This is a genomic window from Plesiocystis pacifica SIR-1 (assembly GCF_000170895.1).
Taxonomy (GTDB): Bacteria; Myxococcota_A; Polyangia; order Nannocystales; family Nannocystaceae; genus Plesiocystis; species Plesiocystis pacifica.
In genome coordinates this window covers 1-42,029 of record NZ_ABCS01000084.1, presented here as the reverse complement: position 1 = coordinate 42,029, position 42,029 = coordinate 1, and the positions used below count along the sequence as shown (strand labels likewise).

29 protein-coding genes are annotated in these 42,029 nt (G+C 70.8%); 14 read left to right on the top strand and 15 right to left on the bottom strand.

Going from position 1 to position 42,029, the window contains the following annotated elements; translation table 11 throughout:
- Together PPSIR1_RS31000 and PPSIR1_RS30995 are read left to right on the top strand one after the other, a co-directional pair.
- A partial coding sequence (locus PPSIR1_RS31000; protein WP_006975183.1) for a hypothetical protein occupies positions 1-336 on the top strand: 336 nt, incomplete at its 5' end.
- A 64-nt stretch (positions 337-400) separates the two neighbouring features.
- Positions 401-919 (top strand): PepSY-associated TM helix domain-containing protein, encoded by a 519-nt coding sequence (locus PPSIR1_RS30995; RefSeq protein ID WP_006975182.1) that lies wholly within the window; start codon positions 401-403, stop codon positions 917-919.
- 12 nt (positions 920-931) lie between these two features.
- On the opposite strand, the gene PPSIR1_RS30990 is transcribed toward PPSIR1_RS30995, so the two are convergent.
- Positions 932-2,302 carry a saccharopine dehydrogenase NADP-binding domain-containing protein gene (locus PPSIR1_RS30990; protein ID WP_269744736.1) on the bottom strand — a complete coding sequence of 457 codons (1,371 nt, stop codon included), beginning with the start codon at positions 2,300-2,302 and terminating at the stop codon, positions 932-934.
- Between the two features lie 53 nt (positions 2,303-2,355).
- Between PPSIR1_RS30990 and PPSIR1_RS30985 the strand changes: the two genes are divergently transcribed.
- The 5 genes from PPSIR1_RS30985 (at position 2,356) to PPSIR1_RS30965 (ending at position 6,934) form a co-directional block, all read left to right on the top strand.
- Complete coding sequence (locus PPSIR1_RS30985; protein WP_006975180.1) at positions 2,356-3,333, top strand: spermine/spermidine synthase domain-containing protein; 978 nt, start codon at positions 2,356-2,358, stop codon at positions 3,331-3,333.
- Between the two features lie 207 nt (positions 3,334-3,540).
- The gene (locus PPSIR1_RS30980) at positions 3,541-4,137 is read left to right on the top strand and encodes a TerB family tellurite resistance protein (RefSeq protein ID WP_006975179.1); all 597 of its coding nucleotides are present in this window, start codon (positions 3,541-3,543) and stop codon (positions 4,135-4,137) included.
- 8 nt (positions 4,138-4,145) lie between these two features.
- Positions 4,146-4,811, top strand: a complete 666-nt coding sequence (locus PPSIR1_RS44345) for a methyltransferase family protein (protein WP_157596149.1) — start codon at positions 4,146-4,148, stop codon at positions 4,809-4,811.
- Positions 4,812-4,878: 67 nt separating this feature from the next.
- The gene (locus PPSIR1_RS30970; protein WP_006975177.1) at positions 4,879-5,829 is read left to right on the top strand and encodes an AEC family transporter; all 951 of its coding nucleotides are present in this window, start codon (positions 4,879-4,881) and stop codon (positions 5,827-5,829) included.
- A gap of 40 nt (positions 5,830-5,869) precedes the next feature.
- A complete protein-coding gene (locus PPSIR1_RS30965; RefSeq protein WP_006975176.1) occupies positions 5,870-6,934 on the top strand; it encodes a hypothetical protein in 1,065 nt (354 codons plus the stop codon).
- A gap of 27 nt (positions 6,935-6,961) precedes the next feature.
- On the opposite strand, the gene PPSIR1_RS30960 is transcribed toward PPSIR1_RS30965, so the two are convergent.
- On the bottom strand, positions 6,962-7,879 hold the full coding sequence (locus tag PPSIR1_RS30960) for an endonuclease/exonuclease/phosphatase family protein (RefSeq protein ID WP_157596148.1): 918 nt from the start codon (positions 7,877-7,879) through the stop codon (positions 6,962-6,964).
- A gap of 101 nt (positions 7,880-7,980) precedes the next feature.
- Here PPSIR1_RS30960 and PPSIR1_RS48490 point away from each other — a divergent pair, with 101 nt between their 5' ends.
- Together PPSIR1_RS48490 and PPSIR1_RS48485 are read left to right on the top strand one after the other, a co-directional pair.
- Complete coding sequence (locus PPSIR1_RS48490) at positions 7,981-8,346, top strand: hypothetical protein (RefSeq protein ID WP_045117108.1); 366 nt, start codon at positions 7,981-7,983, stop codon at positions 8,344-8,346.
- A gap of 326 nt (positions 8,347-8,672) precedes the next feature.
- On the top strand, positions 8,673-9,773 hold the full coding sequence (locus PPSIR1_RS48485) for a helix-turn-helix transcriptional regulator (RefSeq protein WP_157596147.1): 1,101 nt from the start codon (positions 8,673-8,675) through the stop codon (positions 9,771-9,773).
- A 6-nt stretch (positions 9,774-9,779) separates the two neighbouring features.
- On the opposite strand, the gene PPSIR1_RS30945 is transcribed toward PPSIR1_RS48485, so the two are convergent.
- The 13 genes from PPSIR1_RS30945 to PPSIR1_RS30885 form a co-directional block, all read right to left on the bottom strand.
- On the bottom strand, positions 9,780-10,697 hold the full coding sequence (locus tag PPSIR1_RS30945; protein WP_157596146.1) for a YkvA family protein: 918 nt from the start codon (positions 10,695-10,697) through the stop codon (positions 9,780-9,782).
- Between the two features lie 166 nt (positions 10,698-10,863).
- Positions 10,864-12,840, bottom strand: a complete 1,977-nt coding sequence (locus PPSIR1_RS30940; protein ID WP_157596145.1) for a hypothetical protein — start codon at positions 12,838-12,840, stop codon at positions 10,864-10,866.
- A gap of 84 nt (positions 12,841-12,924) precedes the next feature.
- On the bottom strand, positions 12,925-16,125 hold the full coding sequence (locus tag PPSIR1_RS30935) for an efflux RND transporter permease subunit (RefSeq protein WP_006975169.1): 3,201 nt from the start codon (positions 16,123-16,125) through the stop codon (positions 12,925-12,927).
- On the bottom strand, positions 16,122-17,672 hold the full coding sequence (locus PPSIR1_RS48480; protein ID WP_006975168.1) for an efflux RND transporter periplasmic adaptor subunit: 1,551 nt from the start codon (positions 17,670-17,672) through the stop codon (positions 16,122-16,124). Before PPSIR1_RS48480 ends, PPSIR1_RS30935 begins: the two co-directional genes overlap by 4 nt.
- Before the next feature lie 223 nt (positions 17,673-17,895).
- Positions 17,896-19,968 carry a FecR domain-containing protein gene (locus tag PPSIR1_RS30925; protein WP_198154653.1) on the bottom strand — a complete coding sequence of 691 codons (2,073 nt, stop codon included), beginning with the start codon at positions 19,966-19,968 and terminating at the stop codon, positions 17,896-17,898.
- 66 nt (positions 19,969-20,034) lie between these two features.
- Positions 20,035-21,561 carry a serine/threonine-protein kinase gene (locus PPSIR1_RS44340; protein WP_006975166.1) on the bottom strand — a complete coding sequence of 509 codons (1,527 nt, stop codon included), beginning with the start codon at positions 21,559-21,561 and terminating at the stop codon, positions 20,035-20,037.
- Positions 21,558-23,360, bottom strand: coding sequence for an adenylate/guanylate cyclase domain-containing protein (locus tag PPSIR1_RS44335; protein ID WP_086001854.1), 1,803 nt, complete (start codon positions 23,358-23,360; stop codon positions 21,558-21,560). Before PPSIR1_RS44335 ends, PPSIR1_RS44340 begins: the two co-directional genes overlap by 4 nt.
- A gap of 416 nt (positions 23,361-23,776) precedes the next feature.
- Positions 23,777-25,033 (bottom strand): choice-of-anchor L domain-containing protein, encoded by a 1,257-nt coding sequence (locus PPSIR1_RS30910; protein WP_006975164.1) that lies wholly within the window; start codon positions 25,031-25,033, stop codon positions 23,777-23,779.
- 158 nt (positions 25,034-25,191) lie between these two features.
- Positions 25,192-26,295, bottom strand: a complete 1,104-nt coding sequence (locus tag PPSIR1_RS30905; protein ID WP_006975163.1) for a type IV pilus twitching motility protein PilT — start codon at positions 26,293-26,295, stop codon at positions 25,192-25,194.
- Complete coding sequence (locus PPSIR1_RS44330; protein ID WP_053335462.1) at positions 26,295-28,370, bottom strand: type IV pilus twitching motility protein PilT; 2,076 nt, start codon at positions 28,368-28,370, stop codon at positions 26,295-26,297. The genes PPSIR1_RS30905 and PPSIR1_RS44330 overlap by 1 nt, the downstream gene beginning before the upstream one ends.
- Before the next feature lie 42 nt (positions 28,371-28,412).
- On the bottom strand, positions 28,413-29,417 hold the full coding sequence (locus PPSIR1_RS30895; RefSeq protein ID WP_006975161.1) for a TerC family protein: 1,005 nt from the start codon (positions 29,415-29,417) through the stop codon (positions 28,413-28,415).
- A gap of 126 nt (positions 29,418-29,543) precedes the next feature.
- Positions 29,544-30,053 (bottom strand): hypothetical protein, encoded by a 510-nt coding sequence (locus PPSIR1_RS30890; protein WP_006975160.1) that lies wholly within the window; start codon positions 30,051-30,053, stop codon positions 29,544-29,546.
- Between the two features lie 79 nt (positions 30,054-30,132).
- Positions 30,133-30,969, bottom strand: a complete 837-nt coding sequence (locus tag PPSIR1_RS30885; protein ID WP_006975159.1) for a competence/damage-inducible protein A — start codon at positions 30,967-30,969, stop codon at positions 30,133-30,135.
- 160 nt (positions 30,970-31,129) lie between these two features.
- On the opposite strand from PPSIR1_RS30885, the gene carA reads away from it, so the two are divergent.
- The 5 genes from carA to PPSIR1_RS30860 all read left to right on the top strand — a co-directional run bounded on the left by carA (position 31,130) and on the right by PPSIR1_RS30860 (position 42,020).
- Positions 31,130-32,326 carry a glutamine-hydrolyzing carbamoyl-phosphate synthase small subunit gene (carA, locus tag PPSIR1_RS30880; RefSeq protein WP_006975158.1) on the top strand — a complete coding sequence of 399 codons (1,197 nt, stop codon included), beginning with the start codon at positions 31,130-31,132 and terminating at the stop codon, positions 32,324-32,326.
- A 103-nt stretch (positions 32,327-32,429) separates the two neighbouring features.
- Complete coding sequence (locus PPSIR1_RS30875; protein ID WP_006975157.1) at positions 32,430-33,239, top strand: hypothetical protein; 810 nt, start codon at positions 32,430-32,432, stop codon at positions 33,237-33,239.
- 140 nt (positions 33,240-33,379) lie between these two features.
- Positions 33,380-34,111: a DUF1449 family protein gene (locus PPSIR1_RS30870; RefSeq protein ID WP_006975156.1), complete on the top strand. Its 732-nt coding sequence runs from the start codon at positions 33,380-33,382 to the stop codon at positions 34,109-34,111.
- A 111-nt stretch (positions 34,112-34,222) separates the two neighbouring features.
- Complete coding sequence (locus PPSIR1_RS30865; RefSeq protein WP_006975155.1) at positions 34,223-36,436, top strand: flotillin family protein; 2,214 nt, start codon at positions 34,223-34,225, stop codon at positions 36,434-36,436.
- A 52-nt stretch (positions 36,437-36,488) separates the two neighbouring features.
- The gene (locus PPSIR1_RS30860) at positions 36,489-42,020 is read left to right on the top strand and encodes a DNA repair ATPase (RefSeq protein ID WP_006975154.1); all 5,532 of its coding nucleotides are present in this window, start codon (positions 36,489-36,491) and stop codon (positions 42,018-42,020) included.
- The last annotated feature ends 9 nt before the right edge of the window (positions 42,021-42,029 follow it).

Genomic DNA, 42,029 nt, shown 5'->3' with positions numbered 1-42,029 from the left:
CGCGAGCGCCAGGCCCAGGCCCAGGCCTGGGAGGCCTACGACGCCGAGCTCGACGACCCCAACATCTCCGCTCCCTTGCGCGAGGAGATCCTCGGCAACTTCGACGCGAGCGCGCCGGTCATGGCGGGGATGCGCAGCTACGAGACCGACTGCCGCGGCGCTCGCTGCATGGTCACCGTGGAGTGGGACAGCTTGGTCGCCGCGCAGCAGGGGATCGACGCGATCATCGCCCACAGCTACCCCGACTGTTCGCGCACCATCTTCCTCACGCCGGAGGCCAACGCCGACGCCGAGGACCCCTACGAGCAGCTCATCGCCATGAATTGCACGGGCTGATCGCCAACCCAGGGGGCTCCCCCTACCGCGGGCGGCCGAGGGTTTGATAGACCCGCTGCCGCCCATGGCGATCGCGCGCAAGACCTACTTCAAGCTGCACAACAGCGCGGGCCTGGCCCTCGCGCTGTTCGTGGTCATCTCGGCGGTCACCGGGGCGCTGCTGACCTTCCGCGGGCAGATCAACACCCTCGAGCAGGGCGCGTTCGAGCGACCGACGGCGCCGGTGGTGGCCGAGCACCTGAGCCTCGAGGCGATCGTCGCCGAGGCCGAGGCCGCCGGCGACGGCTCCCCAGCGACGGACATCAGCCTGGCCCTCGAGCCCACGGACCCCTACCTGGTCTGGCTCGACGACGACGACGAGACCGAGGTCTACCTCGACGGGGCGGGCGAGGTGCTGGCGACGCGCAAGACCAAAAAGGGGCTCACCCGGCTGATCTTCCAGCTGCACACCGGCGAGCTCCTCGGCCTCGCGGGTCAGGGCCTGATGCTGGCGACGGCCCTGGGCCTGCTCGCGCTGGCGTGGTCGGGGGTCGCGATGTGGTGGTCGCGGCGCAAGCCCAAGGCCAAGCCGACGAGGGACTGAGCCGCCGAAGGCTCAGGGCAGGCGGCGCTCGGTCAGGCTGCGCGCCGGGGCGTCGCGGTCCCAGACGATCTCGAAGGGCCCGAGCACGTCGCGGGCCACCCCGAGCAAAGCCTCGCCGTCGACCTCCTCGGGCAGCCACACCCCGGGCTCGAGCTCGCGCTGAACCGTCCAGCCCGCGAGCACGCCGGCGGCGACCTGGAGCTGCACGGCGTTGGTCCCAAACGCGAGCCCGGCGGCCGTGGGCGTGTCCCAGCCGAGCCACAGCTCGCCGAGGCTGCGGCTGCACAGCAGCACGCCGAGGCGGTTGTCGCCGTCGAGGGCGTCGGCGTAGGGCGGGTAGAGCCGGCGCTGCTCCCAGTCGTCGGCGGCCCGCTCCGGCGCGGCGTCGAGGGCCGCCCGGGCGCTCGGGCACATCTCGTAGACGTAGGCGAGCTCGACGGTGGGGTACATCGCGCCGAGGGTGACGAGCTCCTCGTGGGGGACGACGTAGCCCTCGGCGTGCTCGTGGCCGCAGCGGGCGCGGTAGCGGGCGCGGTGCGGGGGGTGGTCGAGGAAGGCGAGCTCACCGGCGGCGGTGTAGGTCGCGCGGGGCTCGAGCAGCTCCTCGAGGGCGGCGTCGGGGCTCCAGGTGCACGCGAACTCGCGGCTCGGGTCGGGGGCGTCCAGGGTGTTGGCGGCGTCGGGGCTGCCCCCGGGGATCCACCGCGTGCTGTCCTTTTCGGTCATCACGATCGCGTGGAGCTCGAGGGCGTCGAGGCTGGGAGGGCGCCCGCTGCGTTGGGCGAGCTCGCGGATGGCCGCGCCGACCATGGCGTTGATGAGCCCGGGGTTCATGCCCATGCTCAGCAGGTGCGCGCCGCCGTGGATGTCGGGCGGGGCGAACAGCTCGCGGGCCCGGGCCATCGCGCCCACGCTGGGGTCGCGCTTGTCGGGGGGCCACAGGTCGTAGCAGGTGGTCAGGTAGGAGGCCCCGCCTTCGGCACACGCGCGCAGGCAGTCCCAGGTGCCCACGTGGGCGACCTCGATGACCTCGTCGACGCCGTGGGCGGCGATCAGCTCGGCGAGGGCGGCCCCGGAGCGGAGGCTCTGCGCGGGCAGCCAGCGCGCCCTGGCACCCAGTTCGGCGATCAGCGGCTGGAGCCGCGGATCGAGCTCGAGGGCGTCGAGGAGCAGCAGCTCGGTGTTCGCCAGCAGCGCGCGGCCGCGCTCGTGGCGTGCGAGGAGGGCCAAGGTCGCGGTCCCCACTCCGCCGGCTGCTCCGAGGACCAGCGCGCGATGGCGCGTCTTCGGTGCCGGCGCTGGTCCGGAGGCAGACAACACGAGAACTCTTGATACCCTGTACGACCTCTCCCTGTCGAGCGGAGCTCCAGAGATTGTCGGCATCCCAACCCAGCAGCCAGCCCCCCCGTTCGTCCTCTGCCTTCGAGTCAGGCGTCATGTACCTCGAAGAGCCCCTGCTCCAGCACGGGCTGAGCATCACCTACGAGGTCGAGAACCTGCAGTGCCACGAGCAGACGGACTTCCAGCACGTGATCATCGGGGAGTCCAAGGCCTACGGCCGGATGCTCTTCCTCGACGGCGTGGTCCAGTCGACGCAGGCCGACGAGGCCATCTACCACGAGACCCTCATCCACCCCCTGATGATCACCCACGGGGACGCCCGCCGGGTGCTCGTGGGCGGGGCGGGGGAGGGCGCGTGCCTGCGCGAGCTGCTGCGCCACTCGAGCGTCGAGCAGATCGTCGCCGTGGACCTCGACGCCCAGGTCATCGAGCTGTGCAAGCAGCACCTGCCCTCGTGGCACCAGGGGGCCTTCGAGGACCCGCGGGTCGAGCTGCGCATCGAGGACGTGCAGGAGACCCTGCGTCGGTCCAAGGCCGCGGGCGAGCGCTGGGACGTCATCGTCCTCGACATCACCGAGCCCGTCGAGGACGGCCCCGCCGTCGACCTGTTCACGGTGCGCTTTTTCGACGAGGTCGCGGCGGCGCTCGCCGACGACGGGATGATCGTGCTCCAGTCTGGCGAGTTCGATCTGGCCGACCTCGACAGCGTGCGCACGGTGTGCACGACGCTCCGGCAGTCCTTCGCGTGGGTCAACGTCGTCCACGTCATGGTGCCCTCCTTCCACTGCATGTGGTGCTTCACCCTGGCGGCGAAGCGGCCCGTGGACATCGCGCCCGCGGATCTGCGCGCGCGCGTCGGGGCGCTCATCGAGGCCAACCTCGACTCCCAGTACGGCCCGCTGCGCTACTACGACGAGCCCCGCCACCTCGCCCTGACCACCCCGCCGCCGATGTTCGCCGAGGTGCTCGAGCGGCCCGGGCGGGTGATCACCGGCAAGGACGACGCGCGGCTGATCACCTACTCGCGCGAGCGGGTCGATCGCGCCCGCATCGAGGGCTACGCCGACGAGTGAGGGTGGTGTCGTTGACAGGTTCGGGCGGCGCTCGAATCTTCGACATGAATTGGCGAGCCCTGACACCGCACCCCTGACTCGGCTCCAGTCCCTGGCCTGGCGGGAGCCAGCTGCGATCGAGACCGTCCTTGACCCCTCCCCGAGGGGCGCGGGATACGGGATCCGATCATGCTGTATCTCATCATCTATGGCACTAGAGGTGTCCGCATGCGCGGCGACAGTGGCAGCTTTCACTGCCCCGAATGCCGCAGCCAGCGGAGCTACACCCACCACAAGGTCCGGCGCTTCTTCACGCTCTACTTCATCCCCCTCATCCCCCTCGACCTGCTCGGGGAGTACATCGAGTGCGATCTGTGCGTCGGCACCTTCCACCCCGACGTGCGCCACTTCCAGGCCCAGCTGCAGGGAGACCGGCGCCAGGTCGAGGCCGAGTTCCAGACCGCGATCAAGCGCGTGATGGTGATGATGTGCCTCGCCGACGGGGTCGTCGACGACGACGAGATCGAGACCATCAAGCAGGTCTATGGGCGCATCGCCAAGCGCGAGATCAGCGACGAGGAGGTCAGCGACGAGATCGTCGCGGCGATGCAGGACAGCCGCTCGGTCCACGAGTACCTGCGCGGGGTGGTCGGGCGGATCAACGACAAGGGCAAGGAGCTCGTCGTCCAGGCGGCCTTCTTCGTGGCCGCGGCGGACGGGGAGTTTCAGGACGAGGAGCAGGAGCTGCTCGCCGACATCGGCGAGGCCCTCGAGCTCCGCTCGGGGCACTTCAACCAGATCATCGACGAGCTGTTGGCGGACTGATGGCCCGGATGGCTCGCTTGCCTCGGGCCGCGCTCGCCGTCGGGCTCAACGCCCTCGTGCTCGGGCCGGCGCTCTTGCTCGCCACCCTCGAGCGCGCGCCGGCCCTCGCCTTCTTGGCCCTGGTCAGCGCCTTCGCGGGCTTCGAGGCCCTCGGGGCCGAGGGCCAGGACCGGGCCCTCGACGCGCGCGAGGGCCTGCCCCGCGCCGAGCTGGCCACGGCGCTGACGACCCTGGGGCTGTTTTGGCTGGCCCCGCTCACGGCCCAGCCGGCGCCGCCCTGGTCCGCCGTGGTCGCGGGCGCGGGGCTCATGGCGGTCGGCGTCGCCCTGCGTCACCGGGCCATGGGCGCCCTCGGAGCGGGCTTTGTGTCGGAGGTCCGGGCCGCGCGGCGGCTGGTGCAGCGCGGGCCCTACCGCTACGCGCGGCACCCCTCGGAGCTCGGCCTGCTCGCGCTGACCCTCGGGGCCGGGGTGATGCTCGCCAGTGTCGTGGCCGTGCTCGCGTGGGCGGCGGTGCTCGTGCCGCTGGTGGTCTGGCGCATCCGCGCAGAAGATCGGGCGCTGCGGGCCTGCTTTGGCCGAGACTACGAGGACTACGCCCGCCGCGTCGGGGCGCTCGGATCCTTCGGGGTCGCAGGCTCGGGCGGGCCGAAGGGGCCGAAGGACTCAGGGTGAAGCCTGCGCGGTGTTGGGCCGGCGCGGTCCACCCTATACTGCCCGCCGCGGCCGCGCCCGCCTGCCCATGCCCAGCTGGCTCCTCGCAACCCTCGCCCTGCTCGCGCCCGCCTTGCTCGGGATCCTGGCGGGCGCGCTGAGCCTGTTCGACGAGCCCGAGCGGGCCATCGACAACCTCAACCGCTTCGCCCTGAGCTTCGCCTTCCCGGCGCTGATCTGGACGGGCATCGCGGGCTCGGACTTTGGCGCGCCGACGCAGCTGGGCTTTTGGCTGGTGGTCCCCGGGGTGCTGCTGGTGAGCGTCGCCCTCGCGCGGGCGCTGGCGCCTCGGCACGCGAGCACGCTGGCGCTGGTGTGCGCGTTTGGAAACGTCGCCTACCTCGGCCTGCCCATCGTCGAACAGGTCCTGGGCGCGGAGGTGATGGGCACGGCCTCGCTGGCCACGGGCATCCACGTGACCTTGGCGCTGACCGTCGGTCCCTACCTGCTTTTGCGCTGGGACCCGGGGCGAGGGGACTCGGCGAGCGCGGCAAGAGCCCCGCCGATGCAGCTGCTGCGCCAGCCGCTGCTGTGGGCCCCGCCCCTGGGCTTCGCGGCCCACGCCCTCGGCCCCGAAGCGCGCGCGGCCGCGGTCTCGGTGCTCCAGCCCCTCGGTCGCGCGGCCGCGCCCGTGGCCCTGTTCGTCCTCGGGCTCTACCTTGCCTGCCACCGCCATCGGCTGCGCAGCCTGGGCCTCGGCGACGCCCTGCACGTCGTGTTCAAGCTGCTCGCGATGCCCGCGCTGACCTTCGCTGCGGCCTGGGGCGCGCACCGCTTGGGCTGGCTCGGCCTCGCGCAGGCCCAGGTGCTGTGCCTGCTGTCGACGATGCCCGCCGCGATCACGACCTTCGCCATCGCCAAGGGGGCGCAGCGCGGGACCGAGGCCATCGCCAGGGCGATCGTCCTGACCACCCTCGTCTCCGGGCTGACCATCCCCTGCGCGGCCTACCTGGTGACGACCTGGCTGCCCACGTGGTGAGGCCTTCGCAGCCCTCGCCGACATGCCTTAGGATCTGGGCGTGGCCGACTCCGCCGGGCGACCGTGGTCGCGGACCAACCAGCTGACCCTCGCCGCCGCCGAGCGCCTGGGCGTCGAGGTCCGCGGCCTCGGCAGCGAGCACAGCGATTTTTTCATGGTCCTGCGCGCCCCCGGCCGGCCGGAGGTGTTGATCAGCAAGACCCGCTCGCCCTTCCTGACCCAGGTCGCGCAGACCCTGAGCAACAATAAATTCCTGTCGCGCGAGCGCCTGGCCAGCCGCGGCGTCCCGGTGGTCCCGCAGCGGCTGTTCGACGAGGGCTGGGATCCCCGCAGCGTCGACGGGGCTCGGGCCGCGGCGAAGGAGTGGCTCGAGGCCCACGGCGAGCTGGTGCTCAAGCCCAACGGGGGCAACCGCGGCGTCGGGGTGGTCTCGGGGGTGCGCGATCGTTCGGGCTTCGAGGCGGCCTACGCCTTCGCCCGCGCCCTCGACCGGGACGAGGAGGTCGTCGCCGAGCCCTACCTGCCCGGGGTGAACGTGCGCGTGGCCGTGGTCGGCGGGCGCGCCCTCGCGGCAGCCATCGTCCAGCGGCCCGCGCTCATCGGCGACGGCGCCCGCGACTGCGCCGCGCTCTTGGCCGAGCTCGACGCCGACCCACGCCGGGCGACGTGGGAGCGGCGCGAGCTCCTGCCCCTCGATCGCTTCGACCCCGAGATGGTCGCCGAGCGCCTGGCGGCCTCGGGCCGCGTCGCCGAGGACGTGCTCGCCCCCGGTGAGCGCGTCGAGCTGAGCTTCGAAGAGGCCGAGGTCGTCGACTGCACGGACACGCTGCACCCGGGCTGGCGACGCTGCGCCGAGCAGGCCGCGGCGGCCCTGGGCGTGGACGTGGGCGGCGTGGACCTGCGCGGCCTCCCGGAGGCCTTGTTCGAAGCGGGGCCGGTCCCGGGCGCGCACGCGGCCTGCGTCCTCGAGGTCAACGTGTTGCCCGCGCTGCACCTGCACGCGCTGCCGACCAGGGGCCAGCCGCGGCCGGTGTTCGAGGCCTTCGTCCGCTACTGCGTTCAGCTCCCGGGGGCGCCGGCGCCCTGCGCTTCCATCGAGCTGTGAGCGGGCGCGGACTTCGGACACGCGGTACTAAGCCCCGCGCAGCCGGACTCGGGCCAACAGGGGGCGGTGATCCGAGAGCCGCAGGTCGACGGCCTCGACCCCCGAGAACTCGAAGGCCTTCGAGATCAGCACCCAGTCCAGGCGGCGGTCGGGGCTGGGCCCGGGGCCGGGGAAGGTGACCATGGGGCCCGTGGGCTCGAAGGCCTCGAGCTCGAGGTCGCGGGCGAGCAGGCGCGTGGCTCCGCCTTCGCGCCAGTCGCTGTTGAGGTCGCCGGCCACGATCACCGGGCGGCCGCGCTGGCGGATCAGCGCGGCGAGCTCTCGGACCTGGCGTCGGCGCTGGCTGGCGCGGGCGAAGTCGGTGTGCACGGAGACCACGTCGAACTCGAGCTCGGGCGCGCCCGGCCAGCGCAGCGAGCTGATCACGAAGCCCTTGCGGAAGGTCGGCGGCGTGGGGGCGAAGGTGTGGGCCCAGGCCTGCTCGAGGGGCCAGCGAGACAGCAGCGCGGTGCCGTAGCGCAGGCCTCCGCCGTCGACGTTGCAGGCCCGGGTCACGTAGGGCAGGCCGCTGTGCTGGGCGAGGAAGGCGACGTGATCGAAGCGCCCGCTCCACCACGAGGAGGCGTCGGCCTCTTGCACGCACGCGAGGTCGGCGTTGGCCTCGGCGATCCACGCCGCGATTCCCCGCAGGTTCGCCCGCAGGGTCTCGGGCTTCGTGAGCAGCTGGTGGGCCCCCACGCCCCGGCCGTGGGCCAGGTTCGCGCTGACCAGGGTGAGGGCTTCGGGCGTGGGCGCGGGCTCGGGCTCGGGCCCGTGGCGCTCGATCGTCGCGGGCAGGCTGCGCTCTCCTCGAGCCTGAGTCAGCGCGCGAGCGAGGCGAGCGGCAGCGCGTCGCCGCCTGGATCGGCCTCCACTCGAGCTTGGCTTCGATGGCTCCGAGGGCACGTCTGAAAGGGTGATGCCGCGGGCGAGGACTCGCAAGGGCTGCGCGCTCGATCTGGTTTTCGTTCGTCAGATCCTCCGCGGCCCGTGACACTGTGGCTGCGGTGCTCGACCTCCACGCCAGCTCGAGTCTCGCCGGGGCCGATCCCGGATGGTCCTTGCCAGCCCCGGTCGGCGACCCCACCGGGGGCGTGGCCGCCCTGCTGATCGCGCTGACGCTGATCCACCTCGCGCTCCGGGGCCTCGATCGTCTGGGGCTGATCGCGTACCGGGGCCTCGCGCTGCGCCGCGGGCTGGCCCAGGCCGCCGTCGCCCTCAACGCCATCTTCCAGCCGCACACCCAAGACCCCGAGCAGGAGGAACGCATGACCATTCAAATGCGCGAGGAGGACGACACCGACGGCCCCGGCCTGGACCCGCCCCCCGAGGCCCTGGACGTCGAGCACTTCCCCGACGACCAGCTCCGCTAGCGAGCTGCCGAAGGTCGGGTGTACAGCATCTCGAAGGGTTAGCTCCCGGGCTTTGGTTACCTCGACGTCGGCTACTCTCGAGGCGGCGCCTACTCGCCCTCGGGCAACGCGGTGAGGGTGCGCGACGAGGACCTCCAGTACGCGAGCAGCGGCACGCTGCAGGCGTCCGCGACCCACATTCGCAAGCGGCCCTGAGCGCGTCGTCGAGGGCCTTGGCGCTCGGCGGCAGCTGGCCCGGAGCGCCGCGGCGCGGGGACGGGGAGCGGCGCGCGAGTTTGCATGACGAGTTCCGGGCGTCGTGGACATCGCGGTTGCTGACGATGTCCATGCACGCCGAGTCCCTGTCCCGGCCGCTGAGTCCGCTGCGCGATCACCCGAGCTTTGTCCGCGACACCCTGGGCCTGCTCGCCGAGGCCGTGCCGCACGACATGCTCTCCTACAACGAGGTGCCCCAGCAGTGGCGGGTCGACCCGAGCGAGGGGGAGGCGGCGGCGGGGATGATGGTCTGGGCGCCCGCCGCTCCGACCACGAGCTTGAACGTGGACGACCAGCAGGCGCTCGCGCTCCGCTACCTGCACGAGCACCCGGGTCGGCTGCGTCGCGGGCAGCCGGTGGTCCGCAACCGCGACCTGTGCCCGCCCGAGCGATGGCACCGGACGACGCTCTACAACGAGCTCCATCGCCCCCTCGACATCGAGGCGCAGTGTCTCGTGTACCTCCCGGCGCCCTCGGGGCTCGAGCTCGTCATCGCCTATAGCCGGGCGCGGGGGAGCTTCTCCGACGCGGAGCTCGAGCGGCTGTCCGCGCTCCAGCGTGGGCTGTCGCAGACCGTCCTCGACCACTGGCGCTACCTCGAGCTGCAGACCGAGCGCGCGCTGTGGCGGACCCTCGCCGAGGGGGAGGCCCGGGGGGTCGTCTACCTCGACCGCTGCGCCCGGGTGGCTTGGGCGAGCCCCCAGGCCTGCGCCTTGCTGCGCGAGTACGACTTGGCCCTCGCGGGAAGCCAGCTGCCGAAGGCCCTGAAGGAGTGGCTGGCCCCCGTCTACCGTGGACGCCGCGAGACCCTGCCTGGCTTCCAGCGTCGCGGTCAGGGGCGGGTGCTCGCGGTCGAGCTGCACCCGGCGCAGGAGCCCCACGGCGGCGGCATGCTGACCATCGAGGCTCGCGCCTTGCCCCGCGCCGAGCTCCCGCAGGCCGTGGCCGACCATGTGCCCCAGCTCGTGGACGGCCTGGGCCTGACGCCGCGGCAGGCAGAGGTCGCGCTGTGGATGAGCTGCGGCAAGACCAACGCGGAGATCTCGACGATCCTCTCGATCCGCCCGGCGACGGTCAAAAAGCACGTCGAGCGCATCCTGGACCGGCTCGGCGTCGAGAACCGAACCGGCGCCGCCAAGCGCGTCCACGACGTCGTGGGGGCCTGGGCCTAGCCTGAACTAGTTGATGCCCTCGAGCACGACCTCGACGGCGCGGGCGATGAAGTTCCCGTCTGCCGCGCCGCCGGTCAGGACCACCCGGTGGTGCAGGGCGCCGATCAGCATCGACACCGCCAGCTCGATCTCGTCGGCGTTGAGCTCGACGCCGCAGCTCAGGGCCACGCGCAGGGCCTCGTCGAGCTCGGCGGTGGCCTGGTCGAGGAGGGCGGTGCGGGCCGCGTCGTCGGCGGCGGCGAGCTTGGCGGCGAGGGACTCGAGGGCCTCGCAGATCTCCCCGCCGGCGATGTCCACGGGCTGGAGCACGAAGCCGAGCCGGGCGTCGACGAGGTCCTCGACGGACAGACCGGTGAACGAGGTCTGGGCCGTGTTGAACTGGAAGTTGCCGGCGTGCTCGCTGACCTTGGCGATGAGCTCGTCGATGGGGGTGTTGGACAGCGAGAGCATGACGAGCTCGTCGAGCACGTCGGCGAGCTGCTCCCCGATGATGTCGCAGACCACGGCGTCGAGGGCCGTGAGGTCGTCCTTGACCAGGACGTGGCCGGACTCTTCCGACAGCCGGCGCGAGACCAGCTGGAGGATGCGCAGGGTGAAGTAGGCGTCGTCGAGCAGGCCGAGCACGCCGAGGTGGTCGGGGACCAGGTCCTCCTCCTCGTCCCAGTACGCGACGGAGGCGGCGATGACCTGGGTCATGACCGCCTCGACGGGGGTGCCCACGGCGGACTTGGCCGCGGCCGAGAGCAGCAGGGGGACGCTGCGGATGTAGCCTTCGAACAGCTCGAGGGCCTCGCGGCGCTCGGTCTCGCCGAGGGTCTCGCCGCGCTCGCGGGCGCGCTCCTCGAGCAAGTTGGCCAAGTGTCCGTCCTTCGCCTCGATGGCGATGGCGGTGTCGATCATCTCGTTGAGCTTGGCGGTCTCCATGCGCGAGCAGCCGATGTACCACACCCCACCCGGGCGCTGGCTGCGAGTTGGGGCGGGGTCCATCACGTCGACCCGGCGATCGGGCGGGGCGCTGGCTCCCCGTGGCTCCCCGCGCCTCCCCGCGCCTCTCCATGGCTCCAGGGGCCCCCAGTGGTGAAAATGCGGCTCAGGGGGCTGCCGGGGCGGCGTGAGCGACGAACAGGTACGCTCCCTCGACCTCCAGGCGCAGCCGGGTCCGGAAGCTGAGCAGGTCGGCGCTCGGGTCCTCGCCGGTGCCAAAGCGGAACGCGACCTCGCGGTGCTCGAGGGCGTCGTCGATGATCAGCCGTCGGGGCCCAGGCTCAGCTCCGCGCGCGGGCAGGGGGACCACGGCCACGTCGACGCCGAGATCGCCCTCGACGGTCATGGCCACGCGGTCGCCCCGCGGGTGGATCGCGTAGCCGCGGATGTGGCTGTCTTGGTTGAGCACCGGCGTCCAGGTGATGGTCTCGAGGGGCACGGTCGCGGTCGTGGGGGCGAGGGCCGTCTCGGGCAGCTCGTCCCCGCCGGCTTTCTCGGGCGACTCCTCGCCAAATAGCTCGGCCTCGATGGCGGCCCACGGCCGACCCAGGTCCACGCGGGTCAGGGCGTAGTCGACCTCGTTGATGTACCAGCGGTAGACGAAGGCGGGGGCCTCGTCCGTGCCCGGGATGCGCTGAATCTCCCGGCTCCAGGGGTTGAGCTCGGGGTCGCCGGGGTCGGCGAGGGGCACGAGCAGCACGCGCTCGGGGTGCTGGCGATCGAGGACCGCGAGGGCCTCGGTGTCGTCCTCGAAGTCCACGAGCACGCCGACGCGCCGGCCCTCGTCGTCGAGCCAGATCAGCGAGGAGGAGTTGTCGGCCTGGAGCCCGGCGCCCAGGCGCGTGGTGTTGCCCTCGGGGTCGACCACGTCCACGACCAGGGCGCCGTCGACCACGTCGCGGGTCGCGACGCCCCTTCGGTGGACCGAGAAGTAGCTGTCGGTGTGCTCGCTCAGGGCGTACTTGGCCACCGAGCGCAGGCCGCAGGCCCCGAGGCTGGGGTCGCTGGGGTCGAAGGCGAACAGCTGGCCCTCGCCGTAGTCGTCGAGCAGGAACAAGGCGTCACCGGCGGCCGAGACCTCGAAGCGGGCCAGCTCGCGCCGGGGCCCGCCGCCGCCCATGAACTCCGGGCAAGGGACGCGGGCGTCGACCTGGGCGGGCGCGCCGGCGGGGATGGCCGAGTAGGTGTAGAGCGGCGCGAACTCGACGGCGAGCTCGTCCCGGCGCAGCTTGGGGCGGGCCTGGGTGCTGCGCACGAGCATGCGGCCGTCGGCCAGGGGGAACACCGAGGCGCCCTCGAGGGCGTGGACCAGGGGCACGGCCCGCTGGCTCGAGCCGCGGACCTCGATGGCCTCGATCTGTTCGCGCTCGCGGTCGGCGAAGCCGGCGGCCTTGAGCTCGAGGCGCTCGTTCTTTTCGAGGGCCTCGATGGCGTGGAGGAGCTTCAGGCGCAGGGTCTGGGTCGCCGTCGAGGGCGACTGGGCGTCGAGGGTGGGCGCGAGCTCGGGCTGGGCGAACAGGGCGCGCAGGGCCTTGGCCCCGGTGCCGACCTCGACGTCCCGGGCGCCCTCGTGGACGTCGCGGCCGCTGAGCTCCGTGGTCAATACGTGGGGGCCGGCGAAGTCGCCGATGCTGATCACCCCAAAGCGTACGCGGTCGGGGATGCTCGCGGGGTCTTGGTGGCCCAGGGCCGCGTCCGTCGAGAACTCGAGGCCGAGGCTGGCGAGCTCGAAGCGCTGGGGCTCCTCGACGACGACGAAGCCGTAGCCGAAGCGATCGGCGAAGGCGAGCATGGCCTGGAGGTCGACCTCGCCGGGGTCGTCGTAGCCCTCTTCTTGCTCGACGATCTGGTCTTGCCAGGCTTCGAAGCTCCCGCCGACGGCCTCGAAGCCGAGCTCGGCGGTGTAGGCGTGGAGGTCGACGGTGCGATCGGCGACGATCATGAGCCGGTGGGCGACCTCGGGCTCGCCGGTCCCGGAGGTCCCGAACGCGAAGTAGATCCCAGCCGCGATCCCGACGGCCGCGAGGACGCCGATGATGACCTTGTTGCGATTGCTCGACTCGAGCTCTTGCATCTCTTTCATGGCGACCTCCGGCGTGCGGCCGCCACCGTAGCAGAGCCCCGACGCCACCGGGCGCCGGGAACTCTGACTCGTAGACTGTGAATGTCACGGCTTCGGGTCGGCCGCGCTAGAACGCTGGCCAGCGCCCACGCGGCTCCCATCCTGCCTCGCCTCGAGCGCCGGCGCGAGCACGGGGTGCGCAGCTTCGTCCGCGCCATCTCCTCGTTCAGAGCCCAGGAGTCCAAGGTCCGTCAAGATCACGTAGGCCGCCGGGAGCAGCACCAGGACCAGGACGGTGCTGGCCGCGAGGCCGAACACGATGCTGGTGGCGACGGGGATCAGCATTTGGGCTTGGCGGCTGGTCTCGAACATCAAGGGCACGAGGCCCGCGATGGTCGTCGCCGAGGTCAGGAACACGGCCCGGAAACGGGCTCGGCTGGCGCTCTGGGCCGCGTCGACCGGGGAGAGGCCGGCGGCCCGCGCTCGCTTGATGAACAGCATCAGCAGGATCGAGTCGTTGACGACGATCCCTGCGAGGGAGACGAAGCCCAGAGCAGCCTGTGAGCTGAGCGTCGAGCCCAAGAGCAGGTTGCCCACGACGACGCCCACGAAGGCGAAGGGGATCGCCAGCATGACCAGCAGGGGCTCGACGTAGGTCCGCAGCTGGAGGCTCAGGACCACGAAGATCGCGACCAGCCCCAGGATCGCCCCGCGGGCCATCGAGCCCATGGTCTCGGCCGAGGCCTCCAGCTCACCACCGATCGAGAATTGAAGATCGGGGTTGTCCGACCTGAGCCGGGGCAATAGCTCCTCGGAGAACTGAGCCATGAGGGCATCGAGCTCGAGCTGCTCGCGGTCGAGCTCTCCCGTCACCGTCACGGTTCGCATGCCCTGGCGGCGGCTCACCTTGCCGTAGCTTCGGGTCTCCTCGATGTAGGCTAGCGAGCCGAGGGGCACCTGGCCGTCGCTCGTCGTGATGGAGAGGGTCTCGAGGTCGGCGATGGTGTCCCGCTGGAGTCGGTCCAGCTCGACGAAGACCTCATACTCCTGGTTGTCTTTGTAGAGGGTCTCGACGGACACCCCCGACAGGGCCGCCCTGATCTGCTTCGCCAAGTCTGCGCCGGTCAGCCCCGGTGAGCCGACCCCGGGGCGCAGGCGCACGAGGAGCTGGGCCGTGCCGAACTCGAGGTCGTCGGAGATGTCGGTGACCGCGGCGAACTGCGAGAAATACTGCTCGACCTCCTCGGCGATGAGATCGAGGCGCTCGAGCTCCCCACCTTGGATGCGGACCTCGATGGCGTTTCCCGCCGGCCCGCGCCTCCCACCGGCGCCAAACTTTGTCGCCACGGCGTTGGGCACGGGGCCGAGCGCCTCGCGCCACAGCGCCGAGAACTCGCCAGTGCTCGTGTTTCGTCGTTCGACGCTGAGCAAGTCGACGGAGACCGTGGCCAGGTGCGGTCCAGAGCCGTCGACGTCGGCGTTGTAGTTGTAGCGAGTCGTGACGTTGTGGACCAAGTCCTGGGCGCCGGGTTGTTGGGCGCGCAGCTCCTCCGAGACCGCGAGGGCGGCCGCCTCGATGCGCTCGACCTCGCGCTTGGTCGCTTCGAGGGAGGTCCCTGCCGGCATCTCGAGGCGCGCCTCGACCACGTCGCCCTCGGTGTCGGGGAAGGCTCGGTAGCGCAGCTTTCCGCCCTGGACAGCCCCGAGCGATCCAAGGAAGAGGACGATGGCGAGGCCCACGGCGGCGTAGCGATGGCGGATGGCCAGGTCGACGAAGCGGCCCATCGCGCGCTCACGCACGAACTCGAAGCCGGCGTTGAAGCGCCTGCGCACCCCCGCTTCGCTCCGCTGCTCTCGCAGCGAGTGGCCCAGGTGGTTGGGGAGGATCAAGAAGGCTTCGATCAGGCTCACGGCCAGGACCGCGATGAGGACCGTGGGGATGACCTGGAGCGTTCGGCCGATCGGGCCGTCGATGGCGGACAGCGGCACGAACACACAGATCGTGGTTGCGAACGAGGAGAGCACCCCGCCCGCGACCTCTGAGACGCCCTGGACGGCCGCCTCCAGGGGGGCACGGCCTGCGCGCAGGTGGGTGGCGACGTTCTCCGACAAGACGATGGCGTCGTCCATCAGCAGCCCGATGGCGATCAGCAGGGCCATCATCGTCATCATGTTCAAGGAAAGGCCCAGCGCGGACATCACCCACAGCGCGCCGAGGAAGGAGACGGGGACCCCAGCCGAGACCCAAAAGGCGAGGCGAAGATCGAAGAACAGCCACAGGGTCGAGAACACGAGGGCGAGGCCCAGGGCGCCGCTCCCGAGCAGCAGGCTCAGGCGCTCTTCGATCACCGACGCGTTGTCCGAGGTGATCGTGAACACGACCCCGTCGGGCTTGATCGCCTCTTGCCCGGCGATAAATTCCTCGACGGCACGGAGCACGTCGAGGCTGTCCTCGGTGCTCGCTTTGCTGACGACCAGGAGGCCCGCGCGCTCGCCGTTGATGTAGGTCTGCTCCTCCTCGACGGAGAAGGCGTTCACGACGGTAGCGACATCGCCGAGTGAGACCTCGGCCCCCGCGTCGCTCGTGGCCACGACGAGGCTGCGCAGCTGGGCCGGCGTGATCCGCTTGTCGTCATAGCGGACGAGCATGGTCCGGCCGCGCATCTCCAGCTGGCCCAGGGGCGTGTCGAGGCTCTGGGCGGAGATCGCGTCTGCGATCTCCGAGACGCCGAGGCTGTATCGAGCGAGGGCGGCCTCATCGATGGAGATCTGCAGGCGGCGATCGGAGAAGCCGGCGATGCTGACTTGGGACACCTCGTCACGGGCGAGCAGCCTCCGCTCGAGGCGCTCGAGGTAGAGCTCGAGGTCTCGGCCCGACATCGGCCCAGTGACCGCGACCGAGACCACGCTCCGGGTTCGAGTGCGCGCGGCGACCGTCGGCTCGTCCATGTCGCTGGGGAAGTCGGTGATCGTGTCGATCGCCGCTTGGATCTCGGCGAGCATGTCCTCGACCTCCTCGCCGTCGGCGATCTCAACGGAGACCGTGGCCGAGCCTTCCCGCGCCTCTGTCGTGATCGTGCCGACACCGTCGAGGCCGCCGAGCACGTCCTCGACGCGGGCGACGACGAGCTCGTCCATCGTCTCGGCGTCGGCCCCCGAGTGCGAGGCCCGGATCTCGATCACCTCCGCTTCGAATTCCGGGAAGGTCTCGCGCTGGAGCTTGGGCAGCGCCAGGAGCCCGGTCAGCAGCAAGACGACCATGAACAGGTTGGCGGCCGTCGGGTGCCGGGCGAAGTACGCGATCACTGGGCCTCTCCCGGGTTGCTGGCGGCGCGCTCGCCCGAGCTCGGGGCGGGCCCGGCGACGAGTTCGGCCAGGCGTGAGCTCTCGAATGCATCGACGCGCGGAGCGACGCGCATGCCATCGACCGCTGGCGCGACCTCGCTGACGGTGACCCGCTCGCCAACCGCGATACCCTCCGCGACGCACACGAAGGACTCCTGGCTCCAACCGATCTCGACCTCGCGGATCTCGAGGCGATCGTCCTCGTCGACGACGTAGACCCGTCCTTCGTGGACCGCCTCGGTGGGCAGCGCGAGGCAGCCGGGCTTGGGCTCGCCGATGAACTCCACGGACACGTGCATGCCCGAGCTCAAGTGGACATGGCGAGAGCCCGAGCGGCGCAGCTCGTGGTCGATTTCGACGACGACGCCCGAGGTCCGGGTCTGCGAGTCGACCCCGGCGAAGCGGCCAAAGCGAGCCGGCCAGGACGCTTCGATCCCCGCCGTGCGCAGGTGGACGGTCGGGTGGACATGCTCGGCGATGCTGCTGATCCATCCTCCGCGGCGGCGGCCCTGCGCGCCCCTCGTTTGGCCGCTGGTGACGGGCCCGGTGCCCTCCACCCCATCCGCGGGTGAGGGCGGGGGCTGAGGCTCGTCGCCGAGGCTGCGGTCTTCGGCAGGCGAGTCGCGACCGGCGAGCGCGCGGTCTTCGAGGGGCCGCGGAGGCGGCTCGGGTCGAGCTGGCAAGAGCGGGTCGATGCCGCCGATGGGGAGCCGCGCCGTGACCTCGAGGGTGTCCAGGCCCTCTCCGACCACCAACACCTGTGACCCGGATACGGTCTGGCCCGTCGTCACGTGGAGCTCGGTGACCCGCATGGTGAAGGGGGCGACGATCTTGGTCCGCGTCAGCTCGAGCTCGGCTCCGGTGACTCCTGCGTTGACCTCTTCGAGCTGAGCCGCGAGGATCCGTCGCTCCGCAGGCAGCTCAGCGAGGGTGTTGTTCAGCGCCAGGACCGACTTCTCCGCGCTGAGCACCGCGGACTCCGCGGCCTCCACCTCGCTGAGCGAGGCGCTCCCCTGGCGGTAGAGGAGCTGCGTCCGCTCGAGATCTCGGTTGACGAGCGCCAGGGCTTTTTCCTCGATCTCGAGGCTCGCCTTGGTGCTCTTTTCCCGTACCTCGATCTCGTGAATCTGCGCCTTGACCGCTTTCGCGCTCGCCTGTGTGCGCCTCTTTTCGAGCTCGAGCTCCTCCGGGTCGATCTCGAACAGCAAGGTCCCCGCGCGCATCAACCGTCCGACTTGGAGGTTCGGGTCCATCCCGACGATCGTCCCGCCGACTGCCGCGACCCCCTCCCAGCTCCGCGCAGCTGCGACCTCGCCGTAGCCGGTCACCCGGGGCACCGCCTCGGTCTCGCGGACCTCGATGACGCGAACCGATTGGCCCCGATCTCGCTTGCTCTCCGTCCGCGGCCGCTGCTGCGTTTGGCTCAGCCACAGGTAGAGGCCGACGCCGAGCGCGGTGAGCCCGGCGAGTGTGGTCGCGCGGATGAGTGGAGAGTCGGAGCGCTGCATGGGCCGCCTAGAGTGTTCTTTCGGCGGCGCCGCTCGACAGCGCAGCGCAGGTAAGCCCGAAGTAAAGTCATTGTCTCGTAGACTCGTAGACCCCGGCGCTCGAGTGGCGTCGGGACTCCGGGCGACCGACTACGACTTCGCGTACCTCTGCCCTACGTCTCCGGGTGTTCTCGCGGTCGTGGGCGACCCCACGCCCCGTCCCGAAGCGCTCAGCCCGAAGCGCTCAGCACTTTTTCTGAGCGCAGTCGCGTCCGAGCACGAAGGCGAGGCCGAGGTCGAACTCGACGAAGGTGGATAGCCCATCCTGGGTCGCGTCCTGCAGCGTCGCCGCGACGCCCAGGCGCAGGGCGACGCGCTCGGTGGCGTAGAACTTGACCCCGCCGCCGAACACCGGGCCGACGTCGGTCTCGCGGCCGAGCACCGCGGCGGGGGAGGCCACGCCGATGCCCTGGAGGCCCAGGGCTACGAAGGGCGTCACGCGGTGGGGCAGCTGGCCGACGATCTGCCCGCGGCCGATCCAGCCCGTGGCGGGGTCGCCCGCGCCGGTGCGCACGGCCATGTAGCGGCCCTCGACCTCGAGGCCGACCCAGCGGATCGGGTAGTAGCCCAGGCGGCCGTAGACCTGCGGGGTGGGCTGACGGATCTCCCGCTGCTGGCCGACGCCGAACTCGTAGAGGCCGTGGCGATCGGAGATCAGGACCAGGCCCGCGCCGACGCCGAGCTCGACCATGTGGCGCTCGGGCTTGGGCGCCTCGGGCTCGAGCTCGGCGGGGGGCGGGTCGGCGATGATCAGATCGAGGAGGGCGACGGGCTCGCCGTCCTCGGCGAAGCGGACCGCGATGGTGGCCTGCTCGGGGGCGTCGGCCTCGGCGTAGAGGGTCAGCGCCCAGCGGCCGTCTTCGAGGACCTCGATGGACTCGACGCGCACGCCCTCGGGGGCGCTGAGGTGGAGCTGCGCGGGCAGGGGCAGGTCGCTGTCGAGGGCGAGCTCGCGGGTGTTCTCGCGCTCGCGGATCAGCTCGACGGCCTCGCCCGAGGGGTTGGACACGGCCGCTTCGACGCCGACGACCTCGATGGGGAAGGGCACGGCCGCGTTGCCCTCGGCGTCCTCGCAGCGCAGGGGCTGGACGCCGACGGTGGCCAGGGACACGCGCTCGCTCAGGGCCTCCTCGCCCGCGCCGCAGCGGACCCCGTCGGGGAGCACCAGGCTCGATCCGGTCAGGACGCGGGCGCCCTCGGGAGCTGCCTCGGCGCCGGCCTCGGGGATGCCTGGAGCTGGCCCGACGCCGGCCCCCTCGACGGGTTGACCGTCCGGCCCTTCGAGGCTCGCGGCGACCAGGTGAACCTCGAAGTCCTCGGACGGTAGGCTCTCGAACTGGTCGTCGTCGACGGCCGCGACCCGCACGTAGTAGTCGCCCGGGGGCAGGCCCTGGATGTCGAAGGCGTCGACGCTCGCGGGCACCTCGACGGCGCTGATGACCTGGAGCCCCTCGGGGTCCGAGGCGACCTCGACGTAGTAGGCGCGGGCCTCGGGCACGGGGCTCCAGCTCCCGCGGATGCGGCTGAGCTCGCCGGGGATCGACAGGTAGACGTGGGGCCCCACGAGCCAGCTTGGCGTGGGCGGCAGCGGGATGGGCTTGGCCGCGCGCTTGGACTTCTCGACCTTGACCCCCATGCCGCGCTTGAGCTTGGTGGTCCCGCCGGCCTTGGCCGAGACCGTGGTCTTGCCGTCCCCGTGGTTGTGGATGCGGCTGGCCCCCTCGTCGTCGACCTTGAGCAAGGCGTTGCCGCCGTCGAGGCGGGTGGAGGCCCCGGGCGTCGCGACCTTGGCCGTCTGCGAGGTCGCCGGATCGCCGGACAGCTCACCCAGGCGCGCGCGCAGGGCCCCGCGCTCGAGCTCGGCTTGCATCGCGATGACCTGCTTGTTGCGCACGGCGTGGTGGCCAAAGACGATCACCAGGGTGTTCTCGCGCAGGGCGACGCTGGACTCGTCGCGGAAGCGCACGGCCGCCGAGGAGGACTCGAAGGTGTTGACCCGGCCCTGCTTGAACAGGGCCTCGCCGAGGGTCGCGTCGTGCCACTCCGTCGACGGGGCCGGGCGCGAGCGGACCTGGTTGTGGGTGTGCTCGATCTTCGCGTCGGGACCGTCGTGGGCGAGCGCGGGGCTCGGCGCGGCGACGACTGCGATCAGGGGCACGGCCAAGCTCGCGCGGAGCAGGGCGGACAGGAGCGGGAGCCGGGCCGCGAAGGGCCGGACCCGCGCGCTGGGGGTGCGTGGGTTGGGTCGTGGGAGCACGGTCGTCTCCAATGTCGAATGTCTGGGGGAGGGTGGCGCTCGGTGGTGGCCGAGAGGTGGGGGCTTCTAGGGTCGCTGGCGGGCGCGTCGACGGGCTCGCCGGAGCGCGCGGCGGAGGCTCCGGACCGCGCTGTCGGTGTCGATGGGCAGGGTGGTCAGCTCGCTGACGCCTAGGCGGGCGAGCTCGCCCAGGGTCTGGCGATCGTCGCTCCGGACCGCGGCGACGACGGGGAGCCCGGTGGCCACGCAGGCCTGGACGCGGCCAGAGTCGCTCGCGTCGACGAGGAAGAGCAGCTGGGCCTCGGTCGGGGCGGAGCCCTCGCCCGACCAGGGCAGGAGCACGAAGTCGTTGGAGCGCAGGCCGAGCTCGTCTTCTTCGTCGAGCTCGCCGACGAGGATGAGGGCGGTGCCGTCGACGTCGAGGGCGTGCAAGGGGGCCGTGGGGATCTCGCTGGTCGCGTGGGCGCGGACGGTGGGGTTGGTCGCGAGCTCCTCGAGGGTCGGCGTGGGGGGCGGGTCCTCGGCTGGGGACTCGCCGGCGGGCGTCTGCGTCAGCGCCCGAGTCCGCGCCAGCCCGTTGGGGCGCGGGGCCGGGGCGGCCATGGTCTTGCCGAGCTCGTTCCCGCCCACGGCGTTGGGGCCGAGGGCGCGACCGTCGACGGAGATCATCCGCTGCGAGCGGGTCGAGGGCACCCGCGCCGAGGCCACGCCGCTGCGCGCACGGGTGCTCCCGCCTCCGTCGATGGCCTCGAGCACCGCCGCGACCTCCCCGGGCTCGGGCCGCTGCTCGGGCCGCTTTCGGAGCATGCGCATCACGAACTCGTCGAGCTTGCGGGGCACGCCGGGGTGCCACTGGCTGGGGTGCATGGGCGTCTCGTGGGCGTGCTTGGTCAGCATCAACACGGCGCGCCGGGCCACGAAGGGCGGCCGCCCGGTGAGCAGCTCGTAGAGGATGCAGCCGAGGGAGTAGACGTCGCTGGCGGGGCCGACCTCGCGGCCGCGGGCCTGCTCCGGGGACAGGTAGTCGGGCGTGCCGACCACGACACCTTGCTGGGTCATGCGCCCGGACTGGGCGTCCTCGGCGATGAAGGCCAGGCCGAAGTCGAGGATGACCACGCGCTCGCCCTTGGGCAGGTCCTCGAGGAAGACGTTCTCGGGCTTGAGGTCGCGGTGCACCGCCCCGATCGCGTGGGCGGCGACGAGGGCCTCGGCCAGGGGCAGCCCGACCTCGCGGACCATCGCCAGCGGCGCGGGCCCGGCGATGGTCCGCAGGCGCCGGCGCAGGTTCTCGCCGCGGAGCAGCTCCATGGCCAGGTAGGCCACGCCCTCGCTCTCGCCGATGTCGTAGATCTCGATGACGTTGGGGTGGCGCAGGGCGGCGGCGACCCGGGCCTCGCGCTCGAAGCGACGCAGGGCGCTGTCGTCCTCGTCGTCGTCGAGCAAGCGCGCGTGGACCAGCTTGAGCGCGACCTCGCGGTCGAGGTTGAGCTGCCGCGCCCGGTAGACCGCGCCCATGCCCCCCGAGCCCAGGAGCTCGATCAGGGTGTAGCGACCGGCGATGGTCGTGCCGATTTCAGGGGGCGAGGCGGTCATGGCTCGAGCTCGAACAGTTGGACGGGTTCGCTGCGGCCGCTGAGCTGCCGCTCGCCGAGGGGGATGAAGTCGAAGGCGTCTTTGGCCAGGGCGGCCGTGGACTGGCTGACCAGGATCTGTTGGGGGCGGGCGATGGCCTCGAGCCGGGCGGCGACGTTGACCACGTCGCCGATCGCCGTGTACTCCATGCGCCGGTCGGAGCCGATGTTGCCGACGACGCAGCTGCCCGAGTTGAGGCCCATGGCCAGCTCGATGGCGCAGCCGTAGGTCGACCGGAAGTGCTCGTTGGCGATCTCGAGCCACGAGACAATCTCCTCGGCGGCCGCCAACGCCCGCTCGGCGTGGTCCTCCCGGGGCGTGGGGGCGCCCCAAAAGGCCATCATGCTGTCGCCGATGAACTTGTCGACGGTGCCGCCGTGGCGGAACACGATCTCCGTGGAGATGGTGAACAGGTGGTTGAGGAGCTCGACGACGGCCTCGGGGCTCAGCCGCTCGCTCAGCGGCGTGAACGCGACGACGTCCATGAACAGCACGGTGATCTCGCTGCGCTGGCCGCCCAGGCCCATGTCCTGCTCTCGAGACACCACGCGCTCGAGCAGCTCCGGGGAGATGTAGCGGCCCAGATCGCGGCGGACCTCGATCTCGCGGGCGACCTGGGCCTCGCTGGCCTCGAGGCTCGCGGCCGCGTCGGACATGGCCTGGGCGAGGACGCCGAGCTCGTCCCGGGAGCGCGGGCTGACCCGGGCGTCGAAGCGGCGCTCGGCGAGCTTGGCCGTGAACGCGGTGAGCTCGGCGAGGGGGGCGGTCAGCCGCCGGGCGGCCCACAGCCCGAGCAGCCCGGCCCCGAGCATGACCGCGAGCACGCTGCCGAGCACGACTCGCCGCATGTCCTCGAGGCTGGCGTAGGCCCAGTCGCGGGACACCTGCGCCACGGCCACCCACTCGCGCCCGGGCAGGCCGACGACGGTCCCGACGGTGTCCCGGCCATCTTCGACGTACTCGCCCGAGCGGGCGACCATGGGGCCGAGGGTGCCCGCATCGACACCTTCGAGGGCCGGCGAGGCGCTGCGCTCGGTCAGCGCGGCCTCGCCCCGGGTGTCGGCGACGATCCGCAGCTGGCGATCGACGAGCAGCAGGGCGCCCTCGCTGCCGCCGAGGTGGGCGTCGGCGAGCGCGCGCATGTGCTCGCTGACGCCGGTCATGGATACGAAGCCGACGACGAAGCCCGTCGGCGGGGACTCGGGGCCGCTGGGTCGGATCGCGGTGACGATGGGGACGCGCAGGGGGCGGTGCTCGGCGTCCGAGTCGTCGCCGCCGTGGAGGGCCGCCGCGCCCGTGGCCGCGCGCAGCTTCGTCGCGCTGGCGAGGAGCTCGGGGTCGAGGGCCTCGGGGACCGAGCGGCTGTCGACGCCGAGCTCGGACAGCACGTCGATGATGGCCCCCTCGCGGTCGTAGATGGCGACCAGATCGAGGCTCTGCCGGGCCTCGACCTCGGCCTTGGTCAGCTGAATGCGCTCGTCCTCGCCCAGGCCCGCGTCGGCGAGCACCCGGCCGATGGCGACCAGCCCGGCCTCGGCGTCGTCGAAGCCGTGGTCGACGGTGCCCGCGAGGTCCCCGAGCACCGCGATCTGCAGCTCGAGCTGGGTGATCTGCAGGGTCTCGGCATTGGCCCGCAGCCCGACCCAGCCGATCAGCGCCAGGGGCAGGGTAGCCAGGGCGGCGACCAGCAGCGCAAATTTGACGCGCAGGGAGAGCCCCATGGACTCGGGCGCGAGGGGCTGCTGTGGGGGGGATTGCATGGAGCGAAGCTCACACTCGAGCGCACGCGAGGTCCGTGTCGAGCCGTGTGGTCGACGGAGCCTGGACCAACCTTAGTCACCATTTTTCGTAGCAAAAAAGTGGGTGCAATGTGAGCCCCAATGGCAACGATGGCGGCCTACGCATGGGGCAGGGATGTCTCGATCCAAAGTGGGAGGCGAGTCAGCTGGGTGCCGTTGTCTAGCCCCAATCCTCGGTTGAGGCCCATTTTTCCCCATCTTCATGCTTCTTCGGGTCCGCCCGGCGACTCGAAACGAGGGGCCCGGGGGCGCCGGCCACGGGCGCCCCTCGATTTTGAGATGAATGCAGCGACTTCGCGAGTGCTGTCGATTTCATTGCGTGCAGTTTTCTGCAAACTGCCGCCGCGCGACACGAGCTGACCGTTGCTCGCGTGGGCTCAGGGGTTGAAGCCACAGCCGCCGCCCACGCAGCCCCCGCAGTCCCAGCGGAAGTTGTCGAGCAGCACGACGCTGGCGAACAGCGCGTCGCCGACGTCGGCGAGGAACAAGGTCAGCTGGACGGGCTCGCCGGGGGTGGCCGGGCCGCGGGCGAGCAGCCAGGGCGTGGCCGCGTGGGTCTCGAAGCCGGTGCCGGCGAGGGCTGGGGACTCGCCGACGAACTGGAAGGCCCCCTGCTGCTCGAGGGCCGTGGTGCTCAGCGGCGCCTGGCCGACGAAGGTCAGGTTGCCCGTGTAGCTCTCGGAGCTCGACCAGGCCACGAAGGTGTCGTTGAAGGCCGTGTCGAGGTAGGTCGGGTGCTCGGAGCTGAAGAAGGCGAAGTCGAACAGGTAGCCGTAGACGCCCTCGGGCGGCGTGACCGTAAAGCGCATGAACAGCTGGTCGTGGAAGTTGGCGTTGTCGTCGACGACCCAGGTCTGGTAGAGGCTGTCGCTGCAGTCGTTGACGCCGTCGCAGTCTTGGAAGGGCGTCCCGCCCATGCCGTCGTTGGAGCCGAGCTCGGGGCTGATCGGCTCGGGCTCGGGGACGAGGTCGACGTTGCTGTTGGGGCCCAGGCCCGGCTGGGCGTTGAATTCCTCGTAGAGCGCGCCCTCGGCGTCGACATCCTGGAGCTTGCCAGTGGTCAGCACCAAGATGGCGCTCGAGGTGTTGGGCGGGACCGCGTCGAGGCCCGGGTCGGCCGAGCCGACGAACTTGCCCTCGCGCGCGGCCCAGCGCTTGCCGCCGTGGTTGTCGCCCTCGGCCTCGCCGAAGCTCTCGACGATGCGCCAGCTGTCGGGGTCGCCCAGCGGGTCGTTACCCGGGGAGAAGACCAAGCCCTCGGCCTGGATGGTCTGGTCGTCGGGGCCGAGGCAGTTGAGGCCGATGGCGAGGAAGGGATCGGCGACCAGGCCCTGGTTCACCGTGTCGCAGTCGACGTAGGCGGCGGGGGCTTCGCACAGCTCTTCGCCGGTCTCGGTCGTGTCGGTCTCGGTGTCTTCGGTGTCTTCGGTGTCGGGCGAGCCGGTCTCGGTCGTGTCGGTCTCGCTGGTCGGGCCTTCGCTGCCGATGTCTGCTCCGACCTCGTCGTCCGTGCCCTCGTCACCGATCTCGGTCTGGCCGCGGTCGAAGTCCGGGTTGAATTGCCGGCAGCCCACGCCCAGGCACAGCGCGAGGCAGGGGAGCGAGACCCTCGCAACGACCCATCGCTCGACCATCACGAGGAAACAGTACATCAATGCACGGACGCGTCCATGGAACTCGTCAGCTTTCGTCGGGTGCTGGCGCACGCCTCGAGCTCACCGAGCGGTCACCGAGGCGGACCGAGGATCCGAGCGATGACCCCGGCTCGAGCGGCCCGTGGGGGCGACAGGCCCTATTCGATCGGCATGTCGAGCTGGCTCTGGATGTGCGGCTGCTTGGCGAAGCTGTTCTTGTCCAGCGCCTTGTCGAGCGCGTCCTGAGCGGTGATCTTGCCCTCGCGCACGAGGGTGTCGAGGGTCGCGTCCATGCCCTGCATGCCCTCGCGGGCGCTCGACTGGATCAAGCTGTTGATCATCGAGGTGCGGTTCTCCCGGATGCAGGTCGAGACCGCGGTGTTGCCGATGAGGATCTCGTGGGCGGCGATGCGCCCGCTGCCGTCGGCGCGCTTGAGCAGCTGCTGGGCGATGATGCCGCCCAGGGACTCGCCGAGCATGCCGCGGATCGCCGGCTGCTGCCCCGCGGGGAACACGTTGATGAAGCGGTCGATGGTCGCCGCCGCGGAGTTGGTGTGGACCGTGGCGAAGATCTGCACGCCGTAGCTGGCGAGCTGCAGGGCCAGGCGCATGGTCTCGGGTCCCCGGAGCTCGCCGACGAGGATGACGTCGGCGTTCTCGCGCCCCGCCGAGCGGATCGCGTCGGCGAAGCTGGGCACGTCGATGCCGACCTCGCGGTGGGTGATCAGGCAGCGCGCCGGCTGGTGCACGAACTCGACCGGGTCCTCGATGGTCAGGATGTGGCCCTCGCGGTTGTGGTTGATCCACGAGAGCATCGCCGCGAGGGTCGTCGACTTGCCCGAGCCCGTGGGTCCGGTGACCATGAACAGCCCCGAGCGGCGCTTGGCGAGCTCGATGATCTGCGCGGGCAGGCCGAGCTCCTCGGCGCTGAGGATCTTCGAGGGGATGGTCCGGAACACCGCCCCGGGGCCGGTGTGCTTGTAGAGGTAGTTGCAGCGAAAGCGGGCCTTGAAGCCGCCCTTGCCGTCGGGCAGGGAGTAGGCGAAGTCGAGGTCGCGCTCGCGGTGAAAGGCCGCTCGGGTCTCGTCGTCGACGATCAGCTCGTCGAGCAGGGCGCGCATGCGCTTTTCATCGACGGGGATCTTGCCGTGGGGGACGAGGTCGCCCTTGAGCCGGAGCATGGGCGGGTAGCCGACGGACAGGTGCAGGTCCGAGGCCTTCTCGGACAGCATGAGCTCGAAGTACTGGTCGAGGGCCGGCATCAGTCGTCGCCTTTCTTGCGCCCGAACATGTTGCGCATGGCCCCAAAGGCGGCCTTGCCGAGGTCGGAGGCCTGCTGGCTCGCGCTGTTCCCCGCGGAGCCGCCGGGCGGACCGCCGGTGGGCGGGGGCTTCTTGGCGCCCCCGAGGCCGCCCATCAGCCCGGGCTTGGGCTGGGCCGGGGCCTGGCTCGTGCTCGCGCCCTTGGTCCCGACCGAGCGCGGGTCGTCGGCGTAGTGCTTGGCCATCGCTTCGGTGATCACGCCCTGGGCGAGCAGCTCGTTGAGCGAGTCCTCGACCCGGATCATCCCGTAGTTGCGCCCGCGCTGGAGCAGGCTGGGGAGCTGGTAGAGCTTGTTCTCGCGGATCAGGCTCCACAGCGGGATGTTGCCGGTGATCAGCTCGGCGGCGGCGACCATGCGGGTGCCGTCGGCGGCGGGCACGAGGCGCTGGGACACGACGATCTTGAGGGCGCCGGCGAGGGTCGAGCGGACCTGGCTCTGGTCGTCGGGGGGGAACATGTCGATGAGCCGGTCGATGGTCTTGGCGCCCGAGGGCGTGCTCATCGAGGCGATCACGAGGTGGCCGGTCTCGGCGGCCTGCAGGGCCATCTCGACGGTCTCGCGGTCGCGCAGCTCGCCGATGACGATGACGTCGGGGTCCTCGCGCAGGGCGGCCTTGAGGGCGCGGTGGAAGCTCGCGGTGTGCAGGCCGACCTGGCGCTGGCTGATGACCGAGCGGCGGATCGGGTGGACGACCTCGATGGGGTCCTCGACGGTGATGATGTGGTCGGGCTTGTTGCGGTTGACCAGGTCGACGAGGGCCGCCATGGTCGTGGTCTTGCCCTGGCCGCTGGGGCCGGAGACGATGGCCAGGCCCTGGTGGTACTCGGCGACCTTGCCCAGCTCCTTGGGCAGGCCGAGCTCCGTGAGCGTCGGCGGCGTGTCGATGATGACGCGGAAGCAGCCCTTGAGGCCGGTGCGGCCCTTGGCGAAGTTGACCCGCATGCGCCCGGTGCTGGCGAACTGGATGGAGAAGTCGGCGTAGCCGATGTCCTCGAGCTGCTTGGTGAGGGTGTCGCCGGCCTGGCGCATGAGCGGCATGAGCATGGGCTCGACGTCGCGCTTGGCGATGGCCGGGCCGACGGGGCTCAGGGAGCCGAGGCGGCGAAAGCGGGCGGGCTGATCGCCGACGAGGTGGATGTCGCTGGCCCCGGACTCGCGGGCCTCGGTGAGCATGGCGAGCATGCGCGCCTCGGGCGTGCCGCGGGCCCAGGTGCACTTGGCGGGGCGGCTGAGGAAGCGCTTCGAGCCCGCGGAGGCCGAGCGCGGCGGGGGTCCCCCATGGCCCGGGGAGTGCCCGGGCGAGACGCCGGGGATGGGCACGGCGCCGGGAGGCGCCGGGCTGGAGGGGCTGGCCAGGGGCGGGGTGGCGAGCAGATCGTCGTCGCCACCCGCAGGCGCGCCCGCGCCGTCGTCGAGGGCCAGGCCGATGGACGGCCCTTCGGTGTCGAGCTCGAAGTCGATGGCCGCGCTGGCGGGGGAGGGGGCCGGGGGCGGGCTCGGCTTGGGCTGGGCGCCCGCATCGTCGAGGGCCAGGCCGATGCTGATGCCGTCGTCGGCGTCGAGCTCGATGTCCCGCGGGCCAGTCTTGGGCCGGGCGACCCGAGGCTGCGGTCCCCCCTCGACGGCCGGGGTGAGGGTGGCCGGCGCGCGCTGGGGCGGCGGGGCCGGAGTTGGCTTTGGCTTTGGCTTTGGCTTTGGAGCCGCCGCGCCAGCGCTCCCCGCCGAGAAGCGCAGCTGGAGTTGGTTGCCACGGCGGGCGACGCGGCAGGTGTAGGCCCGGCCCTCGACTTCGACGGCCTGGGGCTCGCCAGGGGTGTCGGAGCTGGGCAAGAGCTCGCGCAAGTCGGCGCCGTTGAGCAAGGCGACGATGTGACCCGCCGCCAGCGGCGTCTTGGTCAGGGGGTGGAGCTTGCCCGCGCTCAGCTTCAGCGCCGCGACCTTGCCGGTCTGCAGCACGAGCTCTTCGACGTCGCCGCGTTGGAGGTACCGCAGGTAGCGATCGAGATCAGCCACGGCCGCGAGCATACCGCGCCTCCCGCGGGGTTGGGGAGGGGCTCAGCCTTCTTCGCTGACGGCCGGTGCGGGCAGCAGCAAGCTGGCGAGCACCGAGAGCACGAGCACCGAGCCGACGATCCCGAGGGACAGGTTGATGGGCACGTGGATGGGCTCGAGCCAGGGGGCCTCGGCGACGCCCAGGGCGTAGGGCCCCGCGCCGCCGATGCCCTCGGCGAGCACCATCTTCACGCCGATGAAGGCCAGCACCACGCCCAGGCCGTAGGGCAGGTAGTGGAAGCGGTCGATGACGTTTTCGAGCAGGAAGAACATCGCCCGCAGCCCCAGGACCGCGCACACGTTGCTCGTGAACACGATGAAGGGGTCGCGGGAGATGCCGAAGATGGCGGGGATGGAGTCGAGGGCGAAGATGACGTCGGCGGTCTCGACCATCAACAGCACGACGAAGAGCGTGGTCACGAACCACTTGCCCTCGTTCTTGACGAAGAACACCGGGCCCTCGAAGTCCCGGGTCACCCGCAGCCACTGCTCGGCCTTGCGCTTGACCCAGGAGTCGCCGGCCTCCTCGTCGGGGTCGTCGTCGCCAGCGATCAGCAGCTTGAGGCCGGTGTAGATCAAAAAGCCGCCGAACAGGTACAGCGACCAGGTGAACATCTCGATCAGCCCGAGGCCGACGAGGATGAACAGCGCCCGAAGGATCAACGCGCCGAGGATGCCCGCGAACAGGATCCGGTGGAGGTAGTTCCTCGGCACCTTCATGTAGCGGAAGATGACGATGAACACGAAGATGTTGTCGACGCTCAGCGACTTCTCGATGACGTAGGCCGAGAGCCACTCGAGCGCCGGTTCACGGCCGAATTGCCACCACACGAAGGCGTTGAAGACCAGCGAGAGGCTGACCCAGACGACGGACCAGATCAGGGCCTCACGCGCGGTGACCCGCTGCGACTCCCGGTGGAAGACGCCCAGATCCAGCGCGAGCATGAAGAGCACGGCGACGAGGAAGCCGGCCCAGAGCCACGGGGATCCAACGCTCTCGATTCCCAAATCTCGGCTCGTGTCTCGTGGTGAGGGTCGTGGCGAGGCGAGCGCAGCGCGAGCGCTCGCGGGGGTCCGAGCAACAGGCTAGCGCAGGTCTGGAAAACTGCACCTGCGCGCAGCCCGTGGAGCCCTCTATTTTTGCAGGCGTTTGATCGACTCGCCGACGGACACGGTGGCGGTCATGCTGCGCGGCTTCGAGCCGTCTTGGAAGTCGAACTCGACCAGGGTGCCGTCGAACTCGACGTAGGCGCCGCCCTTGAGGGGGCGGCCGAGGGCCTGGGTCGTGTACAGGTAGTACTTGAGCTCGACGTCGAGCCAGATCGCACCGGCGTCGCAAGTGAGCTTGTACTCACCGAACTTCGAGTCCTCCATGTCGCCCGTGCCCGAGCCGCCCTTGCACATGGCCTGGCCCTTGAACTTGCCTTCGGCCTTGAGCCCCTCGATGTGAGCGTCGCGCGCGTCGCCCTCGGTCAGGGTCAGGGCATCGACGCCGGCCTTGTTGAGGGTCAGGCCCTCGGTCGCGACCGGGTCGTAGTCCGCGGGGGGCGCGAGCAAGTCGGTCTTCTTGTCGTCGCAGGCACCCGTGAGGGCGAGGGCCGCGAGCAGGGGTGCGGCCAGTACCAGAGAAGGGGTCGCGCGCATGGGCGCGAAGGTAACACGGTGCCCGCGCCCCACTGCGAGGGCGGGGGGAGCAAAGTCACTCGCCGCCGATTCGGCGGGCTCAGGCCGGGTCCGTCGCCGGCAAGATCAGGTGCTCGGGGCCGAGCTGGGCGACCACGGCCTTGCGGGCGGCCTCGGCCCGGGCCGCCTCGGCGCCCTCGAAGGTGAGCTTGACCCGGACGCGCAGCTGCCCGCTCCCGTCGGGGATCCACTGGGGGTAGGAGCCGATCTCGATGTCCGGGAACTCGGCGACGACGGCGTCGAGCATGGGGGCCAGGGCGCTCTCTTCGAAGCTGGTGTGGAGCTCGACGAGGCTCCAGTCACGGCGCGCCGGGAGCTCGTCCTCGAGGGCCTCGAGGGCCTCGACCTTCGCGCGCAGCAGGGGCGGGATGCCGGGCAAGATGTAGATGCGCGCGTCGTGGGCCTGGGGCGCCCGCTCCCCCAAGATCTCGCCCTCGGCGATGTCGAGGCGCATCACCGGCCAGCCCGGGAGGGCGCGGAGCTCGGTGCCCTCGGGGATGTCGGCCATGGCCATGGCGGCCTCCGTCGACCGGCCCTTGTAGTGCTTGCGCAAGATGGCCTCCATCTCGGCGTTGCGGACGAGCGCGCGCCGGGTCGCCCGGGCGATCGCCTCGAGGGTCACGTCGTCGTGCGTGGGCCCGACGCCGCCCGAGGTGAACACCGTGGGGACCAGGGCGAGCAGGCGCAGGAGGGCCTCGCCGATGGTGTCGAGCTCGTCGGGGACCACGGCGATCTCGCGCAGCTCCATGCCGCGTCGTCGACACAGCTGGCTCAGGAACCACCCGTTCTCGTCGCGGATCTTGCCCGATAGGAGCTCGTTGCCGATGAGCAGGACCGCGGCGGTGGGTCGTTCGTCGGCGCGCTCCGGTGCGGACATCGCCGGGATGGTAGCGCGGCGCCAGGGTCGAAGGCGGAGGAAGCGGGGCGCAACGGGCGCGACCTGCTCGCCCTGGCGGGCTGGGCCCCGCGAGATCTGAACGTGAGGGTTGGCTCGCCAGCCATCCCCCCACCTCCGAGAATGTGGTATCGGCCGACCGATGGTCGACCCGCGCTACCACGGACCTGCCCTGCTCGTGCTCGCTGACGGCCGCGTGTTCCGAGGCCAAGGCTTCGGTGCTCGCGGCACGGTCGTCGGCGAGGTCGTGTTCAACACCGCCCTCTACGGCTACCAGGAGATCGTCAGCGACCCCTCCTACGCCGGTCAGATCGTCTGCCTGACCGCGGCCGAGGTCGGCAACGTCGGGACCAACGCCCGCGACGACGAGTCGGACAAAGCCGCGGCCGTCGGGTTGGTGATTCGCTCGCTCTCGCCGGTGGTCTCGAACTACCGGTCCGAGGCCAGCTTGGGCGAGTACCTGGCTCGCCGGGGGGTGCTGGGCATCGCCGAGGTCGACACCCGCGCGCTGACCCGACACCTGCGCGAGCACGGGGCCCAGATGGCCGTCATCAGCACGGAGATCGAGGACGTCGACGCCCTGCGCGAGCAGGCCGCGGCGGCCCCCTCCATGGCCGGGCGCAACCTCGTCGACGGGGTGACCACGAAAGCGCGCTACACCTGGACCGAGTCGAGCTGGCGGGCCCCGAGCGCCGAGGGCCTGTCGGGCGCCGAGCCCCCGCCCGCGGACCTGCGCGTGGTCGCCTACGACTTCGGCATCAAGCGCAACATCCTGTGCAAGCTCCGCGACCAGGGCATCGAGACCACCGTCGTCCCGGCCTCGACCCCCGTGGCCGAGGTCCTCGCCGAGGAGCCCGACGGCGTGTTCTTGTCGAACGGCCCCGGCGACCCGGCGGCGGTCGAGGCCGTGATCGCCCAGCTGCGCGAGCTGGTCGCCGACGATCGGTCCAAGGACCTGCCCATCTTCGGCATCTGCCTGGGCCACCAGCTGCTGTGCCTGGCCCTGGGCGGGCAGACCTACAAGCTCAAGTTCGGCCACCACGGCGGCAACCACCCCGTGCGGGACGAGCGGGACGGCTCCATCGCCATCACCTCGCAAAACCACGGCTTCGCCGTCGACGTGGACAGCCTGGGCGAGGGCGCGGCGCTGACTCACCTCAACCTCTTCGACAAGACCGTCGCGGGCCTCGAGCTCACGGGGCGGCCGGTGTTCGGGGTGCAGTACCACCCCGAGGCCAGCCCGGGCCCCCACGACTCGGACGCGCTGTTCCAGCGCTTCGCCGCGCAGATTCGCGAGTTCCGCGGTCGCCCAGCGCCGAGCGAGGCGAGCGCTGACTAAGGACCGCGTCCGCCTCGAATTTTTAGAGCCCGTCTCGCCTGCCTCCGCGCCTGCTTCGAGCGTCGGCGAGGGCCCGAGCGAGGGCGGGGCTCCCGACTCGGCCGTGCCCGCGCGGGCGCGGACCCTCCCCAGCGAGCGCAGCCTCGACTACGTGCCCGCCCGGGTCGAGCGCGAGCACAGCTTGCCCGGCGGCGAGGGCCTCGACCGCCTCGCCGCCGCCGTGTTCGGCGGGGCTGGTCCCGCGGGTCCGGCCCGCCTCGCGCCGCTCATCGAGCGCTTCGACGAGGAGGTCGGCAAGCTCGCCGTCGACGACGAGGACTTCGAGCTGCTCTCGGTCGGGCGCATGGACTGGGCGCTGTGCGACGTCTCGAGCCTCGGCGTCCCCGTGGCCTCGCGGGCGGGGCGAGCCCGAGACAGCTGGGCCTGGCGGGCGGTCCACGGCGAGCTCCCTGGTCACCCCCAGCTCGCCGGGCTGCCCGAGCTGCGCGCCGCGGCCTGCTCGGTCACGGGCCTGTTCGAGGTCTTCCCCGGCGAGCCGACCTGGGTCCGCGACCGACTCAGCGGCGTGGTCTTGCGGGTGCGCGAGTCCGTGGGCCCCTGGCCCCGAGGCGGGAGCGGGGCCGAGGGACCGGCCGCGCTGTGGGAGCTGCGGCTCGTGCCTTGCCTCGACCCGCGCTGCGAGGCCGAGCTCGAGTCTGAGAGCGAGAACCCATTGCGGTTCACGGGCGAGTTCGCCCTGGCGCGCCCACCTCTGGACTACCCCCTCGAGCTGCTCGAAGTGCTCGAGGACCACCACGCCCGTCGTTTTCGAGACCCCCCGTGGCCGACCATGCAGGATCTTCGCCGAGCCCGGCTCCGCCACGTCCGGGCAGGTCGACGCACGCCCATCTCCCGCATGCTGATGTGGCGCTGAGCCAGGTCACCCGAGCGGTCACCCAAAGGTGACTGGAATGAAGCGGGTCGGGGCGCGGTCGCCCGGGCGCCGACTCACGGACGCGCGCAAAAGTCATCGATAATCCCGACGGGACATGGCAACCTGCGCGAACCCCGAACATGACTGAATTTCTCCTCGCAGCGCTCACCTTCCCCGCGATCATCTTCACGGTCTGTCTGGGCATCGCCCTGGGCTACTGGTCGCTGGTCATCGTCGGCCTGTTTGGACCCGAGGCCCTCGACGGAGCCGTCGACGGGGCCCTCGACGGCGCCCTCGAAGGCGCCGCCGCGCTGACGGTCCCCAGCGAGGACGACCCCAAATCCACGGCGCTGGCCAAGGCCGAGCCAAAGCGCGGCTTTTTGGCCCGCTACGAGCTGCGCCGCGTCCCGGTCACCGTCAGCTTCTCGCTGTTCACCCTCTACGGCTGGATCCTCACCCACGTCACCTCCCTCGCCGGCGCCAGCACCCTCGACGCCCTGGTCTCGCGCTGGGTGTGGGGCTCGGGGGTGGCCTTCTTGGCGGTGTTCGTCGCCCTGCGCCTGACCTCGTGGTCCATCGTCCCGCTGGCGCCTTTCTTCTCGGGCTCGCAGAGCCTGACCAACGACGAGCTCGTCGGCCAGATCGCCGAGGTCCAGACCATCCGGGTGACCCGCAAGGTCGGCCAGGCCTCGGTCATGACCAAGGGCGGCTCGCTGATCGTCACGGTCCACGCCGACGAGGAGCTGGCCATCCAAAAGGGCGAGCGCGTGATGCTGGTCAGCTACGACCAGGGCGAGCGCGCCTTCGAGATCACGCGCATCGACGACATGTTGCCCTCGGCCCTCACCGAGGGCTCCGACAGGGCCACCTGAGCCCTGGCGCTGGTCTGGCCCTGGCCAGCGCTCGCGCACCCCCCCCCTAGCGAATTCCCTCTGCCCGGCGCTGCTCGGGCCGGTCCCCTCAACCCCTTCACCACACAAGCCATGCTGCACGCACACCCGTCCCTCTCGCTCCTGCTCGCCGCCATCGACCCGAAGCTGCAGAGCAACCTGATCACCGTCGGCATCATCGTCGGCTCGGCCTTGCTGTTCATGGTCGGGCTGGGCGTGATCATCGCGGCCTTCTACAGAAAGGTCGATCAGGGCTCGGCGCTGATCATCAACAAGATGGGCGCGGTCCCGGTGGTCAAGTTCACCGGCGGCATCGTGGTCCCGATCATCCACCGCGCCGAGATCATGGACATCTCGGTCAAGACCATCGAGATCGACCGCCGCGGCAAGGACGGCCTGATCTGCAACGACAACATCCGCGCCGACATCAAGGTCACCTTCTTCGTCCGGGTCAACCCCAAGGAGGAGGACGTCATGGAGGTCGCGCGGGCCATCGGCGCGAAGCGGGCCTCGGACCAAGAGACCCTCGAGGCGCTGTTCAACTCGAAGTTCTCCGACGGCCTCAAGACCGTCGGCCGCCAGCTCAACTTCCAGGACCTCTACACCAAGCGCGACGAGTTCAAGGCCGGGATCCTCGAGGCCATCGGCAAGGAGCTCAACGGCTACCGCCTCGACGACTGCGCCATCGACTACCTCGAGCAGACGCCGATGACCCAGCTCGACTCGGCCAACGTGCTCGACTCCCAGGGTATCCGCAAGATCACTCAGATCACCGCGGAGCAGAACGTCGAGACCAACAGCCTCAAGCAAGAAGAGCGCAAGGCCATCACCAAGCAAAACGTCGAGGCGGACGAGGCCGTGTTCGAGCTCGAGCGCCAGCGCGCCGACGCCAAGGCCAAGCAAGAGCGGGAGATTGCGACGATCCAGGCCCGCGAGACGGCCGAGACCGCCAAGGTCCAGGCCGAGGAGACCAAGAAGGCCGACGTCGCCCGCATCAAGCAGGAGGAGGAGACGGCGATCCAAAACGAGAACCGCCTGCGCCAGGTCGAGGTCGCCCAAAAGAACCGCGAGCGCGTCGTCGCCGTCGAGTCCGAGCGCGTCGAGAAGGACCGCGCGCTCGAGGCCATCGGGCGCGAGCGCGAGGTCGAGCTCCAGCGCATCGCCAAAGAAAAGGCCCTCGAGATCGAGCGCAAGGACATCGCCGACGTGATCGCCGGCCGCGTGGCGGTCGAGAAGAACGTCGCCCAGGAGGAGGAGTCCATCAAGGACCTGCGCGTGCTCGCCGAGGCCAGGCGGAGCAAGGACGCCCGCGTGGTCGCGGCCGAGGCCGAGGCCCAGGAGAACCTGGTCAAGCACATCAAGCACGCCGAGGCCCAAGAGCAGGTCGCCAAGCACAAGGCCAAGGAGAAGCTGACCCTGGCCGAGGCCGACCTCGAGGCCTCGGACAAGCAGGCGCGCGCCAAGATCCGTCTGGCCGAGGGCGTCCAGGCCGAGCAGGCCGCGTCGGGCCTGGCCGAGGTCAAGGTCAAGGAGGCCAACGCCATGGCCATCGAGAAGGAGGGCCAGGCCGAGGCCCGGGTCGCGCTGCAGAAGATGCAGGCCAAGGCCCAGGGGCAGCAGGACCTCGGGCTCGCCGAGGTCAAGGTCAAGGAGGCCGACGCCGACGCCGTGCGCAAGCAGGGCGAGGCCGCGGCCGAGGCCCAGCGGGTCATGCTCATCGCCCACGCCCAGGGTAAGGAGGCCGAGGCCGCGGCCATCGAGAAGGTCGGCACCGCCGAGGCCGTCGCCATCCAGCGCAAGATGGAGGCCGAGGCCGACGGTCTGGGCAAGAAGGCCGAGGCCATGAAGGCCCTCGACGGCACCAGCCGCGAGCACGAGGAGTACCGCCTGCGCCTCGAGAAGGACAAGGAGGTCGAGATCGAGGGCCTGCGCACCCGCGAGAAGGTCGCCGAGTACCAGGCCCAGGTCATGGCCCAGGCCATGGCGCAGGCCAAGATCAACATCGTCGGTGGCGACGGCGAGTTCTTCGATCGCTTCGTCAACGCCGTGACCATGGGCCAGTCCATGGACGCCGCGGTCAACAACAGCGAGACGGCCCAGACCCTGCTGGCCGAGTACCTCGACGGGCGCAAGAGCCTGCCCGCCGACATGGTCGAGGTCCTGTCCAACCCGACCGTGGACTCCGAGACCGTCAAGAACCTCGGCGTGGCCGCGATGATCACCCAGCTGATGGGCCAGGCAGGCGACGCCGACAAGGCCAAGTACGCCGAGCTGCTCGCGGCCGCCAAGCGCCTGGGCGTCAAGTAGGGCAGGGCTGGCCAGGGCAGGGACAGGATCTGCGACGAAGCAGTGAGCATTGATGGCTGACGACGCCGAACAATCACAAGGTGGCGCCGACGAGGTCGGCGGCAGCTACGAGGTCATCCGGGCGCGCCTGGTCGCCCAAGCCCGGGAGCTCGGCTCCCGGGCCACCGGCCTCAACGAGCGCCGCGTCGAGGCCTTCGGCGGCTCGGAGCTGGTGCCGATCGGCACGGGCCACGTGCGCACGGACAACAAGTGCATCCCCTGCGACGTGGTCATGGTCAACGGCCGGATGCTGTTCGGCTTCAACGTCTACCTGGGCCTGCGCCAGACCATCAAGCGCGAGGAGGTGTTCTCGCTGCACAACTTCGAGCACGTCCCGGGCGCCGATGAAGCGGCGGGCGAGGACATCTTCGACCTCTCGGCCCTGGGCGCGGACCACCTCGACCGCAGCTTCCTCGAGGACCGGCAGTTCGCGACGCAGTTCCACGAGCTGTTCCAGTACTACAAGTCCGCCCGGCTGCTGCGTCTCGCCCGGAGCGAGACCCAGCTGCTGGCGGTGTTCCAGACCGGGGCCACCCACGAGGACATCCGGGTGTTCCGCTGGAGCCTCGACGCCGAGGGCCGGGCGACCTACGTCGACAACCGCGGCGAGCGGGACTACAGCTTCCCGCCCCAGCACGACTTCGAGTGGGTCGAGACCGGCCGCGAGGACCACGTCGACGGTCGCCACCCGCACGTGTCGATCCTCGACGAGGTCTTCGTCGAGACCATCGGCGGCGACCTGACCATCAAGGTCGAGAACAACACCGACTCGGGCCACGGCGTCTACGCCGAGCCCGTCGAGGAGCCCGGGCAGAGCCTCGACGACGCCGACATCGCCTACGCCAAGGTCGGCACGCTGATCCTGCTCTCGGTCCTGCCCTACCGCGAGGAGCAGCGCCGCTACCTGATCTTCGCGACGCGCTCCAACAAGGTCGTGCGCGCCGACGCGATCGGGGGCGCGTGCGTGCAGCTGCCCGAGGACCACGGCGTCATCTTCCCCGGGGGCTATTTCCTTCAAGACGGATCCCACAAGGTCTTCGACGGGGACTACTCGGACTTCGAGTTCGAGCGGGCGATCAAGAGCCCCAACGGCGAGGACGTGCTCTACGTGTTCCACCGCCGCGACGGGGGCCGCTACGCGCTCTTCCCCTACAACCTGATCCGCAAGGAGATCGGCGCGGTCATCCCCTGCCACGGCTACAGCGTGTTCGAGGACGGCCGGTTGGCGGTGTTCAACGTGACCCGCGACGAGCCCAAGCGCATGCACGCCATGCAGTTTTGGGCCACGCCCTTTTGCTCGCTCGAGTACGCCGCCCAGGCGCCGTCGACGGGCGGTCCGCTGGCGCGCATCGGCAACGCCGAGCTCGTCCGCGGAATCTCCGAGGCGCTCTCGCTCAAGCGGGCCGTCGACGAGCAGGAGCCGACCCGGCAGATCTACGAGGACCTCGTCGGCGCCCTGACCCGGGCCCTCGACACCTACCACTGGTACGGGGGCGAGGCCGTCGGCAACCTGCGCGAGGTCGTCGTGCAGATGCGCGAGACCGCGGCGCTGATCGTCGACGAGTTCGACAAGGTGGTCGAGATGCGCCGCCAGGCCGCGACCGCCCTCGAGCAGGCCGTCGGCGAGCAGGTCGAGCTGCTGCGCAAGGTCCGGCCGGACTTCTTCGAGACCGTCGAGCAGTTCATGGCCGCGCTGACCGGGCTGCGCTCGCGCCGGGGCCACGTCATCTCCCTGCGCGAGGTCCGGTACATCGATCTGGCCCGCCTCGACGAACTCGAGCAGGAGCTCATCGAGGCCTTCGACAAGACCTCCAAGGCGACCGTCGACTTCCTGCTCCGGGACAAGGCCTTCGATCCCCTGGTCGAGCGCCTGGGCGAGCTGGGCGGGAAGATCGAGGTCCTCGACAAGACCAAGGACGTGCCGGCCATCGAGGCCGACATCGAGACGACCAGCGAGGGCCTCAACGTGCTCTCGGAGATCATCGGCGGCCTCGAGGTCGACGACCCGACCAAGCGCACGGTCATCCTCGAGCGCATCTCGGAGGTCTTCGCCCAGGTCAACCGCGTGCGCGCGATGGTCCCAAAACAAGCGCCGCTCGCTGATGTCCCGCCCGAGGGCAAGGCCGAGTTCGTCGCCCAGTTCAAGCTGTTCGCGCAGTCGGTGTCGAGCGGCATCGGCATGGCCGACACCCCCGAGCGCTGCGACGAGAACCTCTCGCGGCTGATGGTCCAGCTCGAGGAGCTCGAGGCCAAGTTCTCCGAGTTCGACGAGTTCCTGGGCGAGCTGGCGAGCAAGCGCGAGGAGGTCTACGAGGCCTTCACCCAGAAAAAGCAGCAGCTCCTCGACGAGCGCAGCCGCCGGGCCGAGAACATGGTCTCGGCGGGCAAGCGCATCCTCCAGGGGATCGGCCGCCGGGCCAAGAGCTTCAAGACCACCGACGAGCTCAACGCCTACTTCGCCTCGGACCCCATGGTGCTCAAGCTGCGCGAGCTGGCCTCGCGCCTGCTCGAGCTCGGCGACTCGGTCAAGGCCGACGAGCTCGAGTCGCGGATCAAGTCGGCGCGCCAGGACGCGCTGCGCGGGCTCCGGGACCGCCTCGAGCTGTTCGAGGGCGGGGAGAGCGGGGCCTCGCTGGTCAAGCTCGGCCGGCACCGCTTCACGGTCAACACCCAGCCCCTCGAGCTCGGCATGGTGCCCACGGACGAGGGCATGATCATGACCCTCTCGGGCACGGACTACCGCGAGCTCATCGCCGATCCGGCGTTCACGGCGACCCGCGGCTACTGGGATCAGCGCCTGGTCTCGGAGACCCGCGCGGTCTACCGGGCCGAGTACCTCGCCGCGTCGATCCTGTTCGCGGCCGAGGCCGGCGAGACCCTCGGGGGCCCGCAGGACGAGGCGCGCAAGACGCTGAGCCTCGCGGCCCTGCACGAGGCCCAGCGCGACGAGGCCGGCCTGGTCGGCCTGGTCCGTCGCGTCGCCGCCGATCGCTACGACGAGGGCTACGAGCGCGGCATCCACGACGCCGACGCGGCCGTCATCCTCGACAAGCTCTTGCTGCTCTACGAGGGCGCGGGCTTGCTGCGCTTTGGCGCGAGCGGGCGCGTGCTCGGCCTGTTGTTTTGGTCCGAGCTCGACGACGCCAAGCGAAAGCAGCGCTGGCACATCTCGGCGCGCAGCCTGGGCCGGCTGCGGGCGCAGCTGGGCGACTCGGCGGCCTCGCGGGCCCTGGCCCAGGAGTTCGCCGACGCGGTCCTGGCCTTTTGCGAGGCGCGCGGGGTCGACTGCCCCGCGGCGCAGGCCCAGGTCGCCGGCCGCTACCTCATCGAGGAGCTCGCCGCCGAGCGCCCGCGCTTTGTGGTCAGCGCCGACGCCAAGGCCCTGCGCGACCGCTTCCTGGCCTACATCGACCTGCGCGGGCTGAGGGCCGAGCTCGAGCGCGACCTCGAGCAGCTCGAGGACCTGCGCGCGCGCTGGGACCTGGCGAAGGCCTGGGTCGCCAGCTACCTGGCCACGGGCGACGCGGGCGCGGGCGCGGACTCGATCGCCGACGAGCTCGTGGGCTTGCTGCTGTGCCCGCGCCTCGATCGCCACGAGTCCACGGCCTTGCTGGCCGTCACCGCCGAGGGCCTGCTCGGCCAGCACCCGCGGGTCGTCGACGGCAAGCTCGAGCTGCGCCTGGACGAGTACCTGAGTCGCCTGGGCGAGTTCGTGCGCGTGCGCGTGCCGGGCTACCACGACTACCGCAAGCGCCGGCAGGAGCTGCTCGAGCGCGAGCGGACGCGGCTGCGCATCGACGAGTTCCTGCCCCGGGTGCTGTCGAGCTTCGTGCGCAACCGGCTGATCAACGAGGTCTACCTGCCGATCATCGGCGACAACCTGGCCAAGCAGCTGGGCGCCGCCGGGGACCAAAAGCGCACCGACCTCATGGGCCTGCTGCTGCTGATCTCGCCGCCTGGCTACGGCAAGACCACGCTGATGGAGTACATCGCCAGCCGCCTGGGCCTGGTGTTCATGAAGGTCAACGGCCCCGCGCTGGGCCACGACGTCATCTCCATCGACCCCAGCGAGGCGCCCAACGCCACGGCCCGCCAGGAGGTCGACAAGATCAACCTCGCGCTCGAGATGGGCAACAACGTGATGCTCTATCTCGACGACATCCAGCACTGCAACCCGGAGCTGCTGCAGAAATTCATCTCGCTGTGCGACGCCCAGCGGCGCATCGAGGGCGTGTGGAAGGGCCGCACGCGCACCTACGACATGCGCGGGAAAAAATTCTGCGTGGTCATGGCCGGCAACCCCTACACGGAGTCCGGCGACAAGTTCCAGATCCCGGACATGCTGGCCAACCGCGCCGACACCTACAACCTCGGCGACATCCTCGAGGGCGCCGACGATGCCTTCGCGTCGAGCTACATCGAGAACGCGATCACCTCGAACTCGACCCTGGCCCCCCTCGCCACCCGGGAGCAGAGCGACATCTACAAGCTCATGCGCATGGCTCGGGGCGAGGACATCCCGACCACGGACCTGGCCCACGGCTACTCCGGGGCCGAGCTCAACGAGATCAAAAAGACCTTCCAGCTATTGTTCAAGGTCCAGGAGACCCTGCTGCAGGTCAACCAGGAGTACATCCGCTCGGCGTCCATGGACGACCGCTACCGGACCGAGCCGCCCTTCAAGCTCCAGGGCAGCTACCGCAACATGGCCAAGCTGGCCGAGAAGGTCGTGCCGGCCATGAACATGGCCGAGCTCCAGTCGCTGGTCGAGGACCACTACGTCGGCGAGGCCCAGACCCTGACCTCGGGCGCGGAGCAGAACATGCTCAAGCTCGCCGAGCTGCGCGGGACCCTGGACGACGAGCAAAAGGCGCGCTGGGACGCGATCCGCAAGGGCTTCGTCAAGGCCAAGAACCTCGGCGGGGCCGAGGACGACCCGGCGACCCGGGTCACGGCGCAGCTGTCGAGCCTCGGCGATCAGCTCGAGGGCATCCAGGAGGCCCTGGCCAACCGCGGCTTTGGTCTGCACCTCGAGGGCATCAAGGCGGCCCTCGACCAGGCCACGGAGCAGCTCGAGCAGCAGGCGAGCGAGCGCAAGCAGGCGGCCCTGGCCCTGAGCCGGGCGCCCGTCGCTGCTGCGGCCGCGCCCAAGGCCGCGCCGGTCCAGGCGGCGGCTCCCGTCACCATCCCAGGCGGCGCCGACCTGGCCGCGCTGCTCGAGCGCATCGCCGCCCCGAAGATCGAGGTGACCGTTCCGCCCCCGGCGGGCATCGACGAGCTCCTGGCCCAGCAGATCCAGATCGTCGAGCGCACCCTGGTGCCCCTGGTCCAGACCGCGGCGCGGCGCCTCGACGATCGCAGCGCCCTCGAGGCCAAGCTCGATGAGCTGCTCTCGGCCCTCAAGGTCGTCGACGGCGGCATCAAGGCGAAGGCCAACTTCCCCGACTTCCCGGGGCTGCCGGCGGTGCCCGGCGGCAAGCCCAAGGTCGCGGGCGCCAAGGCCCGCGCCCCCGTAGTCCCGCCGCCCAAAAAGCCCGGGAAGTGAGGGCTCAGA

Bases quoted from the DNA above. Each gene is read 5' to 3' on its own strand.
- PPSIR1_RS30980 (WP_006975179.1), top strand. From the start codon at position 3,541: ATGCGCGGCGACAGTGGCAGCTTTCACTGCCCCGAATGCCGCAGCCAG.
- PPSIR1_RS30995 (WP_006975182.1), top strand. From the start codon at position 401: ATGGCGATCGCGCGCAAGACCTACTTCAAGCTGCACAACAGCGCGGGC.
- PPSIR1_RS48485 (WP_157596147.1), top strand. From the start codon at position 8,673: ATGCACGCCGAGTCCCTGTCCCGGCCGCTGAGTCCGCTGCGCGATCAC.
- PPSIR1_RS30910 (WP_006975164.1), bottom strand. From the start codon at position 25,033: ATGGTCGAGCGATGGGTCGTTGCGAGGGTCTCGCTCCCCTGCCTCGCG.
- PPSIR1_RS44340 (WP_006975166.1), bottom strand. From the start codon at position 21,561: ATGACCGCCTCGCCCCCTGAAATCGGCACGACCATCGCCGGTCGCTAC.
- PPSIR1_RS30870 (WP_006975156.1), top strand. From the start codon at position 33,380: ATGACTGAATTTCTCCTCGCAGCGCTCACCTTCCCCGCGATCATCTTC.
- PPSIR1_RS30985 (WP_006975180.1), top strand. From the start codon at position 2,356: ATGTACCTCGAAGAGCCCCTGCTCCAGCACGGGCTGAGCATCACCTAC.
- PPSIR1_RS48480 (WP_006975168.1), bottom strand. From the start codon at position 17,672: ATGCAGCGCTCCGACTCTCCACTCATCCGCGCGACCACACTCGCCGGG.
- PPSIR1_RS30865 (WP_006975155.1), top strand. From the start codon at position 34,223: ATGCTGCACGCACACCCGTCCCTCTCGCTCCTGCTCGCCGCCATCGAC.
- PPSIR1_RS30970 (WP_006975177.1), top strand. From the start codon at position 4,879: ATGCCCAGCTGGCTCCTCGCAACCCTCGCCCTGCTCGCGCCCGCCTTG.
- PPSIR1_RS30905 (WP_006975163.1), bottom strand. From the start codon at position 26,295: ATGCCGGCCCTCGACCAGTACTTCGAGCTCATGCTGTCCGAGAAGGCC.
- PPSIR1_RS30890 (WP_006975160.1), bottom strand. From the start codon at position 30,053: ATGCGCGCGACCCCTTCTCTGGTACTGGCCGCACCCCTGCTCGCGGCC.
- PPSIR1_RS30860 (WP_006975154.1), top strand. From the start codon at position 36,489: ATGGCTGACGACGCCGAACAATCACAAGGTGGCGCCGACGAGGTCGGC.
- carA (WP_006975158.1), top strand. From the start codon at position 31,130: ATGGTCGACCCGCGCTACCACGGACCTGCCCTGCTCGTGCTCGCTGAC.
- PPSIR1_RS44335 (WP_086001854.1), bottom strand. From the start codon at position 23,360: ATGCAATCCCCCCCACAGCAGCCCCTCGCGCCCGAGTCCATGGGGCTC.
- PPSIR1_RS30940 (WP_157596145.1), bottom strand. From the start codon at position 12,840: ATGAAAGAGATGCAAGAGCTCGAGTCGAGCAATCGCAACAAGGTCATC.
- PPSIR1_RS30885 (WP_006975159.1), bottom strand. From the start codon at position 30,969: ATGTCCGCACCGGAGCGCGCCGACGAACGACCCACCGCCGCGGTCCTG.
- PPSIR1_RS44345 (WP_157596149.1), top strand. From the start codon at position 4,146: ATGGCTCGCTTGCCTCGGGCCGCGCTCGCCGTCGGGCTCAACGCCCTC.
- PPSIR1_RS30945 (WP_157596146.1), bottom strand. From the start codon at position 10,697: ATGGAGACCGCCAAGCTCAACGAGATGATCGACACCGCCATCGCCATC.
- PPSIR1_RS30990 (WP_269744736.1), bottom strand. From the start codon at position 2,302: ATGCCGACAATCTCTGGAGCTCCGCTCGACAGGGAGAGGTCGTACAGG.